The organism is Mycobacterium persicum (genome assembly GCF_002086675.1).
Classification (GTDB): Bacteria; Actinomycetota; Actinomycetes; order Mycobacteriales; family Mycobacteriaceae; genus Mycobacterium; species Mycobacterium persicum.
Genome location: NZ_MVIF01000002.1, coordinates 1 through 57,671, shown reverse-complemented (window position 1 = coordinate 57,671; position 57,671 = coordinate 1). Strand labels below are relative to the sequence as shown.

General features: G+C 65.7%; 43 protein-coding genes, 2 tRNA genes and 1 pseudogene (1 of these 46 running past the window's edge). 24 read left to right on the top strand and 22 right to left on the bottom strand.

Going from position 1 to position 57,671, the window contains the following annotated elements:
• From BST40_RS01440 to BST40_RS01430, 3 genes are all read right to left on the bottom strand, one after another.
• Positions 1–326: the 5' portion of a CoA transferase subunit B gene (locus tag BST40_RS01440; protein WP_075548400.1), read on the bottom strand. The gene continues 322 nt to the left of window position 1, outside the view; only the first 326 of its 648 coding nucleotides appear in the window; it begins with the start codon at positions 324–326; the stop codon falls past the left edge of the window.
• Positions 326–1,069: a CoA transferase subunit A gene (locus tag BST40_RS01435; RefSeq protein ID WP_075548401.1), complete on the bottom strand. Its 744-nt coding sequence runs from the start codon at positions 1,067–1,069 to the stop codon at positions 326–328. The genes BST40_RS01440 and BST40_RS01435 overlap by 1 nt, the downstream gene beginning before the upstream one ends.
• A gap of 122 nt (positions 1,070–1,191) precedes the next feature.
• On the bottom strand, positions 1,192–2,835 hold the full coding sequence (locus BST40_RS01430; RefSeq protein WP_075548402.1) for an AMP-binding protein: 1,644 nt from the start codon (positions 2,833–2,835) through the stop codon (positions 1,192–1,194).
• A 101-nt stretch (positions 2,836–2,936) separates the two neighbouring features.
• Between BST40_RS01430 and BST40_RS01425 the strand changes: the two genes are divergently transcribed.
• Positions 2,937–3,578 carry an SACE_7040 family transcriptional regulator gene (locus BST40_RS01425; protein WP_075548403.1) on the top strand — a complete coding sequence of 214 codons (642 nt, stop codon included), beginning with the start codon at positions 2,937–2,939 and terminating at the stop codon, positions 3,576–3,578.
• On the opposite strand, the gene BST40_RS01420 is transcribed toward BST40_RS01425, so the two are convergent.
• Positions 3,565–4,614 (bottom strand): LLM class flavin-dependent oxidoreductase, encoded by a 1,050-nt coding sequence (locus BST40_RS01420; protein ID WP_158083987.1) that lies wholly within the window; start codon positions 4,612–4,614, stop codon positions 3,565–3,567. The genes BST40_RS01425 and BST40_RS01420 overlap by 14 nt on opposite strands.
• A gap of 246 nt (positions 4,615–4,860) precedes the next feature.
• On the opposite strand from BST40_RS01420, the gene BST40_RS01415 reads away from it, so the two are divergent.
• On the top strand, positions 4,861–5,652 hold the full coding sequence (locus BST40_RS01415) for an MmpS family transport accessory protein (RefSeq protein ID WP_083153191.1): 792 nt from the start codon (positions 4,861–4,863) through the stop codon (positions 5,650–5,652).
• On the opposite strand, the gene BST40_RS01410 is transcribed toward BST40_RS01415, so the two are convergent.
• Complete coding sequence (locus tag BST40_RS01410; RefSeq protein ID WP_075548406.1) at positions 5,649–6,989, bottom strand: MFS transporter; 1,341 nt, start codon at positions 6,987–6,989, stop codon at positions 5,649–5,651. The genes BST40_RS01415 and BST40_RS01410 overlap by 4 nt on opposite strands.
• A 78-nt stretch (positions 6,990–7,067) precedes the next feature.
• Here BST40_RS01410 and cmrA point away from each other — a divergent pair, with 78 nt between their 5' ends.
• Complete coding sequence (gene cmrA / locus BST40_RS01405; protein ID WP_075548475.1) at positions 7,068–7,874, top strand: mycolate reductase; 807 nt, start codon at positions 7,068–7,070, stop codon at positions 7,872–7,874.
• A gap of 214 nt (positions 7,875–8,088) precedes the next feature.
• Here cmrA and BST40_RS01400 read toward each other — a convergent pair whose 3' ends face one another.
• Entirely contained in the window at positions 8,089–8,403 is a 315-nt protein-coding gene (locus BST40_RS01400; protein WP_075548407.1) for a PE domain-containing protein, read from the bottom strand.
• Positions 8,404–8,884: 481 nt separating this feature from the next.
• Between BST40_RS01400 and BST40_RS01395 the strand changes: the two genes are divergently transcribed.
• Positions 8,885–10,204: a radical SAM/SPASM domain-containing protein gene (locus tag BST40_RS01395; RefSeq protein ID WP_131808336.1), complete on the top strand. Its 1,320-nt coding sequence runs from the start codon at positions 8,885–8,887 to the stop codon at positions 10,202–10,204.
• A gap of 99 nt (positions 10,205–10,303) precedes the next feature.
• Here BST40_RS01395 and BST40_RS01390 read toward each other — a convergent pair whose 3' ends face one another.
• A complete protein-coding gene (locus BST40_RS01390) occupies positions 10,304–11,899 on the bottom strand; it encodes a helicase HerA-like domain-containing protein (RefSeq protein WP_075548409.1) in 1,596 nt (531 codons plus the stop codon).
• Positions 11,900–12,006: 107 nt separating this feature from the next.
• Between BST40_RS01390 and orn the strand changes: the two genes are divergently transcribed.
• Entirely contained in the window at positions 12,007–12,654 is a 648-nt protein-coding gene (gene orn / locus BST40_RS01385; RefSeq protein ID WP_083153189.1) for an oligoribonuclease, read from the top strand.
• A gap of 55 nt (positions 12,655–12,709) precedes the next feature.
• A tRNA-His gene (locus tag BST40_RS01380) sits at positions 12,710–12,785 on the top strand.
• 156 nt (positions 12,786–12,941) lie between these two features.
• Here the strand turns inward: BST40_RS01380 and BST40_RS01375 are convergent.
• Complete coding sequence (locus BST40_RS01375) at positions 12,942–14,138, bottom strand: L,D-transpeptidase (protein ID WP_075548411.1); 1,197 nt, start codon at positions 14,136–14,138, stop codon at positions 12,942–12,944.
• A 207-nt stretch (positions 14,139–14,345) separates the two neighbouring features.
• Between BST40_RS01375 and BST40_RS01370 the strand changes: the two genes are divergently transcribed.
• Positions 14,346–14,418, top strand: a tRNA-Lys gene (locus BST40_RS01370).
• Positions 14,419–14,661: 243 nt separating this feature from the next.
• Here BST40_RS01370 and BST40_RS01365 read toward each other — a convergent pair.
• Positions 14,662–14,889, bottom strand: a complete 228-nt coding sequence (locus BST40_RS01365) for a DUF3618 domain-containing protein (protein WP_023366000.1) — start codon at positions 14,887–14,889, stop codon at positions 14,662–14,664.
• A 91-nt stretch (positions 14,890–14,980) separates the two neighbouring features.
• Here BST40_RS01365 and bcp point away from each other — a divergent pair, with 91 nt between their 5' ends.
• Positions 14,981–15,454, top strand: coding sequence for a thioredoxin-dependent thiol peroxidase (bcp, locus tag BST40_RS01360; RefSeq protein ID WP_075548412.1), 474 nt, complete (start codon positions 14,981–14,983; stop codon positions 15,452–15,454).
• On the opposite strand, the pseudogene BST40_RS01355 reads toward bcp, so the two are convergent.
• Positions 15,405–16,789: pseudogene (locus tag BST40_RS01355) on the bottom strand (M20/M25/M40 family metallo-hydrolase). The gene bcp and the pseudogene BST40_RS01355 sit on opposite strands and share 50 nt — an antisense overlap.
• Before the next feature lie 30 nt (positions 16,790–16,819).
• Here BST40_RS01355 and macS point away from each other — a divergent pair.
• From macS to BST40_RS01340, 3 genes are read left to right on the top strand one after another with little or no spacing between them, the layout of a single operon-like run.
• The gene (gene macS, locus BST40_RS01350; protein WP_075548413.1) at positions 16,820–17,965 is read left to right on the top strand and encodes a MacS family sensor histidine kinase; all 1,146 of its coding nucleotides are present in this window, start codon (positions 16,820–16,822) and stop codon (positions 17,963–17,965) included.
• A complete protein-coding gene (locus tag BST40_RS01345; protein ID WP_083153188.1) occupies positions 17,958–18,614 on the top strand; it encodes a response regulator in 657 nt (218 codons plus the stop codon). The genes macS and BST40_RS01345 overlap by 8 nt, the downstream gene beginning before the upstream one ends.
• Before the next feature lie 58 nt (positions 18,615–18,672).
• Positions 18,673–20,466 carry a DUF2339 domain-containing protein gene (locus BST40_RS01340; protein WP_083153238.1) on the top strand — a complete coding sequence of 598 codons (1,794 nt, stop codon included), beginning with the start codon at positions 18,673–18,675 and terminating at the stop codon, positions 20,464–20,466.
• Between the two features lie 71 nt (positions 20,467–20,537).
• Here the strand turns inward: BST40_RS01340 and acpS are convergent, their stop codons facing one another.
• The 3 genes from acpS to BST40_RS01320 form a co-directional block, all read right to left on the bottom strand.
• Positions 20,538–20,930 carry a holo-ACP synthase AcpS gene (gene acpS / locus BST40_RS01335; protein ID WP_023366014.1) on the bottom strand — a complete coding sequence of 131 codons (393 nt, stop codon included), beginning with the start codon at positions 20,928–20,930 and terminating at the stop codon, positions 20,538–20,540.
• A 28-nt stretch (positions 20,931–20,958) separates the two neighbouring features.
• Positions 20,959–30,189 (bottom strand): type I polyketide synthase, encoded by a 9,231-nt coding sequence (locus tag BST40_RS01330; protein ID WP_083153186.1) that lies wholly within the window; start codon positions 30,187–30,189, stop codon positions 20,959–20,961.
• 533 nt (positions 30,190–30,722) lie between these two features.
• Positions 30,723–31,445: a DUF1906 domain-containing protein gene (locus BST40_RS01320; RefSeq protein ID WP_075548416.1), complete on the bottom strand. Its 723-nt coding sequence runs from the start codon at positions 31,443–31,445 to the stop codon at positions 30,723–30,725.
• 174 nt (positions 31,446–31,619) lie between these two features.
• Here BST40_RS01320 and BST40_RS01315 point away from each other — a divergent pair, with 174 nt between their 5' ends.
• Positions 31,620–32,768: an aromatic ring-hydroxylating oxygenase subunit alpha gene (locus BST40_RS01315; RefSeq protein ID WP_075548417.1), complete on the top strand. Its 1,149-nt coding sequence runs from the start codon at positions 31,620–31,622 to the stop codon at positions 32,766–32,768.
• A 37-nt stretch (positions 32,769–32,805) separates the two neighbouring features.
• On the opposite strand, the gene BST40_RS01310 is transcribed toward BST40_RS01315, so the two are convergent.
• Positions 32,806–34,170, bottom strand: a complete 1,365-nt coding sequence (locus BST40_RS01310; protein WP_075548418.1) for a secreted hydrolase — start codon at positions 34,168–34,170, stop codon at positions 32,806–32,808.
• 90 nt (positions 34,171–34,260) lie between these two features.
• On the opposite strand from BST40_RS01310, the gene BST40_RS01305 reads away from it, so the two are divergent.
• On the top strand, positions 34,261–35,760 hold the full coding sequence (locus BST40_RS01305) for an aldehyde dehydrogenase (RefSeq protein WP_075548419.1): 1,500 nt from the start codon (positions 34,261–34,263) through the stop codon (positions 35,758–35,760).
• On the opposite strand, the gene BST40_RS01300 is transcribed toward BST40_RS01305, so the two are convergent.
• From BST40_RS01300 to BST40_RS01270, 7 genes are all read right to left on the bottom strand, one after another.
• A complete protein-coding gene (locus BST40_RS01300; RefSeq protein WP_075512881.1) occupies positions 35,738–36,172 on the bottom strand; it encodes a MaoC family dehydratase in 435 nt (144 codons plus the stop codon). The two genes, BST40_RS01305 and BST40_RS01300, sit on opposite strands and share 23 nt — an antisense overlap.
• Positions 36,169–36,642 carry an FAS1-like dehydratase domain-containing protein gene (locus tag BST40_RS01295; RefSeq protein WP_075548478.1) on the bottom strand — a complete coding sequence of 158 codons (474 nt, stop codon included), beginning with the start codon at positions 36,640–36,642 and terminating at the stop codon, positions 36,169–36,171. Before BST40_RS01295 ends, BST40_RS01300 begins: the two co-directional genes overlap by 4 nt.
• 57 nt (positions 36,643–36,699) lie before the next feature.
• The gene (locus BST40_RS01290) at positions 36,700–37,125 is read right to left on the bottom strand and encodes a nuclear transport factor 2 family protein (RefSeq protein ID WP_075548420.1); all 426 of its coding nucleotides are present in this window, start codon (positions 37,123–37,125) and stop codon (positions 36,700–36,702) included.
• A 60-nt stretch (positions 37,126–37,185) separates the two neighbouring features.
• Complete coding sequence (locus BST40_RS01285; RefSeq protein ID WP_075548421.1) at positions 37,186–38,802, bottom strand: AMP-binding protein; 1,617 nt, start codon at positions 38,800–38,802, stop codon at positions 37,186–37,188.
• Entirely contained in the window at positions 38,768–39,895 is a 1,128-nt protein-coding gene (locus BST40_RS01280; protein WP_075512878.1) for an aromatic ring-hydroxylating oxygenase subunit alpha, read from the bottom strand. The genes BST40_RS01285 and BST40_RS01280 overlap by 35 nt, the downstream gene beginning before the upstream one ends.
• Positions 39,896–40,139: 244 nt before the next feature.
• The gene (locus BST40_RS01275) at positions 40,140–41,525 is read right to left on the bottom strand and encodes an HNH endonuclease signature motif containing protein (protein WP_075548422.1); all 1,386 of its coding nucleotides are present in this window, start codon (positions 41,523–41,525) and stop codon (positions 40,140–40,142) included.
• Positions 41,526–41,751: 226 nt separating this feature from the next.
• Positions 41,752–44,151, bottom strand: a complete 2,400-nt coding sequence (locus BST40_RS01270; RefSeq protein WP_083153185.1) for a CaiB/BaiF CoA-transferase family protein — start codon at positions 44,149–44,151, stop codon at positions 41,752–41,754.
• An 81-nt stretch (positions 44,152–44,232) separates the two neighbouring features.
• Between BST40_RS01270 and BST40_RS01265 the strand changes: the two genes are divergently transcribed.
• From BST40_RS01265 to BST40_RS01245, 5 genes are all read left to right on the top strand, one after another.
• The gene (locus BST40_RS01265; RefSeq protein WP_075548479.1) at positions 44,233–44,841 is read left to right on the top strand and encodes a TetR/AcrR family transcriptional regulator; all 609 of its coding nucleotides are present in this window, start codon (positions 44,233–44,235) and stop codon (positions 44,839–44,841) included.
• Between the two features lie 80 nt (positions 44,842–44,921).
• The gene (locus BST40_RS01260) at positions 44,922–45,398 is read left to right on the top strand and encodes an MmpS family transport accessory protein (RefSeq protein ID WP_183155035.1); all 477 of its coding nucleotides are present in this window, start codon (positions 44,922–44,924) and stop codon (positions 45,396–45,398) included.
• Positions 45,395–48,274, top strand: a complete 2,880-nt coding sequence (locus BST40_RS01255; protein ID WP_075548425.1) for an MMPL/RND family transporter — start codon at positions 45,395–45,397, stop codon at positions 48,272–48,274. Before BST40_RS01260 ends, BST40_RS01255 begins: the two co-directional genes overlap by 4 nt.
• A gap of 159 nt (positions 48,275–48,433) precedes the next feature.
• Positions 48,434–49,255, top strand: coding sequence for a FadR/GntR family transcriptional regulator (locus BST40_RS01250; RefSeq protein WP_075548426.1), 822 nt, complete (start codon positions 48,434–48,436; stop codon positions 49,253–49,255).
• Positions 49,256–49,260: 5 nt separating this feature from the next.
• The gene (locus BST40_RS01245) at positions 49,261–50,001 is read left to right on the top strand and encodes an SDR family oxidoreductase (protein ID WP_075548427.1); all 741 of its coding nucleotides are present in this window, start codon (positions 49,261–49,263) and stop codon (positions 49,999–50,001) included.
• Here the strand turns inward: BST40_RS01245 and BST40_RS01240 are convergent.
• Positions 49,943–50,824 carry an LLM class flavin-dependent oxidoreductase gene (locus tag BST40_RS01240; protein WP_075548428.1) on the bottom strand — a complete coding sequence of 294 codons (882 nt, stop codon included), beginning with the start codon at positions 50,822–50,824 and terminating at the stop codon, positions 49,943–49,945. The two genes, BST40_RS01245 and BST40_RS01240, sit on opposite strands and share 59 nt — an antisense overlap.
• Before the next feature lie 84 nt (positions 50,825–50,908).
• Between BST40_RS01240 and BST40_RS01235 the strand changes: the two genes are divergently transcribed.
• From BST40_RS01235 to BST40_RS01210, 6 genes are all read left to right on the top strand, one after another.
• On the top strand, positions 50,909–51,952 hold the full coding sequence (locus BST40_RS01235; RefSeq protein WP_083153183.1) for an acyl-CoA dehydrogenase family protein: 1,044 nt from the start codon (positions 50,909–50,911) through the stop codon (positions 51,950–51,952).
• Between the two features lie 8 nt (positions 51,953–51,960).
• The gene (locus BST40_RS01230) at positions 51,961–53,055 is read left to right on the top strand and encodes an acyl-CoA dehydrogenase family protein (protein ID WP_075548430.1); all 1,095 of its coding nucleotides are present in this window, start codon (positions 51,961–51,963) and stop codon (positions 53,053–53,055) included.
• Positions 53,052–54,218: an acyl-CoA dehydrogenase family protein gene (locus BST40_RS01225; RefSeq protein ID WP_183155036.1), complete on the top strand. Its 1,167-nt coding sequence runs from the start codon at positions 53,052–53,054 to the stop codon at positions 54,216–54,218. Before BST40_RS01230 ends, BST40_RS01225 begins: the two co-directional genes overlap by 4 nt.
• The gene (locus BST40_RS01220; protein WP_083153181.1) at positions 54,215–55,150 is read left to right on the top strand and encodes an acyl-CoA dehydrogenase family protein; all 936 of its coding nucleotides are present in this window, start codon (positions 54,215–54,217) and stop codon (positions 55,148–55,150) included. Before BST40_RS01225 ends, BST40_RS01220 begins: the two co-directional genes overlap by 4 nt.
• Positions 55,147–56,637, top strand: coding sequence for a class I adenylate-forming enzyme family protein (locus BST40_RS01215; RefSeq protein WP_083153180.1), 1,491 nt, complete (start codon positions 55,147–55,149; stop codon positions 56,635–56,637). Before BST40_RS01220 ends, BST40_RS01215 begins: the two co-directional genes overlap by 4 nt.
• Before the next feature lie 123 nt (positions 56,638–56,760).
• A partial coding sequence (locus tag BST40_RS01210) for a PE domain-containing protein (RefSeq protein WP_142276695.1) occupies positions 56,761–57,671 on the top strand: 911 nt, incomplete at its 3' end.

The following is a 57,671-nucleotide window of genomic DNA, read 5'->3' as shown; positions in this document are numbered from 1 at the left end:
ACCGAAACCTGCATGGCGCCAAGCACCGCGACGTCGAGATGGCCGCCGCGGATGATGCCGAAAGAGGTCGACGAGCCGAAGAACGCCGCGCCCGGCAGCGTGGTCACGGTCTCCTTGCCGGCGTTGATCAGGTCGGCATCGAGATCCTCGGGCTTGGGATATGGTCCGACGCCCAGGATCCCGTTTTCGGAGTGCAGGACAACGATCACGCCGTCGGGAATGTGGTTGGGAATCAAGGTGGGCATTCCGATGCCGAGGTTGACATACTGGCCGTCGCGGAATTCGGCGGCGACCCGTGCGGCCATCCCGTCTCTGCTCCAGGTCATCAGCGCACCGTCTCCTTCTCGATCCGCTTGGTGGGATTGGGCACGTGTACCACCCGCTGCACGAACACACCCGGGGTGTGCACCATCGCCGGGTCGATTTCACCCGGCTCGACGAGGTGTTCCACCTCGGCAATCGTGATCCTCCCCGCGGGCGCGCACTCGGGGTTGAAGTTGGCGGCAGCGTAGCGGTACACCAGGTTGCCGTGCCGGTCCCCTTTCCAGGCATGCACCAGCGCGAAGTCGGTGCGAATTCCCCGCTCCAAAACGTATGTGACACCGTCGAACTCGCGAGTCTCCTTCGGAGGCGACACCACCGCTACCGCACCCGACGCGTCGTAACGCCACGGCAGCCCGCCGTCGGCAATCTGGGTACCCACACCGGCCGGCGTATAGAAGGCCGGGATGCCCATGCCGCCGGCGCGCAGCCGCTCGGCCAGCGTGCCCTGCGGGGTGAGTTCCACCTCGAGCTCGCCGGCCAGGAATTGCCGAGCAAACTCCCTGTTCTCTCCCACATACGAGGAGATAGTCCTACGAATCCTCTTGTGCTCCAACAACACTCCCAGACCGATCCCGTCGATGCCGCAGTTGTTCGACACCGTCTCGAGGTCAGTGACACCGCTGTCCACCAGCGCCGAGATCAACGCCTCCGGAATGCCGCAAAGCCCGAACCCGCCAACCGCCAGGGAGGACCCGTCGGTTATGTCCGCTACCGCTTCGGCAGCGGTAGCCACCACCTTGTCCATTACCCGCAAAGTCTCCTCGCTGTCCGGCCGGCTGGGTTCTTCAGTTAATCATCATTAACCGGGGCATGACAATACCACCGCCCGCGCGGTGGGTAAAGGGACGGTAACCAGCATCCGGGTGCTCACCCTCGACCTTGCAGGTAGTCGATTGCCTGTTGACGCAATTCGACTTTGCGGATCTTGCCGGTGACAGTCATGGGGAACTCGTCGACGATCCGCAGATACCGCGGAATCTTGAACCTGGCGATGCGGCCCGCGCAGAATTCGTGTAGCCGCGCGATGGTCAACTGCGGTGCGCCGTCCCGCAGCTTGACCACCGCCATGAGCTCTTCGCCCACGCGTTCGTCGGGCACGCCGATGACGTGGGCATCGACGACGTCGGGGTGGGTGTGCAGGAACTCCTCGATCTCGCGGGGCGAAATATTCTCGCCACCGCGAATGACGATGTCCTTGATCCGGCCGGTGATCTGCACGTACCCGCATGCGTCCATGGCGGCCAGGTCTCCGGTATGCATCCAGCCGTCGGCGTCGATCACTTCTGCGGTCCGCTCCGGGTCATTCCAGTAACCGGCCATCACCGAATAACCCCGGGTGCAGAACTCACCGGGGACGCCGCGGGGCACGGTCTCGCCGGTGACCGGCTCCACCACCTTGATCTCTAGATGCGGCCCCACCCGGCCGACCGTGCTGACCCGACGCTCCAGGGGATCATCGGTATGGGTCTGGGTGGAGACCGGAGATGTTTCGGTCATGCCATAGCAAATCGAGATCGCCGGCATATTCATCTGTTCGATCACCCTGCGCATCACTTCGACCGGGCACGTCGAGCCGGCGATGATCCCGGTACGCAGGCTGGTGAGGTCATAGTCGGCGAAGTCCGGCAGTCCAAGTTCGGCGATGAACATGGTCGGCACGCCGTAGAGGCTGGTGCACCGTTCGATCTGGACGGCCCGCAGGGTGGCGGCAGGGTCGAACCCGGGTGCCGGAATCACCACGGCAGCGCCATGGCTGGTGGCGGCCAAGTTGCCCAGCACCATGCCGAAGCAGTGATAGAACGGCGCCGGAATGCAGATCCGATCGGCGGCGGTGTAGTCGAGCAACTCCCCCACGAAATATCCGTTGTTGAGGATGTTGAGGTGGCTGAGCGTGACGCCTTTCGGATGACCCGTTGTGCCAGAGGTGTATTGAATGTTGACCGGGTCACTGCCGGTCAGTGTCGCCGCGATCTGTTGCAGCGCAGCAGTGTCGGCCTGGGTACCGGCCAGCTCGTCCCACCGACTGCTGCCCATGAACACCGCTTCCCGCAGGTCCGGGCAATCGGGCGCCACCTCGGCCAATATCGCCCGGTAATCCGCATCCTTGAAGCCCGGCGCGGCGATGATCATGCAGACTCCGGATTGCCTTAGCGCATAACGCAACTCGCTGGACCGGTAGGCCGGGTTCACGGTCACCAGGATGGCGCCGATTTCTGCGGTCGCGTATTGAACCAACACCCACTCCCACCGGTTGGGCGCCCAAATCCCCACTCGGTCGCCTACGCCGATCCCTGCGCGCACTAGTCCGGTAGCCAATCTCCGGACGTCCGCCAGGAATTCGGCGTAACTCCAGCGTCGCCCGGCATGCACGTCGACCAGCGCGTCCCGGTGTCCGTGCCGGGAGGCGGTCTGGGCGAGATTGATGCCGATGGTGGTCTCCAGCAGGGCGGGCACGCTGGGACCGCGCTCATAAGAAAGTCCGCTGTAATCTGCAGCCCCGTTGGCTGCCACGGTTCCTCCGCCTGCCGCGTACGGGTTAACATCGACTAACCCGTGCTACGTTAGTGACGATTAACCGAAGTGTCCAGGACGAGTTTTCTACGGAGGCCGTCATGACAGCGTCCGCTCCGGACGGCCGGCCCGCTCAACCTGAAGCCCCAAGTCGCCGCAGTCAGTTGAAGTCGGACCGGCGTCTGCAGCTGTTGTCGGCCGCTGAACGGCTATTCGCCGAACGCGGTTTTCTCGCGGTACGGTTGGAGGACATTGGTGCCGCGGCGGGCATCAGCGGTCCGGCGATCTATCGGCACTTCCCCAACAAAGAGTCGCTGCTCGTTGAGTTGTTGGTCGGCATCAGCTCCCGGCTCCTCGCCGGCGCCCGCGATGTGACTGCCCGGGGTTCTGATCCGGCCGCAACGTTGGATGGGCTCATTGATTTTCACCTCGACTTTGCGCTGGGTGAACCGGATCTGATCCGAATCCAGGACCGTGACCTTGCGCACCTGCCGGCAGCAGCCGAACGTCAGGTGCGCAAAGCGCAGCGCCAGTACGTGGAGGTCTGGGTGGGGGTGTTGCGCGAGCGTGATCCCGACCTGGCCGAAGCGGATGCGCGGCTGATGGCGCACGCCGTGTTCGGGCTGCTGAACTCCACACCGCACAGCATGAAGTCGGCCGATGCCAGATCGGCGCGGGTACTGCGTTCCCGCACCATCATGCGTGCCATGACCGTGGCGGCGCTGCGAGTCACTGACCACTAGCGTTCAGAGTCGGCCGGGAGGCCGGGAAGTCCGGAAAGGCCGGGATCACATACTTGGCGAAAAGCCGCATCTGTTCCAGCATTTCGCTCACGGCATTGGCGACGAACAAGGTGGCGTAGAACCCGTCCAGCCCGGCGCGCTCGAACGCAGCTACCTTGGCGCACACCTGATCCGGCGTGCCGATGAGATTGTCGGCCACGTACTTATCCAGACTGACGCCCTTCATCATGGTGTCCCGCAGCGAGGTCCGGAACAGCTCGAATGTCGACCGCTCCAGGCGCTCACGTGCTTTCTCAGCGGTCGGAGCCAGGCACACGACCGTCTGCAATCCGATCGTCACCTCGGCGGGATCGCGGCCCGCAGCTCGAGCGAATTTCGCGACTTCGTCTCGGCCAGAGGCTATTTCGTCCGGCCCTAGCTTGGCCGGCAGCCAACCCTGACATTGTTCACCCGCCCGGCGAATGGCGCCCTTGGCATTGCCGCCGGAGAAGATCGGCAACGGCGACTGGACCGGCTTGGGATACGACTCGACATCGCAGAATCGGCGGTACCGGCCCTCATAGGTCGACCGACGCTGCCCGAACAGAATGCGCAACGCCTCGATGCCCTCGGCCGTCAGCCGGGTGCGCGACGCGTCGGCCAAATCCGGTGCTACCGCTTCGAATTCGTCTCGGTACCCGCCTGCTGCTACCGCCAAGGTGACGCGCCCGCCGCTGATCTGATCCAGTGTGGCGACCTGCTTGGCCAACAGCACCGGCTCACGCATCGGCAAGACGAGGATCCCGGTAGCCAGCCGCACCACCGATGTCTTGGCCGCGATCGTCGCCAGCATCATCAGCGGCTCGAAGTAGTCCGGTGGGACCGACCACGCCTCCCGCACGAACCGTTGGGTGCTCAGATGATCATTGCCGGCGACCTCGTGAAAGCCGAGTGCCTCGGCCTCGACGGCGATCCGAATCACCTCGTCGGCCGTGGCGAACGGGACCGGGTAGGCCATCCCGGACAGGCACGTCGGTACATCGATTCCGAATTTCACGCCGTTCACCCCCGGTTCCTGTTACCGCGCGAAGCTTGCCGCGCTTACTGTGGATACGTTCTTCAGCGGTAGTTGAAGAAAACAATACTTGGCTTGCACAAACACATCAACGGTTGTTGAAGAATGCGGCGGTAGTTGCCTTTCCCCGCGGTGAGTAAGGGCTCCGTCCGGCACGGCCTTGCCGCCGGAGCGGTGCGGCGGCACGGCCGCTCAACTCTTAGGTACCCTTCAAACCATGAGGTGGGCATGAACGATCCACGCCGACCCCAGCGGTATGGTCCCCCCCAACCGGGGCCCGCACCCACGTGGCCGCAGGGTCCGGTAAATCCGCCGCCCGTCGACCCGGCTTACGCCGGCCAGGCGCCCTATGCGCCCACCTATAGCGGCCACATTCCCCAGTGGGCGCCCGGCGCCTACGAACCGAACCCGACCCAGCAACTACCGCCCCAATATTGGCAGCACGACCACCCGGAGCCGGGCGAAGTGCTTCACGGGGCCGCGCCACCGCCGCACGGTCCGAGCACCCCGCGATGGTTGTGGGTCGCTGCCGGTGCGGCCGTCCTGCTTGTCGTCGGGTTGGTCATCGCGTTGGTGATCGCGAACATGTCGGTCAAGAACCAGACCGCCGTCGAGCCCCTGCCGCCGATGCCTACCCCGAGCTCAACACTCAAGCCGCCGACGACACGAACGCTGACACCGACACCCAGCATCGTGCCGGCGCCCACAACGACGGGAGGCTCCGGGACCCCCACCGAGACGCCCACCCCCGGCGCGATGCAGACCGTCGTCTACAACGTCACCGGCGAGGGCCGCGCGATCAGCGTGACCTATATCGATACCGGTGACGTCATACAGACCGAGTTCAACGTCGCGCTGCCGTGGAGCAAAGAGGTGAGCCTGCCGAAAGCTTCCCTGCACCCCGCCAGCGTCACCATTATCAACATCGGGCACAACGTGACCTGCTCGGTAACGGTGGCCGGAGTTCAGGTACGCCAGCGCACCGGGGTGGGCCTCACCATCTGCGACGCCTCCGGCTAACTCGACTCGGTTACCGCTTCGTCGGCTATGACGACGCTGCGGCGCGGAACGCGCACGGCCAGCATGGCCAGCAGGCCCACCAGCAACACCAGGCAAATACCGCCCAACCCGGCGCGGACCGCGCTGAACACATCAACGAAGACCGAAAACAACCACGGTCCCAGGAATGCCACCGCCCGGCCCGTCATCGTGTACAGCCCGAAGGCAACCCCCTCCTTGCCATGTTGAGCCATGCGCAACAACAATGCGCGCGCCGACGACTGCGACGGTCCGATGAAAAGACACAGCAGCAGTCCGCATACCCAGAACGCCACCGCACCCGAGAGCGCCATCAAGGTCAGTGCCGCCGCCAAGATCGCGGCCAGCGATGCGACAATGACCGGCTTGGAGCCGAGTCGGTGGTCAACCAATCCGCCCAGCACCGCGCCGACCGCGGCCACCACACTTCCGGCTACCCCGAACACCAGGACGTCGGCCTGGGTAAGCCCGTACACGTTGACACCCAGTACCGCACCGAAGGCAAACATGGCCGCCAGCCCATCCCGGAAGATCGCGCTGGCGACGAGGAAGTAGACCAGATTGCGGTCGCGGCGCCATTCAGCGGTGATGTCCGTCCACAGTTTTCGGTAGGCACCCGACATGCTCGTAGTCGTGCGAGGCACTCCAACGGTATCGGGCAGTCTATGCGCGACGAACAACAGCGGCAGAGCCAGCAAGGCCAGCCACGCCGCGGCCAACAGCATCGCCGCCCGGACGTTGAGTCCGTCATGGGCGGACAGATGCAGCACTCCACGAACGTCACCGGCGCCGGCCATGAAGCCGACATAGACCAACAACAGCAGCAGGACACTTCCGACGTAACCTGCTGCCCACCCGAAGCCGGAAATCCGGCCGGCCGTCTCCGGTGTCGAAAGCTGGCGCAGCATCGCGTTGTACGGGACGCTGGCCAGGTCACTGCACGACGCCGTCGCCGCCAACAACGCCAACCCGGGCCACAGGTACCCGGGGCTATCGCGAATCAGAAACATCGCAGCAGTTAGTCCCACGGCCAGGCCCGTCAATACGCCCAGCGTCACCCGCCGCCGATGCGGGGATTCGACCCACACACCCACCACCGGAGCCAGCAACGCGATAGTCAACCCGGCGGCCGCCCCGGCCCGACCCAACCAACTCGCCGGCGAGCTACCGCCGGGCATGCCCTCTCCCACGGTGCTGGTCAGATAGACGGAGAACACGAAGGTGGTCACGATCGCATTCAGGCCAGTAGAACCCGAGTCCCACAACGCCCAGGCCACTACCCGAGATCGCACATACGTGCCCAAACCCCGGTTGGTCATGTCCGGCACTCTATTTGATTGGTGTTGGCAGCGACCCGCTGCGCCCGACTGCGCATGCCGCTTGTCTACGATTGGCGCATGCCGATACCCGCTCCGAGTCCCGACGCCCGCGCCGTTGTCACCGGAGCTTCGCAGAATATCGGCGAGGCGCTGGCCACCGAATTGGCCGCACGCGGACACAGTCTGATCGTCACCGCGCGTCGCGAAGCCCTGCTGACCGAACTCGCAGCCCGCCTGACCGACAAGTATCGCGTCGCCGTCGAGGTGCGGCCAGCCGATCTCGCCGACCCGGAGGAGCGGACGAAGCTGTGCGACGAATTAGCGGAACGGCACATCTCGATGCTGTGCGCCAATGCAGGCACGGGGACGTTCGGCCCGCTCGCGTCGCTCGACCCGGCGGGGGAAAGAGCTCAAGTACAGCTGAATGCCGTTGCGGTGCACGACCTCACCTTGGCGGTGCTGCCCGGCATGGTCGCGCGCAAGGCCGGCGGTATTTTGATTTCCGGCTCGGCAGCAGGAAATTCGCCCATCCCGTACAACGCGACCTATGCCGCCACGAAAGCGTTCGCCAACACCTTCAGCGAATCGTTGCGCGGTGAACTACGCGGGTCCGGTGTGCACGTCACGCTGCTGGCACCGGGACCGGTGCGTACCGATTTGCCCGCTGAGGGCGAGGCGTCGCTCGTCGAGCGCCTGGTGCCGGAGTTTTTGTGGATCTCGACGGAGCACACCGCCCGGGTATCGCTGGATGCCTTGGAGCGCAACAAGATGCGCGTGGTTCCCGGCCTGACGTCGAAGGCCATGTCGGTGGCAAGTCAGTATGCGCCGCGTGCCATCGTCGCGCCGATCGTCGGCAGCTTCTATAAGAAGCTCGGGGGCGGCTAGTAACAGGATGCGGCAGAGCCGGTCTCGGCGGCCGCCGCTGCCGTGATCGACCACGGCTGAGTGAGCGAGCGAAAGAACCACGCGATTGCGGGTGTCGAGTCCGCGGCGGCACGCCACTACAGGTGCGGGCCTTGAATTTCGAGCTCGTTGCACCATCGACGGCAACGGAACGTCGACTGCACCTCCGGCGGCGCGGCCAGCCACACCGGTTCCGTCATGCCAAGCCGCCAGCACCCAGATAAGTCGCTGCCGCCGCGGCATCACCGGCCGCGTAGCTGATGCCGGATTCGCCCACACCGACTCCAGAACGGCCCAGCTCTTCGACCGCTTCAGCGGCCACCGCAACGTGCTCACTAGCCAGTGCGCTAAACGAGATCCCAGTCTGTAACGACACCGGATCAGCCGCCGGCGGTACCACCGCCGCAATCACCGGCGCCGCCGCAGCATGTGCAGCCGCCAACCGAGCGGTCAGCGCTTCCACCGCAGCACTGGCCGCCGCCAAACCCTCAGGAACTACCCGCAATGTCATCACTGCACCCCTTCCAACACGTGTGGCGAACCGATTCAGACTAGAATAATTTCAACAATTCAGTCGATCGATATTGTCGCTGAATACATAAATTTGAATTATCATGACTAATCGCTTGACCTAACGAAAAGTTCTCGATATGGTTTCGGACACGCAATGAAGCGCGGGTGCGAGAATCTATGGACACTCACACCGGACGCGAGTAAGCAACAAGCCGTGGCGACGGACAATACTGCTGCCTGAGTGCGGAAAATACGCCATGCGTCGTCGCGCCGATCGAACCCATATCGGCTCACCGACGCGACATCTTCGCCACGCCGGCCAGGGGCAGAGCCATGCACCAATTTAATCTCACCCTGGTGGTATCTCCGATGTTCGCACAAAGAATCCACACCGAAACCAGCTGTACACCGGAAGGACGGACTGAATATCCGAGCATTAATGACGCGACGAACAGTGCCTTAGCAATGGTGAGGTCGATGTGACGTCTGATGTATTACCACTCAATGGTGACTCCGGTACCGCATTCCCAATGGGGTCCCAACAAAGCGACAGCCTGTTGCGACCGGTCGACTGGATCAAACCGTCGGTTGACCGGCGCAGTTCTTTCGAGCGTCGGTTGTTGTTCGAGAATTTTACGATCGCTGGTTTCAAAGGGCTGGAAGCGGAGCTGGAGAGTCAGTTTCGGGTGGCGCCGACGGACATCGTTTGTTATCAGCTCGCAACTACTCTTGCTCAATGCATGCCCACTGCTCGCTCGCTGCGCCGGGCCGACCAGCTGTTGATGCGGGCTACGCGTCCTGGGTGCGATCTATCGGAAGCCCTGCGCCAGAACGCTCTCGATGTGCACCGCAGTGTTCGTGCGATGCTTGCGGAATCCGCACGCAGTACGAGCGGTCGACTCAAACAAGCGAACTGGGGCATCTACAACCGGTGTCCGCTGGTATGTGTGGGGTGTTACAACATATTCAATTCTGAAACACTGGATCTTCAAGACGCCAAGGCGGTAGTAGAAAAACTCGTGAATGCCGGCGTGGAGGAACTAATCGTATCCGGCGGCGATCCACTCGAATGGGAACATATTCTCGAATTTGTCGACCATGCTCACACGTGTGGGCTTTATGTTGGCATCGATACCGTGGGATACAGGCTCACGCCCGAGATGGCCAAAGCGCTGAGCGGAAGGGTTTCTTATGTGGGATTACCGCTCGATGGCGGTCGAGACGACGTAATCGCAGATTTCCGCAAAGGAAAGAGTGACCTGTTCGCGCGGATTCTACACGCAATTAGCCTTTGCGCCGCATATAGTATACCGATTAAGGTGAACACAACCGTTACCAGGAGCAATGTTGATGACCTGGAGAACATCGCACGAACGTTGTCCAGTTTTGACGCGGTGTTCGCCTGGCATCTGTTTCAGTGGTGGGACCTGCGATCGCCACGCGCCCTGCGAGAACGAATGCAGATCGATCGGTCGGGTTTCCAGGAACGGGTACTGCACTTGCAACAAGCCTACCCCCGGTTGAAAATCGCGTCCGGCACGATTGACAAGCGGGCGCGAACGCATTTCTTCATCTCGGCCAATGGCGAAGTCTACACATTCGACTCGGGCGCTCTTTCAACCATTATCATCGGCGACGTCCGCACACAGACGATAGCCGAATTGGTTGCCTCCCCAGCCCTTAACAAGGATTCGCCGAAGTTCCTGCGCACGTTTCCACGTAGCCACCCGAAGCAGCCATGCATTCCGCAACACACAACCTCCAGCGTCGGCGTGCCTCGCGCTTCGCGGACCAGATAGGTTCACGATCCGCAGCGACGCCGCGGGCGGCGTGCGACGGACCTGCCACCCGTCGGCTGGCCAGACCCGCCCCGCTTCGGCATCACACCGGGCTGCTCGTTACTTGCGGCGACGCCGCCCCGTACCGAAGATGCTGCGGGTGATTTCGCGCACCCCGGTATTGATAGCGCTCTTCACGGTCGGGTTCTTCAGAATCTCTTCCCACATGCCGGGACCCTTGGGTTCAACGGGCGCGGGCATAGGCGGCACCTGGATCTCGTCCGGCCACGGTAGCGGATCGTACTGCCCCCTCGGCGGCTGGACCGGTGGCGGCGCCTCTGCCGGCGCATATGTGGTGCTCAGCATTTCGTGGGCGGACACCCGGTCGACGGTCTGGCCGTACACGGCCTGCAGCGGGCTCGAGAGAGCCGCCGCGGCAACGGCGTCGGTGCCGATGGCGCCCATCAGCGACCGGGGAACCCGCATGCGGGTCCAGGCCACCGGGGTCGGCGCGCCCTTCTCGGAGAGCACGGTCACGACGGCCTCACCGATGCCCAGCGACGTCAGCGCCGATTGCAGGTCGTAGACATCGGTTTTCGGATACGTGCGAACGGTTTTGCTGAGCGCCTTTTGATCGTCGGGTGTGAACGCCCGTAGCGCATGCTGGATCCGCGCCCCCAGCTGAGACAGCACCGTGTTGGGCAGATCCGTCGGCAATTGGGTGCAGAAGAACACCCCGACTCCCTTGGAGCGAATGAGCTTGACCGTCTGCTCGACCTGCTCCAGGAAAGCCTTGGAGGCGTCGGTGAACAGCAAGTGCGCCTCGTCGAAAAAGAAGACCAGCTTGGGTTTGTCCAGATCCCCCACCTCGGGCAGATAGGTGAACAGGTCGGCCAGTACCCACATCAAGAAGGTCGAAAACAGCACGGGGCGCAGCGACTGACCGCTGAACTCCAGCAGCGAGATGATGCCGCGGCCCTGACTGTCTACGCGTATCAGGTCGTCAGGTCTCAGTTCCGGCTCGCCGAAGAAGGTGTCAGCACCTTCGGCTTCGAGGTTGACCAATGCTCGCAAGATGACACCGGCAGTCGTCGGTGAAACGGCGCCAAGCGCTTTCAGTTCCGCCTTACCCTGGTCGCTGGTCAGATGGCTGATCACGGTACGCAGATCTTTCAAGTCCAGCAACGGAAGTCCCCGCTGGTCGGCCCAGTGGAAGATCAGCCCCAGCGTCGACTCCTGGGTAGCGTTGAGCGCCAACACCTTTGACAACAGAATAGGTCCAAAGCTGGAGATGGTCGCGCGCACCGGGACACCGACTCCACTGGTGCCCAGCGACAGGAACTCCACCGGGAAGGCCGTGGGCGTCCAATTGTCACCGGTATCTTTCGCCCGTGCGGCCGCCTTGTCGTCGGCCTCACCCGCGCGGGATAGGCCGGACAGGTCGCCCTTTACGTCGGCCATGAGCACCGCCACGCCCGCGGCGCTGAGCTGCTCGGCGATGAGCTGCAGCGTTTTGGTTTTCCCGGTTCCCGTGGCCCCGGCTACCAAACCGTGCCGGTTGACGGTGGCCAGGGGAATGCGAATCTGCGCAGAGGGGTCGGCGTCGCCGTCGACGACGACGGTGCCCAATTCCAGCGCCTGGCCTGCCACGGAGTAACCGGCCGCGATCCGCTGCGCGGGCCCGCCAAGCCCGCCGGTCGCCGCTTCGGTGCTCATCGCGCCACCTCTTCCCCGTCGTTACCCGTACCGGTTGGCAAAGCAATCACACTACTTGCCCGGGTGTTGCGGTTACGACCGCGGCGAGAGGCCTACTCTTGAGCGCTGTGCGTGACGAACTGGTGTGGATCGACTGCGAGATGACCGGGCTGAATATTGCTTCGGACAAGTTGATCGAGATCGCCGTGCTGGTCACCGACGCCGACCTGAACATTCTCGGCGACGGAGTGGACGTGGTGATCCACGCCGACGACGACGCGCTGGCGTCGATGATCGACGTCGTTGCCGAGATGCACACCCGCTCGGGACTGATCGAGGAAGTCAAGGCTTCCACCGTCGACCTGCCCATGGCCGAAGCGATGGTGCTCGACTACATCAACGAACACGTCAAGCAGCCCAAGACGGCGCCGCTGGCGGGAAACTCCATCGCCACCGACCGGTCCTTCATTGCCCGCGACATGCCCGCGCTGGACGCGTTTCTGCACTACCGGATGATCGACGTCAGCTCGATCAAGGAGCTCTGCCGGCGCTGGTACCCGCGGATCTACTTCGGCCAGCCGCCCAAAGGCCTGGCGCACCGCGCGTTAGCCGATATTCACGAATCCATTCGCGAACTGCGCTACTACCGGCGCACCGCGTTCGTCCCTCCGCCGGGGCCATCTACCAGCGAAATCGCCACAGTGGTCGCCGACCTTCAAGGCGAATCCGACGCACCGGGGATAATCGATTCGGCCGAGGAGCCTCCGACCGGCTAATATCGACGTCGCCGCTCGTTAGCCCTCCCTCTGGGAGGACCGGCAGGCGGCCATGGTGAGTGTAGTTCAGTTGGTAGAGCACCAGGTTGTGATCCTGGGTGTCGCGGGTTCGAGTCCCGTCACTCACCCCACAGGATGAATCGGCATTTCATCGAGATTGCCGCCATGGTCGTGATCAGTGCCGAAGCACAGCCCTCACGGCAATCTCGACGTTTATCGGAATAACAGGAGACTGCGGCGCGCCCAATTGTCCCGACCCGAGAAGGTTATCCGCAATGCAAGCGCGCCTATGCCTTGGCGTTACCGGCCCGCCACTGATCCCAGGGAATGTTCCAGTCCCCAAGGCCGTCCGTGCCGGACAGCGTGCCTCCCACGGTGTTGACGACTTCGACGATGTCACCGCTCTTGATGTGGTCGTAGAACCACTGGGCGTTGCTCGGGCTCACGTTCAGGCACCCGTGGCTGGTGTTGGTGTGCCCTTGAGCGCCCACCGACCACGGAGCGGAATGCACGAAGACGCCGCTGTAGGAAATTTGGGTGGCCCAGTCGACGTCGGTGCGATACCCGTTGGGCGAGTTCACCGGAACCCCATAGGTCGAGGAGTCCATGATGATGTGTTTGAACCGCGCGCCCACGATGTAGACGCCGTTGGCGGTGGGCGTGCTGTCCTTACCCATCGACGTCGGCATGGTCTTCACGACCTCGCCGTTGACCCGGATCGTCAGTATCTTGGTGCTGTCGTCCGCGGTCGCGATGACCTCGTCGCCGATGGTGAAGTGCGTCTTGACGTTGTCCTCGCCGAACATTCCCTCGCCGAGATCGACGCCATAGGTGTTGACCGCCACGTCGACTGCGGTGCCGGGCTTCCAGAAATGCTCTGGGCGCCAACGCACCTCGCGGTTGTTCAGCCAGTAGAATGCGCCTTCGACCGGCGGGTTGGTGGTGATCTTGATGGCCTTCTCCGCAGCGACCCGGTCGGCGATGTTCTCGTCGAACCGGATCGCCACCGGCTCGCCGATCCCCACCACCTCGCCGTCGCCCGGATTCACATAGGGCATCGTCAGGTGTGCGGGCGAGCTCGTCTGAAATGTCATCTGGCGAGTCGCCGCGCCGCCCAGTCCGAGCGCCTTTGCGCTGAGGGTGTAGCGCCGGTTGTAGCCGAGTTGGTCGGTGGTCGACCAGTGCAGTCCGTCGGGGCTGAGCTGCCCGCTGATCGACTTGCCGTTTTCGTTCACCATGGTGACCGCCGCCAGCACACCGTCGGCAACGCTGACGGTGACGGGCGCATCCACGGTGACACCGACGGCTCCGTCGGTCACCGACGCGGTCAGCTTGGGCACCAGCAGGTCGGCGAAGGGTGTGCCTTTGTTGACGATGACCTTGACCGGCGCGGGCGCACTGCCGCTGCTGCACGCCACGGCGAGAACAGCGACCGGGATCATGATCGCAGCCAGCCACGATCGACTTCTGCGCAAAGGCGTCATCACGTGACCTTCCAGATACTCTTGCTTACTTCGGTCACCGCTGACCCTGGATTGTTCCCTGTATTGTAGTGTCTGACCGCGGCCGTGGCAGAATTGTCGGCTCGTCGCCGTCGTTCAGTGTCGCACCTCACCCCGTCGTGATCTGGAGATTTCCCACTGCGCCACGATGCCTGTTATTGTCGCGTACGCGGTCTCTGGCCGTCCACGGCGCCGTTAGCTCAGTTGGTAGAGCAGCTGACTCTTAATCAGCGGGTCCGGGGTTCGAAACCCTGACGGCGCACACCTCCCCGCGTCGGTCCGCCGGGTTGACCGGGCACCTCGGCGCCGCGCTGTGATCGATACCCGAGCACGACGCGGGAAGGCCACCTACACAAGGGAATTCGGTGGGGGTTCTACCGCCGAACTGCACTTGGTTCCGGCCGGCCGCCCAGTAACGCCGCGGGTCACGCTTTCGCCAGATGCCTTGCGAGCCTGAAGGTTACGTGTCACCCACGCGGCCCGGTGACGGTTGCCGCCGCAGCGCTCACCGATTCCTGATGTTGCGGATCACCACGATCACGACGACAGACCCGACGCCCACCAGGGTCACGGTCACCGCAGGTTTGGTGACGAATTCGATCACCTTGGCCTTCACGTCGTCGGCGAGGCGGCGGGGATTGGCACGCTCAACAAGCGAGTCGACCGTTGCCGCCAGCTGGTCGCGGGCGAGGTCGATCTCCTGCTTGATGGTCTCGGGATCACGGTCCGCCACGTGTCTGTCCTCCAAGTAGGTGCACCTGACGAACTACCCTAGATGAGCCGGTGCGAGTCCCAACGCTCCGGTGAACAGAAAGGGACCTACGTTGAGCGAGTCCACCCGCCTGGCGCCGGGCGACAAAGCGCCCGCGTTCCGCCTGCCCGACGCCGACGGCAATACCGTGTCGCTGGCCGACTACCGGGGACGCCGCGTCGTCGTGTACTTCTACCCAGCCGCCTCGACACCGGGATGCACCAAAGAGGCCTGCGATTTCCGCGACAACCTCCGCGACCTCAACGACGCCGGCCTGGACGTGGTGGGAATCTCCCCCGACCCGCCGGCCAAGCTGGCCAAGTTCCGCGATGCCGAGGGACTGACATTCCCGCTGCTGTCCGATCCCGATCGCACCGTGTTGACGGCCTGGGGCGCCTACGGCGAGAAGAAGATGTACGGCAAGACCGTCCAGGGTGTGATCCGGTCCACATTCGTCGTCGACGAGACGGGCGAGGTCGCCGTCGCCCAGTACAACGTCAAGGCCACCGGACACGTCGCCAAGCTTCGCCGCGACCTGTCGGTCTGATCAGGTCAGGTTGGCCAGCAACAGCGCTTCGGCGACCGCGGCCCGTTCCAACACCCCCAGGTGCAGGCTTTCGTTGATGCTGTGCGCCTGCGTCGCGGGATCCTCCACGCCGGTGACCAGAATTTTGGCCTCAGGGAACGCCCGGGCGAACTCGGCGATGAACGGAATCGACCCACCCATGCCCATGTCGATGGGATCGGTGCCCCACGCCCGCCGGAACGCCGCCCGGGCGGCGTCATAGACAGGGCCGCTGGCCTCGATGGCGTACGGCTGGCCGACCTCGCCGCGCCGGACACTGACCTGTGCGCCCCACGGCACGTGCCGCTGCAGATGGGCCTCCAGAGCGTCCAGGTGCGCCACGGCATCGCCGCCGGGCGCAACTCGCAGACTGATCTTGGCTTGAGCCCGCGGAATCAATGTATTCGATGCTGCCGCAACCGATGTGGTGTCGACACCGATCACGGTGATCGCGGGTTTGGCCCAAAGCCGCTGGGGCACCGAACCGGAACCGATTTCCGATACCCCGTCGAGCAGACCCGCGTCTGCGCGCACCCGCTCGGGCGGGTAGTCCGGGAAATTCAGGGCTGCAACGTCGGTTTCATGCAGCCCTGCGACCGCCACGTTGCCGTCGTCGTCGTGCAAGCTGGCCAGCAGCCGCACCAGCACGCTCAATGCGTCGGGAACCACACCGCCCCACAAACCGGAGTGCAGCCCGTGGTCGAGCGTGGCGACCTCTACCACGCAATCGGCCAATCCGCGTAGCGACACCGTCAGCGCGGGGATGTCGGTGCTCCAATTGTCCGAGTCGGCGATGACGATCACGTCGGCGGCCAGCAGGTCGCGGTGGGCGGCGAGCAATCGGCCCAGTGACGGAGATCCGGATTCTTCCTCGCCCTCGACGAAGACGGTCACGCCCACCGGCGGCCGGCCGCCGTGGGCCCGGAATGCGGCCAAATGCGTTGCGATCCCGGCCTTGTCGTCGGCGGTGCCACGCCCGTACAGTCGTCCGTCGCGTTCGGTGGGCTCGAAAGGCGGCGAAGCCCACTGGTCGCGGTCACCCTCGGGCTGCACGTCATGGTGGGCATACAGCAGCACCGTCGGCGCACCCGGTGGCGCCGGATACCGCGCGATGACCGCCGGCGCACCGCCTTCACTGACTTTCCGCACATCGTCAAAACCCGCATGCGATAACAAATCCGCCACCGCCTGTGCACTGCGATATACCTGACCGTGTCGCGTCGGGTCGGCCCAGACGGAGTCGATGCGTACCAGATCTTCGAGATCACGCCGCACCGACGGCAACACCGCACGAACCCGCTCAACCAGATCAGTCACGATCACGAGGCTAGCTATGCTGAGCCCGATATGGCGACGCGCGGCCCCGACCCGGCAGCGCCGCTCTGGCGGGCGGCGCAGCTGTTCCGCCTATTGAGCTGCGGTTACGCCCTGGGCTTTCAGATCGCGGTCAATTCCGACCTGCGCCTGCCGGCGTTGGGCTGGGCGCTCTTCGCGGTGCTGATCGGCTGGAGCGCGGTGTGCGCGCTCGCCTACCTCCGCGGCTTCGGTCGCCGGCCTGCCTGGGTGATCGCTGAGATTGCCATCGTGGTGCTGCTGATGCTGTCCACCAAGGTGGTAGCCACCGGGCAATGGGCACTGGATAACCAGACCTGGCCGACAACCCTGTGGGCCAGCAATGCCACCATTTCGGCGGCGCTGCAGTTGGGTCCGGCCGGCGGCATGTTGACCGGCGTGGCGGTGACGGCCGCCAACGAAACGGTCAAGGGTTACATCAGCGTCAACCTCGGTCGCAGTGCGACCATTGTCATCGAGCTGGCGGTCGGCCTGGCGGTGGGGATGGCCGCCCGGACCGCACGGCGTGCCCATGACGAATTGCAACGGGCCGCCGAACTGTCGGCAGCGCTGCACGAGCGGGAACGGCTGTCCCGGCAAGTTCACGACGGGGTCATCCAGGTATTGGCCCTGGTTGCCAAGCGAGGCCACGAAATAGGCGGCGACGCAGCCGAATTAGCCGAACTGGCCAGCGAACAAGAAGGCGCGCTGCGCCGTTGGGTGATCTCCACCGACACCGAGCACGGCGGCGACAACCAGTCGGTCGACCTCGGTGCTCTGTTGCGGCGGCGGGCGTCCGACCAGGTGTCCATGAGCTTGCCGGGTACGCCGGTGCCGCTGGCGCGTGGGGTGGCCACCGAGTTGGACGCGGCGGTAGGCAACGCCCTGGACAATGTTCGCTTGCACGCCGGGCCGAACGCGCGCGCCTATGTACTGCTGGAAGATATGGGCAATGTGGTGACGGTGAGCATTCGCGACGACGGTGTCGGCATTGCCGCGGGGCGGCTCGAGGAGGCCGCCGGCCAGGGCCGGCTTGGGGTCTCGAAGTCGATCGTGGGGCGGTTGGCGGCGCTGGGCGGCACCGCGCAGCTGAGCACGAACACGGGCGAGGGCACCGAGTGGGAACTGACGGTGCCGCGCCGGGAAGGACGTCATGGGTGACCAGCAATCCCCCACCGTGATGGTTGTCGATGACCATCCGATCTGGCGCGACGCGGTCGCGCGCGACCTCGCCGACGACGGGTTCAACGTGGTCGCCACCGCCGACGGCGTGGCAGCGGCGCGGCGACGGGCCGCGGTCGTCAAGCCGGACGTGGTGCTCATGGACATGCGGCTAGCCGACGGCGACGGTGTGCAGGCGACAACGCAGGTGCTCGAAGTCTCGCCCGCTACCCGGGTGCTGGTCCTGTCAGCCTCGGACGAACGCGAGGACGTCTTGGAGGCGGTCAAAGCCGGGGCGACGGGATACCTGGTCAAGAGCGCCTCCAAGGCGGAATTGAGTGACGCCGTGCGAGCCACCGCGGCCGGCCGTGCCGTGTTCACCCCGAGCCTGGCCGGACTGGTACTGGGTGAATACCGTCGCATCGCCACCAGCCCCGACTCGGGGCCGGCTCGTCCCAGCCTTACCGAGCGGGAGACCGAAGTACTGCGATATGTCGCAAAAGGATTGTCCGCTAAGCAGATTGGCGAAAAGCTCTCGCTGAGCCACCGCACCGTCGAAAACCACGTCCAGGCGACGTTCCGCAAGTTGCAGGTGGCCAACCGGGTGGAGTTGACCCGCTACGCCATCGAGCACGGGCTTGACGAGTAGCCGGATTCGGGTAGTCCTACTCATCCGTTTCGATGCGTCACCCGGCATGGTGGCCGCCATGACCGAATCGCATCATGCCGTGATCAGCCGGCTCGCCGCCGAGTTCGACGCTTTGGCCCGCCAAATGGCCCGCGTGTCCGGCGAACTCGGTCAACTCGACCGGCTGATTTCCGATTCAGCCGCCGCACCCCAGCCGGCCCCACTACCACCACAGCCCGCAGCACCGTACTGGCAGTCGTACTGGCAGCACCGGCAACCCGCGGCGCCGCCACCGCCACGCCAGTTCATTCCGCCACCACCTCGGCGCTCAGCCGCGACTGGTCCGCCTCCAACGCCGCCGCCTTCAGACCGCGAATCCGGTTGGATCGGCAAGCTATTGGCCGTCGCCGGGGTGGCGGTGACGCTGATCGGCGTGGTGCTGCTGCTCGTCCTAGCCGCGCAGGCCGGCCTGCTGCGGCCGGAGATCCGGGTTGCCGGCGGCACCCTGCTGGCGGCCGGTCTCGTTGGCGTGGCCACCCGGTTACGCAACCGCCCCGGCGGGCGGATCGGCGCGATCGCGTTGGCCGCCACTGGTATTGCCGCGGCCTACCTGGACGTCATAGCCCTCACCACCATCTACGAGTGGGTGCCGGCGCCGGTCGGCCTGGTGCTCGCCGCGGTGGTCGGCGGTGTGGGTCTGGCGCTGGCTCGGCGGTGGGACTCCGAACACCTGGGGCTGTTGGTGCTAGTGCCGCTGATCGGGCTGGCACCCGTCATCACCCGCGGTGTCGACCTGTTGTTGGTCAGCTTCATGTTGGCGCTCTCGGCCGCCGCGCTGCCGGTACAACTGGGCAAGGACTGGATCTGGATGCAGGCTGCCCGGATTGCGGCTACCGCGCTGCCCCTGCTGGTGGCGCTGGTGTCGGTCCGACACGACGACGCCTGGGTGATCGGCGCCGCCTGCGGAATCGCCGCAATCCTGGCGATCGCCAGCGGCCTCGTGATGCTTCCAGCTATCAGCAATACCGCCGCATTGGCGGTACTAACGGCGGCCGGGACCCTGCCCGCCCTGGCCGCGGGGATAGCAGTCGATCGCGTAGTGGCCGCGGTGCTGGCAGCCGCTCTGGCATCAGCCATGCTGGCGATTGTGCTGGTCGGCACGGAACTGCCCAAGATCGCCAGACAGGTCTGGTCGGCGTGGTCGGCGGTTTCGGCGCTGGTCGCCGTTACTGTCGCCTTCGACGGCTACGTCGAAGGCCCGGTGCTACTCTCGCTGGCCGTCGTAGTCGCTACTGCCGGTCGCAGCGATGCGGTAGCACGTTGGGCGGCAGCAGGTTTCGGTGTCATCGGGACGGGCCTGTGCTACAGCTATGCGCCACTTGGCGCCTTGCTGACCCCCACCGCGATGCCGACTTCAATTGCGGTGTCCACCCTGGCCGCCAGCTTGCTCGTCGTCGCTGCGGTGTTCGCGATAGCACGAGCGTGCGTGGGCGTGCGGGACTCCGATTTGAGGGTGGTCCTCAGCCTGGGTGCCGGGATGCTGGTCGTCTACGCCGTCACGGCGTTCACCGTGACCGCCGGGGTTCTTTTCGGCGGTACCGATGCCGGATTCCTGGCCGGGCACCTGATCGCCACTGTCTGCTGGATCGGCATGGCAGCGGGTTTGTTCGGCTACGCGCTGCATCAGGGCGGCCGGAATGGCCGGACGGCCCCGGTAACCGCCGGGCTCGCGCTTACGGCCGCCGCTACCGTCAAACTGTTCGTGTTCGACCTGGCGACTCTGGACGGCATCTTCCGGGTGGCGGCATTTATCGTCGTCGGTCTGGTGCTGCTGGGCATGGGCACCGGATATGCCCGCAGCCTCGCTCGCTAATTGAGGGCGAGCAGACGCGGAATCGCCCAAAATCTCCGATTTTGGTGCGATTCCGCGTCTGCTCGCGCAGTCTAGGGCGATTCGAGAATGGCCACCGCGGCGGCGGTATCCCCCTCGTGGGTCAGCGAGACATGAATGGTCACATCGGCCAGATGCTTGGCGATTTCGCCGGTTAGCCGCACCCGCGGCCGGCCCCACATGTCGGTGACCACCTCGATGTCGCGGTGAATGTCCTCGGGCAGCATGGGCCGCTGCGCGAACCGCGAGCCGGACCAAGCCTTGATCACCGCTTCCTTGGCGGCCCAGCGGGCCGCGAGGTGCCGGGCCGCCGACGAACTCTTGTCCGAAGCGTCCCGCCGCTCACCGGGGGTGAAGGTCGTCGCGAACACCGTTCCCGGTTGGTCGACCTGCTCGGCGAAATCAGGAATGGAGACCAGGTCGATCCCCACACCGACGATGCCCATGGGTCGCCACGTTAACGGATGATCGAAGTCATCCGATAAATGCCTCGCCGTCGCCCAGCCTGGCGGCCGGATTCAGCAACATCGCCGCCTCCTGCGGCTTCTCCGGCTGATGGTGGTCGAAACGACGATCCGCGGGCCGCTCGTACATCGGCGTGCCGCCGGCGATGGCCGTGGCCAGACGCCGCCGACCGGCCAGCAACCGCGCGTCGGCCCGGCGCTGGTAGTCCGCCCGCTGCTCGGGGTCCAGCGCGGCGATGAAGGCCTGCGGGTGCACGAGCGCGATCAGACCCGACACGTGGCCGAACCCGAGACTGGTCACTAGCCCGGCCTTGAGCGGGAACTTACCGCCCAGCCGCAAGGTGTCGCGGACCCAGACGAAGTGCGCCGAACCAGCCAGCTCGTCGTCGACGCAATCCAGACTGCGGTTGGGCGGGATGACACCATCACGCAGGATCTGGCACAGCCCCATCATCTGGAACACCGCGGCGCCCCCCTTGGCGTGACCGGTGAGGCTCTTTTGCGACACCACGAACAGCGGGGCGCCTTCGGAGCGGCCCAGCGCGTCGGCGAGCCGCTCGTGCAATTCGGTCTCGTTCGGGTCGTTGGCCAGCGTCGAGGTGTCGTGCTTGGAGATCACCGCGATGTCGTCAGCACCCACGCCCAGTTTGGCCAGCGAACGCGCCAGCACCGAATCCCGGCCGCCGCGGCCCGCACCCAATGCCCCGATGCCCGGAGCCGGGATCGACGTGTGCACACCGTCTCCGAAAGACTGAGCGAAGCCCACCACGGCCAACACCGGCAAGCCCATCTTCAGGGCCAGGTCGCCGCGGGCCAGCAGGATGGTGCCGCCACCTTGAGCTTCCACGAACCCGAGCCGCCGCCGGTCGTTGGGCCGGGAGAACTTCGAGTCGTCGATGCCCCGGCCCCGCATCATCGCCGTGTCGGCGGTGGCTGCCATGTCACCGAAGCCGATGATGGCCTCCAGGGTCAGGTCGTCGAACCCGCCGGCCACCACCAGCTCGGCCTTGCCCAGCCGGATCTTGTCGACGCCCTCCTCGACCGACACCGCCGCGGTCGCGCAGGCGCCGACCGGATGGATCATCGCGCCGTAACTGCCCACATACGACTGAACCACGTGCGCGGCAACGACATTGGGCAGCACTTCCTGCAGGATGTCGTTCGGTTTGTTCCGGCCGAGCAGATTGCCGTGGTACATGGTCTGCATGGAGGTCATCCCGCCCATACCGGTGCCCTGGGTGTTGGCCACCATGCTCGGGTGCACCCAGCGCATCAGGTCGGCCGGAGTGAAGCCGGCGGACAGGAACGCGTCGACGGTCGCGATGATGTTCCATAGCGCCACCCGGTCGATCGAGGCGGCCATGTCCTGGCTGATGCCCCATACGGTCGGGTCGAACCCGGTCGGGATCTGCGCGCCGACGGTCCGCGACAGCTTGGTCTTGCGCGGCACCCGAATCTCGGTGCCGGCCTTGCGGATTACTTGCCAGTCGGTGGCGTTGGGCACCGGCCGGACGACGGTGTGCTCGGGGTCGAACTGGACGAACGCCCGGGCCTCGGCCTCGGTGGACACCACGAAGCTGAAGTCCTTGTCCAGGAACACCGATACCAGCAGCGGAGACGCGTGGTCGGGATCGATCGCGCCGTCGTCAACGAACTCGCGAATTCCCACCTTTTCCACCACGGCGTCGTGGTAGCGCTCGACAAGCTCGGCCTCGTCGACCAGCTCACCCGATTCGGTGTCGTACCAACCGGGTTGCGGGTCGTCTTCCCAGCGGATCAATCCGGTGGTCCAGGCGAGCTCGAGGACTCCGGCCGCCGACAGTTCGTCGTCGACCTCCATCTCGAAGCGGGTGCGCGACGAGCCATACGGGCCCAGTTCGGCGCCACCGACGATCACCACCAGATCGGCGGGGTCGACGTCGAGGTCATCCCAATCCGGCGGCGGCGCCGGGATGTGCGCGCGCGGCGGCGATGGCAGCGCGGCGATGATCCCCGGCGCCGTCTCCTCTTCGACGGCCGCCGCGTCGGCGGACATCTGCTCACGCGCCTTGGCGGCCAGTTCAGCCATGTCGAGATCGGCGTCGGCCAGGCCACCGGTCAGGTCCGCCTTGATCGGCGAACTGGCTGCGGCGACTTTGGATTCCACGTCGCATAGGCCGAGCAGCATCGCCGCCATCTCGTCGGTCGAATACGTAGTCACACCGGCCTCTTCGACCGCGGTGACGATGGCGTCGTTGTGGCCCATCAGCCCGGTGCCGCGGGTCCAGCCGATCAGGGCGTGCACCAGGCTGACCCGGGCCGCCCACGAGGATTCGGCGTGCCAGCGGCTCACCACGGCATCCAGCGCCGATTTTGCCTCGCCGTAGGCACCGTCGCCGCCGAACATCCCGCGGTTGGGCGAGCCGGGCAGCACCACGTGCAACCGCGACGCGATGTCACGCTCGGCGCCGATGGTCGACAGGCCGCCGATCAGCCGCTGCACGGCCCACAGCAGCACCTTCATCTCCATCTCGGCACGCGAGCCGGCCTCCGACAGATCGCCGACTACGCGGGGTGCCGCGAACGGGAACAACAATGTTGGTGTCTGCGCGTCCTTGATGTGAATCGACTGTGGCCCAAGGCTTTCCGTCTGCTCGGTGCCAACCCATTCGACCAGCGCGTCGATGTCCGCGTAGGACGCCATGTTGGCCGCGACCACCCACAACACCGCGCCGTAGCGGGCGTGGTCGCGATACAGCGTGCGGTAGAACGCCAGTCGCTGCTGGTCGAGCTTGGAGGTGGTCGCGATCACGGTGGCGCCGCCGTCGAGCAACCGCGCCACCACTGACGCCGCGATCGAGCCCTTCGACGCGCCGGTCACCACGGCCACTTCGCCGCTGTAGGGGCCGGGGTCCGGGTTCTCGGCGCCGGCTGCGATCCGGCCGTACAGCGACGCGTGAATCTGCCGGCCCGCGGCCAGCGACTTGCCCTGCCACCAGGTGGCCTGGGTTGCCACGACATGGCCGGCGCCCTCGAAGCGCTCGGACAGCCGCGCCCAGTCGGCGTCGATGTCCCCTTCGTCGGTCAGCCACAGCTTGACCAGGTCTTCGCGGGCGCTGGCCCAGCGGTCGTCGAAGACGACGGCTTTCTTGCCGTCGAATACCGGGGCCACCAACCGCGGCCAGTCCGCGCCCAGTTCGCCGGTGACCAAGTCGATCAGCTCGGCGTCGGTGGCCGCAGGCGACGCGGTGACCGGGTTGTCGAGCCCCAGCTGGCCCAGCACCAGGCGAGCCGCCGAGGCGAGCACCCCATCGGGACCGGTGATCTGGTCGGTGAATTCGCTCAGCGCGGCCGCGTCAACGGTGGCGCCGCCGCCACCGCCCGCAGACGGCAGCGCCACGGCCACGCCCCGGCGCGCGGCAACCGACGCGACCGCGGCGTCGATCACCTTGTCGACGGACGCCGCGTCCGCCAACGCGCCCTCGTGCAGATTGCCCAGCGCGCCGCCGCGGACGCTGGTGCCCTCCCGGGTTCCCAGCGCGACCTCGACGGTGACGTGCTTAGCCCAGCCGTCGCCGAGTTCCCAGGTCTTCTTCACCCGCTCGGCGATCGCACCCGGCCGCTTGCCCGACGGCCCGAGAACCGTGCGCAGCTGGTCGTTGATCGCGTCGGAAAGCACCGGCCCATAGGGCTTGTAGGTGCGCGCCAGCTTGGTGACCTGCGCCCGCAGCCCCGCCAAGTCGGCCTCGGCGGCGCCGTCGATGGCGCCCAAGTTCAGCTCGGAACCCAGGTCCACCAGCAGCTGGTTGCGCCGAGACGACGCGCCGTCGGTGATGGATTCGATGGAGTCGAGCTCCTCGATCTGGTCGATGCGCATCTTGGCCGACAGCGCGATCAGCGCCAGCGTGGCATCCGCCGCATCGAAGGCGATGTCGTCCGGCCGAACGGCACCCGAAGGTGCCGCAGGCGCGGGCGCCGGTGCGGCAGCAGCAGTTTCGGCCGGCTCAGCAGACTCCCCGACGGGCTCGTCGGCCTCGGGCTCCGGCTCGGGGTCGGTGTCGGTGGCGAACAGCACCGCGGCGTCGCGCTCGGCGTTGAGCACTTCCACTGTGCTGTGGGCGTATTCGGGTAACTTGAGGGTGTTGGTGGCCAGGCCCGCCACCGTCGGCGAGGTCTTCACGCCGATCTCGACGAACCGCTCCACTCCCAGGCCACCGGCGGCCTCCTCGATGAACAACAGATCCTGCGTTTCGATCCAGCGCACCGGGCTGGCGAATTGCCAGGCCAACAGCTCGATCAGGACGATGCGGGCCAGCTCGCGGGGCCGTTCCCGGCGCCAGGTGTCGTAGTCGGCGAGGATCTCGTCGAGCGGCTCGGCCGGCACCAGATCCCGAATCTCCTGGATGAAGTCACGATCCAGGGTGAACAGCCGAGGCACCAGGTTGGGGATGTAGCGCCCGATGATCACATCCGGGTCTTTGTCGCGCGGCATCACGCGGTCCAGCGAACGCCGGAAGTCCGCCACCCCGACCCGCAATACCCGGGAGTGGAACGGAACGTCGATCCCGGGAACCAGGATGAACGAACGGCGCCCACCGGTGAGCTCACGGCGGCGCTCCACCTCAGCCTCGAGCGCCTCCAGACCACGCACGGTGCCGGCAATCGCATACTGCGAGCCACGCAGGTTGAAGTTCACGATCTCGAGAAACTCACCGGTATTCGCCGCAATGTCGGCGACGAAGGCCGGAACATCGGCATCGTCGAGATCGATCTGCGACGGCCGGATCGCCGCCAGCCGGTAGTTGGAGCGTCCCAGTTCATCGCGCGGAACGATATCGTGCATCTTCGATCCGCGGTGAAACACCATCTCCAGCAAGGCTTCCAACTCGTAGACGCCGGTCACGCAGGCCAGCGCGGTGTACTCGCCGACCGAGTGGCCACAGGCGATCGCGCCCTCGACAAAGGCGCCCTGCTCACGCATCTCGGCCACCTGGGCGGCCGCCACGGTGGCCATCGCGACCTGGGTGAACTGCGTCAGGTACAACACGCCGTCGGGATGGTGGTAGTGCACACCGCTGGCGATGATGCTGGTCGGGTTGTCCCGGACCACGTGCAGCACCGAGAAGCCCAAGGTGTCGCGGGTGAACCTGTCCGCGGTGTCCCACACCTTGCGGGCCGCCTTGGAGCGCGCCCGCACTTCCATGCCCATGCCCTTGTGCTGAATGCCTTGGCCGGGAAACGCGTAGACCGTCTTGGGCGCGGCCAGTCGCGCGGTCGCCGACATCACCAGATCCGAACCGATGCGCGCGGCCACTTCCAAAATCTCTGCACCCCGGTCGATTCCGACGCGCTCGACGCGGAAGTCCACCTCGTCACCGGGACGCACCATGCCCAGGAACCGCGCGGTCCAGCCGATGAGCCGGGCCGGCGGACGGGCCTGCCCGTCGGTGGCGGTCACCACGTGCTGGGCGGCGGCCGACAGCCACATGCCGTGCACGATGGGCGATTTCAACCCCGCGAGCAGCGCGGCCGCCCGATCGGTGTGGATGGGGTTGTGGTCGCCGGACACCACGGCGAACGGGCGCATGTCGACCGGCGCGGTCAGGATGACGTCGCGGCGGCGACGGCGCGGGGTGTCGGTGGCGTTCTCCGATACCGCGCCACCGGCCCGCACCGGGTCGGCGAGTTCGGCCGCCCCGGTTCGGCCGAGGATGGCGAACCGCTCGTCGAGGACGGCGATCGCTTCGCCGTCGGGCCCGGCAACCGTCACCGAGACCGCGACCACCCGGCCCACCTCGGTGTCGTGGGCATCGGAAGTCGTTGCGGTAACTGTCAATTGGTCGGATGTTTCGGGCAGGGTGCCGACCATGCGGACGGCATGATCAAGATGCACCAGATTGAGCAGGCCCTCCACCACGGGCACACCGGTGTCGGTGACCGCCGATCCGATCGCCGCGAAAACAGCCGGCCAGCACCGGCCTACCAGTGCATCCGGAACGGTGCTGAGGCTGGGCGCCAGCGGTTCTCCGAAGGTGGCGGTGACCCCGGTGTGGTCAGCAACCTTTTCCGGGTCCCAGTCGACGGTCAGCCGGGCTACCCCGTCGGTGACCGGCGGCAGCAGCTCCGGCCCGTCGGCACCGGCCGCGATTGCCAGCACCGAGCGCATCGCGGTAGCGGCGTCCTCGGTCGAGACCACCGGGATCCCGCCGTCCACGGTGTTGGGCGGCAGGGTGAACCGGATGTCGATCCAGGTGCCCGATACCGGCACGCTCAACACCACATCCGCCCCGTCCTTGCCGTCGATCTGCAGCCTGGCTCCGGTGGAAGAGTGTGTGGCACGGGAGTTTTCGGGTCCGTCGTGCACCTGCCAATCGCTTGGATCGGCGATCCGGTGCACCGGATTGATGGCGGTGCGGCCGGCCCACAACACGTCGGGTGCGTCGAGCACGACGGCCAGGGGTCCGTGGGCGTCGGGGCGGCCCAACCGCCGCGATCTGACGTCCCTGACTTGCCCGTCGGCAGCGAGCACTTCGTCGATTGCGGCCTGCTCGAAGCGGTCCAGCAGCTCACCCACCGGCTCGTCCAGGCGGGTGATACCGGCGACCGCAGCCGGGCCGGGGATGATGCACACCTGGTCGGCGTCGTAGCGGGCATCGTGGGCCTGCCACAACGAGTCACTGCGCCACCAGCGCCGGACGTCCTTGTCGATCACCGGCACGAAGTTCACCGGCTTGCCCGGGGTTTTGCACAGCGTGACGAAGAAGGGAACGTCGGCCGGGTGCAGTTGGACGGTATCGGCGTCCGGGTAGCGGGCAAGCAGCGCGGCGATAGCCTCGGTGGGCTTCTCCAGCAGCGCCGGGTCGGTGAAGACCGTCTCGATCGGGCCGAAATCCTTTGGATGCAGCCGAGCTTCGGCGCGCTGCAGCATCTGCTCGAAGCGATCGCGCCAGGTGTCAGCCAGCCAGGGGCTTTCCGGCCCCATGACCCCAGCGGTGTCGGCAGTCGAATTGCCTTCGCCGATGGTCAGTTCCACGTAACGCTGCAGCCACTGCAGGTAGGTCATCTCCGCGACGTCGCCGAAGTAGGGCTTGGCGGTCTTGGCCATGGCGGCGATGATCTCGTCGCGACGCTCCGCCACGGCGTCGGCGTCGCCGGCGACCTCGTCGAGCAGCCGGCCGCACCGCGAGGCGGCGTTGTCGATCTCGTGGATGTCGGCGCCGAGTTGGCTGCGGCTGGAAGCCATGCCGCCCTGGGCCTTTCCGGCGCTGATCCACTCGCCGGTGCCCTGGGTTTCCACCAGCATGCGCTTGACCGAGGGCGAGGTGGTGGACTCGCACGTCGCCATCGCCGCGGTGCCCACCAGGATCCCGTCGATCGGCATCAACGGGAAGCCGTAGGACTTCGCCCAACGTCCGGACAGGTATTCGGCCGCGCGCTCGGGTGTGCCGATGCCGCCGCCGACGCAGACGGTGATGTTGGCCCGCGAGCGCAGCTCGGAGTAGGTCGCCAGCAGTAGGTCGTCGAGGTCCTCCCAGGAATGGTGGCCACCGGCGCGGCCGCCCTCGACGTGCATGATCACCGGCTTGGTCGGCACCTCGGTGGCGATGCGGATCACCGAGCGGATCTGCTCGATGGTTCCGGGTTTGAACACGACGTGGCTGATCCCGATGTCGTTGAGCTCGTGGATCAGCTCGACGGCCTCCTCGAGATCCGGGATGCCGGCGCTGATCACCACACCGTCGATCGCCGCACCGGACTGGCGTGCCTTCTGCACCAGGCGCTTGCCGCCGACCTGAAGCTTCCACAGATACGGGTCGAGGAAGAGTGCGTTGAACTGGTAGGTCCGGCCCGGCTCCAGCAGCCGGGACATCTCCTGGATGCGGTTGTGAAAGACGTCTTCGGTGACCTGCCCGCCGCCGGCCAGCTCGGCCCAATGCCCGGCGTTGGCCGCGGCGGCGACGATCTTGGCGTCGACGGTGGTCGGCGTCATGCCCGCCAGCAGGATCGGCGACCGTCCGGTAAGGCGGGTGAACTTCGTCGAGAGCTTGACCCGGCCGTCGGGTAGGCGTACCACGGTCGGGGCGTAACTCGACCAGGCCCGGGCCACCTCGGGCGTGGCCCCGACGGTGAAGAGGTTGCGCTGACCGCCGCGGGTGGCAGCGGGCACGATGCCGATACCCAGGCCGCGGATCACCGGCGCGGTCAGCCGGGTCAGGATGTCCCCTGGACCGAGATCAAGGATCCACCGAGCACCGGCCTCGTGGACGTGGGTGATCTCGTTGACCCAGTCGACCTTGCGGACCAGGATGGATTCGGCCAGCGCCCGCGCCAACGCGGTATCGAGGCCGACCTTCTCGGCCCAGCTGCCGACGATGTCGATGCCGTCGCCCAGCCGCGGTGTGTGGAAGCCCACCTCGACCCGTACCGGCTCGAAGACCGGCGCGAAGACGTCGCCGCCACGAAGCTTGTTCTTACGGTCGGCCTCCTCCTTCTCCGAGATCTGACGGCAATACAGTTCGAAGCGCGAGAGCTGCTCAGGGGTACCGGTGATGACGACCGAGCGCCGGCCGTTGCGGATGGACAGCACCGGTGGCAGCACCGTGCGCACGTCCTGGGCGAAGTCCTCGAGCAATCGCTGGATGCGCTCGGGGTCGGCATTGGTGACCGCGACCATCGGTGGGCGATCGCCGAGCACCGAGATCCCCCGCCGGCGCGCCACAAGTGTTCCGGCCGCGCCGATCAGCTGCGCCAATGCCAGCAGCTCCACGTCGCGAGCACCACCGGCCTTGAGCGCTTCCACCGCCAGCACCCCCTGGGAGTGCCCGGCCAGGGCAACCGGCGGGGTGGCAAAGAGGTCCATACCCTGGCGGGCCAGAGCACGAATGGCGGCTATCTGGGTGAGCAACACGCCCGGCACCGACACCGCCGACGACGTCAGGTGCTTGTCCAGCGGGACCGCGTCTTCGGCGGCCAGTGCACGCACCCACTGCAGCGGCTCGAAGCCGATCGGGCGGACCACGACCAGTTCTTTGGCAACCGGCTCGAGCAGCAGCTCCACCTCACCCGCCAGCGCGGCCAGCTCCGATTCGATCCCGGCCGCCGAAACCAGTTCCTCGAGCGTCTCCAGCCAGGCGCTGCCCTGGCCGCCGAACGCGACCGCGAACGGCTCACCGGCGGTCAGGCGATCGACCAGAGCGTGGGCGCGATGCGGGCCAGTCCCGTCGTGGTCAGCTGACACCCGGTCGTGCTCGTGGATCGTCACCGTCTTTATCTCCCTGTATGCGTCTGTATCGGTTGGTTCGGCCGGACCGGACCGGCCCCTGCAAGGGCCTGGTGAACTCCGGCCGATTCCGCATCGAATCTCCGCCGGAAAACGTCTGACCGGTGCGTTGTCGGCGGGCCGGCCCATGGACCGGGCGGCGCGACGGACTGCATCGGCTCTATAAGAGTGTCATAAGGATCAGTCCACTTTTTTGACGCCGATCGGTTACTGGCGAGTTCTACGCGCGGGTAACCAGCTCATCGGTAACACCAGGTTTCGTCGTCGGCGCAGACGCGCGTAACAAACGTCCTGCGTGCAGGTGGTTACGGTCGAGTAGCTATAACTGCGCTGATCAAGGCAGTATTGTTACCAAATCGTTATGGTGAAATCCTGCGCTGCGGCCGGCCCGTGACGTCGCATCGGCCGTAGCGGCGGGCAATCGCCGCTTTTTGCGCCGCTTCGATCTAAGCGAACGAGTGTTTGCTGGAGCTCGCCGCACACGGGGCTTGACGGCACCTTGACGGGGCGGAAAATTAGGCCCACTGCCCGAATTGGGGCTGGAGGATCTCGTTGATATCCACGCCGACTCCGCCTACTTTGCGTTTGTCGATCTCGACCTGGTGCAAATTGGCGGCCGGATGCGTGAACCCCTTCGGCGAACCCCAGTTGTGCTGCCAGAAATACGAGCCCAACCCGTCCTGCACCGCCCAGCCGATCGTCTTGGAGTTGGCATATACCCCGGTGCGCTGATGCCCGATCACCGACTCCCAGGACCGCAGATACGGTGCGACCTGGTCCTTGTACTGCTCGTATGACGGATCGTCGTCGATCGAGGCATAGATGGGAGCGCCCGCCGGACCGCCCGCCGCGGCGTGCAACTCCATGCCGCGCTTGGCATGCTGAACACCGGCTGCGGCACCGCCCAGCCAGTCGGAGGTGCTGCCCTTGCCGAATTGGTAGCACGAAACGATCTTGAGCCCGTTGCTGCTCAGATCGCGGGCCTCGCCGAGTTGGATCGGCTTGCCCAGCATCCAGGCACCCCCAGGTCGCCGATCCGATACGTACCTGATCGCACCCACCGCCCCGGCAGCCCTGATCTGGCTGGCGGGGATGACCCCGGCCGAATAGTCCAACAAGATGCCAAGCGAACCCGCTGATGCCGGCGCGGCACGCAACGACGCGGCCGCGACACCTAGGCCCAGCAGGCCGGGCGTCGCCGCCGCGTACTTGAGCGCATCCCGCCGCGAGACCTCCACAAGCCACAGAGTACGACACCTATATCAATTGACTCATTGAGCTCGCCAGTCACATCTACATCACAATGTCACAACGCACGTTTGGGCGGCGGTCGGGGCCGATTCTTGCTGTCAATGCAAAGTTAGTAAAGTTAGAGGCGAGCAGTCCGCACTCGATCGCAACCGGGGGTCGCGATGGATCACCACCAGCTCATCGACCTCACCCGCCGTGCACTAAAGCTCGCACGCGACCAGACGACCGACCTGGCGCCTTCGCAGCACACGGTCCGCGCGCGGGAGTACACCTCGCCCGAGCGACACGACCGGGAGCGGGCCGTGGTGATGTCCTGCCCGCAACTGGTCGGCTACGTCTCCGAGCTTCCGCGGCCCGGCTCGTATTGCACCAAGACGGTGATGGGGCGATCCGTGCTGCTGACCAGGACGTCGGACGGCTCGGTGCGCGCCTTTGACAATGTCTGCCTGCATCGACAAGCGCAGGTGGCGACCGGGTGTGGCACCGCGAAGCGGTTCAGCTGCCCCTACCACGCCTGGACGTATGACAACGGCGGGCGATTGGTCGGACTCCCGGGCCGGGAAGGGTTTCCCGAGATGACGTTGAAGGACGACGGGTTGACCAGGCTTCCGGCCACTGAGTTCGCTGGTTTTCTGTGGGTTGCCCTGGACCCCGGCGCCACCCTAGACATCGCAAAACACCTGGGACCGCTGGCCGACGAACTCGACTCATGGGGAATCGGGCACTGGTCTCCGCTGGGCGAGAAGGTGCTCGACTCGCGGATCAACTGGAAGCTGGCGATTGACACATTTTCGGAGAACTACCACTTCGCCACGGTGCACAGGCAAACCTTCGCCACCATCGCCCGCAGCAATTGCACGGTCTTCGACTCCTATGGACCACACCATCGATTGATCTTTCCGCTCAACACCATCATGGAGCTGGACACTGCGCCCGAGGACCAGTGGAATCCGTTCCACCACATGGTCGTGATCTACGCGCTGTTTCCCAACATCGTGCTATCGGTGACCATCGCCAACGGCGAGCTGTTCCGCGTTTACCCCGGTGAGCAACCGGGCCGATCCGTCACCGTCCACCAGAACTCCACAGCGCTGGACGTCTCCGATGAATCCGTGGCCGCGGGCGCCCAGGCCGTATTCGAGTACGCACACGCAACGGTCCGCGACGAGGACTATCGACTGGCCGAGTCGTTGCAAGCCAACCTCGAATCGGGCGCACGGGAGCGACTGGTGTTCGGGCGCAACGAGCCGGGGCTACAACACCGTCACCTCGCATGGGAGCGCGCGCTCGACGCGTTGCACCGAGGCTGAAGATTCGCAGCAAAAGGCCGAGAAGACTGCTGCCACATTACAGCTTCACCGAGGGAGTCTGCTGCGTCAGCGAGCCGATCAGCGCCTCGAGAACGTCACGAGAATCCTGATCACAATCGTCGGGAAGCGCTGCTGATTCCGTCCGCAACATCTCCAGGGCCTCCGTGCGGCGGCCCGAAAGCACCAATGGCGTCACGCGTTCCACCAGGGCAGCCAACTCCGGGGCCGGTGGCCGAGCATTGGCGACGGTAGCGGCCAGCACGTCGATCAGCTCCCAATCGCGATACAACGCCAGTGACCGCTCGTAGAACGCGAAGGCGGTCACCGGCTCACCCTGCAGGGTGCCGCGGTAGCGGTAGGGGCCCTCCATGTATTCGATCGGCAGGCCATGGGCCGGAGCGGCCACCAGCGGCTCTCCGATCAGTTCCAATTGCATTGTGGCGCAGGTGATCCGGTGGCGGTCCGGCAGGTAGCGGACCGGGGTGATCGGCGGCAGCAGCGGCCGCACGGCCTCCGGCCAGCGGACATAGCCGAGGATGGTGACGTCGACGTCCTCGGCGTACTGCGGCGCCCGGTCCGGATCGGGGTAACTTGCCGTCACGCCGGTAAACGGTTGCACCGCATTGCCGTTCGTACGGTCGAACTGTCGCCAGATGCTCATGTCGACACCATTGTCGAAATGGATGGTGCGCCATTCGTGCGACCGTCCCCGCGGGTCTCCCCCGCCGCCGGCGTACCTCGGAAACCACTGCCGGTCGATATGCCCGGCCGCACCTGTGACCAGTTCCTTCGCCTCGCCCCAGCGCAGTGTTCCGGTCATCGCCATGCCGGTCTGAAAATAGGAGTGGGTATCGGGCTGGCCGAAGCAGACGATCTTTCCGTTGTAGGCCGACGCCCCCACCGGGGTGGGCGCGCGCGTGGGCGTCACGACCAGATCCAGCCGCATCAACCGACCGGCCTGATCGGTTCCCACCAGACTGACCCGGTAGGTGTAGGGCAACAGGTCCCCGTCGGCGTCACGGCAGGTGATCCATGACGCGATGCCGGCGCCGCTGCGGTATTCGAGGTCCAGATGCCCCGTTGCGGCCGACAGCTTGGGGTGGGCGCCGGGCGCCATGCTGGCCGGCGGCATGTCGTAATCGGTATAGGTGCCGTACTCGCCGGTGTCGAGGTCGAACAATGCCAGCGTGTAGAAGTCGGCGACCACCGAGCCGCCGGGCCGGTTCTTGTTGAGGATGGCCAGAAACGCAAACGAGCGGCCGGAGCCGGTTGCGTCCAGTTGGCCGGCGAGAAACCAGGTATCGGACTCCTGGTCGGCGTGGGCGCCTTCGGCGGCGGGAAAATCCAGCGCACTGTCGCGCGCCACCAGCTGGAACGGGTAACTGCGCCAGTCGCTGCTCATGTCAGGCCTTCCCGGGCGCCGGACCACGCTTTTTTGCTATGTTAGCATCAATAGCGAAGTTACCGTCGCCTGCCCCGAGGTGGTGCCCCGATGACGGCAGAATCCCCGCGTCACAGGTATGACGAACTGTTCATCGGCGGGCGCTGGCGCAAACCCACTACGCCGGAACGGCTCTGCGTCATTTCCCCGCACTCGGAGCAGCCGCTGGGCGAAGCACCGGCGGCGGGCCCCGGCGACGTCGAGGCGGCGGTGGCCGCCGCCCGGCAGGCGTTCGACCACGGTCCGTGGCCGCTGTGGAATCCGCACCAGCGAATGAGCAAAATCGAGCAACTGGCCGCGATTTACGCACACCATCTCGACGACATGGCCGACCTGATCACCGCGGAGATGGGTTCGCCGCGCAGTTTCAGCAGGCTGGGCCAGGCGGCTGGTGCGGCGTCGATGATCCATCTGGCGCTGGCGACCGCCCGGGACTTCCCGTGGACGGAACGGCGGCAGGGTGTGCTCGGCGAGGCGCACCTGCGTCGTGCGCCCGTCGGCGTGGTCGGCGCCATTGTGCCGTGGAACGTGCCGCAATGCCTGATCATGCCGAAGCTGATCCCGGCGTTGATCGCCGGCTGCACCGTCATCGTCAAACCCGCTCCCGAAACTCCTTTGGACGCTTTGTGGTTGGCCGAGATGATCGAGCAGATCGAGCTGCCCGAGGGAGTCGTCTCGGTGCTCACCGGCGGACCGTCTGTCGGCCAGGCGCTGGTGAGCCATCCCGGGGTGGACAAGATCGCGTTCACCGGCTCCAGCGCCACCGGACGCCGCATCGCCGCGGAGTGCGGAGCGCAACTGAAACGGGTCAGCCTGGAACTGGGCGGCAAATCGGCGGCGATCATCCTCGACGACGCCGACCTCGATAAGACCGTCGCCGGGTTGAAGACGGCCGGGTTGATGAATAACGGCCAGGCCTGTGTTGCCCAGACCCGCATCCTGGTCAGCGAACGCCGTCACGACGAAGTCGTCGATGCCCTGGCCGACATGATGGCGGCGCTGCGGGTCGGCGACCCCGGTGACGACACGACCGATATCGGACCACTTGTCGCCCGGCGCCAACAGCTTCGGGTTCAGGACTACATCAGATCCGGGCGGCAGCAGGGCGCGCGCGTTGTGGTCGGCGGCGAGGACAGCCCGGCCGATCGTGGTTGGTACGTGCGGCCGACGCTGTTCACCGGCGCGACCAATGACATGCGCATCGCACGGGAGGAGATATTCGGACCGGTGTTGACCGTTCTCACCTACCGTGACGAGCAGGACGCGATCCGGATCGCCAATGACAGCGATTACGGCTTGGCCGGTTCGGTGTGGACCGCCGACACCGCCCACGGCCTCGAAATCACCGCCCGGATCCGGACCGGCACCTACGGCATCAACATGTACATGCTCGACATCAGCACACCGTTCGGCGGCTTCAAGAAGTCGGGTATCGGCCGCGAATTCGGGCCCGAGGGCCTGGCCGAATATGTCGAGCTGCAATCGGTGCTGTGCAACGGGAAAATGCCGCCGCCCAATGTCCTCAATGTCATTGCGGCAACTGCAGGGTGATCTCGACCGGACAGCACACCGCGCCGTGCTGATTGGTCACCTCGATCCGCAGATCGACGAGATAACGTGGCGGCTGGACGCTCTCGTCACACCGTTTGGCCACCACCCGGCCCCGGCCCACCATGGTGTCGCCGGCATAGATCGAGCCGGTCAGCCGCATGGAACGGCGTACCACCCGGCTGCCCGGACCGGCCCAGTCGGTCGCGATCCGGTCGGCGAATCCCGCCAGATGCATGGTGTTGACGAAAATGGTTGGGTTTCCCTGGCTTTGGGCATATGTCGGATCGAAATGCCCCGGAAAGTAGTCCCACGTCGCCCCGGCGTTCTCCACCACCCGCTGATAGCTGATCTGGTCGACGACCTCGGGCAGCTCGAGCGCAACGGTGATGTCGTTCCACGTCCGATCGGTCACGGTCGTGGCCCAGGCGTGAAGCGGAACAACGTATTTCGCGATGTGGCCACCACCGCGCCATCCTGGCGGCGGTAGGTCTCCAGCGTTTCGACGAAATGCCCGACCCCGAGCCGGGTTTGCTTTTCCGGGGACACCGACACCAGTTCCTCGACGACGGTGAGCCGATCGCCCTCGACGATGGGCCGCACAAACTCGGCGTCGTTGGCCGCGTTGATGAACGTGGTGCCCGGCAACGGCACCCGCAGCGCCAACGACGCGGCGGGCACCCGGCCTCCCGGCTGCCACGGCGGCGGAATCAGCCAGCCCATCAAAAGGGCCGGCGGCGCCAGTAAGCCGCCCCAACGCCTCTGGGCGTATTCGGCGTCCCAATATGAGGGGTTTCCGTCGCGAACCATGGCAGCGAACAGCTGAATGCGCGCGCCGCTCACCACAGTCGCGGCGGTTCTCGGTTCCGTTGTCGCACCGACCATCCGCAGCGCATCCTGGTAGCTGCCGAAGGCCAGTTGGTAGTTCACGTGGGCAACCGGCTACATGACGAGCGGATGCCGGCTCGGTACCGAATCCCATTGCAGCGCGCGGGAAGCGAAATACCAACCGCCCCGCTCGTAGATCAGCTGATCGCGGAATGTCCCGGTGGCCCGCAGCGTGGTGTCGCCGTGCACGCGGGCAAAGAGCAGCGCGACACAACGCTGCGTGGCGTTGACCCCGTCGATGCGGACCTCGTGGTCGACGGTGACCAGGCGTTGCCCGTCGCCGCCGTCGAAGGCCGCCCGCGGATCACCGAATGATTCGCCGTCACGGCTATAACTTGCGCCGGAGTGACGGAAGGTGGCGATCCATGCGTCGCGGTCACCCTCGGAATACGCGCGATTGTGTCGCGCGGTCAAATCCAGAATGGCGGCGCGGCCCGTCGCAGCGTGCAGCATCTGCTGTTCTTGATAGGACAACGTCATTGTGCTCTCCAGCCACACTCGCGGGGATAACCGAACCGACGGACGTGACACTACGCTAGCTCATCGGCTGACCCGGTAGCCATGTCTTTCGCGATCCCAGGCAGCCGGCGTTAAACCCCTGGTACGCAACAGATCTTTACGTATTCGCCCGATTCCGTTCTTCGGAAGTTCATCGACCGACTCCACATATCGGGGAACGCAGAAGTAGGGCATGCGGGCAGCGCAGAAGTCGAGCAACTCGGTGTAGTCGACGGCAGCGCCGGGGCGCGTGGTCACGATCATCAGGATGTCGTCCTCGCCTACCCCGCTGGGGACGCCGATTGCCGCCGCCTCCAGCACCGCCGGATGGCTTGCCACGACGGTTTCCACTTCCACCGAAGAGATGTTCTCGCCGCGTCTGCGTAACGAATCCTTGCTGCGATCCAGGTAGGTCAGGTTCTGGGCGCTGTCGAATCTCCCGAGGTCGCCGGTGTGGAACCAGTCGGGATGGCGATCGACGTGCAGTCCCGATCCGGCGTAATCACTGACGTACCCTTCGCTCATCACGTGTGGGAATCTGGGCCGGCAGGCGATCTCTCCGGCCAGTCCGGTCGGTAGCGGGTTGCCGGCGTCGTCGACAACGCGCACATCGAAATTAGGATTCGGCTTCCCCGATGTTCCCGGAACCCCGTCGTCGGCAACGCCCTTGACGGTAAGGGGAAATGCCTCGGTGAGCCCGTACATCGTGACGATACGGCAGCCGTAGCGCTTTTCGATCGCATGGTAGGAGTCCGCGGCAATGGGCGCCGCGGAGATGAACCGCAACGGCAGCGCCGCATCACGGGAATCCGGGGGAAGGTTCTGCAGCATCGACACCATCGCGCCGGCGCCGACGAAGCCGACGGCACCATGCGCGCGCACCTCGTCCCAGACTTCGCCGGGATGAAACTCGCGGGCGAGCACGGTTGTTCCGCCGACCAGCATCGGTGCCAGTACGGTGGGCGCCGCACTCAGGTGAAACAGCGGCATCGCCGTCCACAGCACCTCTCCGGGGGCGAATCGCCAGGCCGATGCCACGGTGGCGGCCACCGTGAACAGGTAATGCCAGCTCGTGGCAACGGCTTTCGACGGCCCGGTGGTGCCGGAGGTGAAGAACAGCGATCCAATCTCCGTCTCGCCGAGCCCATCCGGCAATGGGCCGGCATCGCGGCTCAGCTCCGTGCTCAGCGAATCACCTAACACCACAGTCTCATTCAGTGTGTCCACGCGGTCGGCGATATCCTCGAGGCGGTTTTGCCGCTCCGGGTCGGTGAGTATCACCTTGGCCTGCGACAGCCGCAAGGTATGCAGCAAGAAGTCGCCCTTATTGGCGGCGTTCACCGCCGCGCTGACGGCGCCGATTCGTGCTGCGCCCAGCCAGAAGTAGATCCATTCCGGGCACGTTGGGGTGAAGAGCGCCACGGTGTCGCCGCGGTCGACGCCGAGGTCGCTCAGCATGCTCGCCGCAGCGCACGACCGCCGTCGCAGGTCCTCAAAGGTGGTGTCGACGCCGGCTACCCTCAGCATCACCCGGTCCGGATGCTGTGCTGCGCGCCGGTCGAGCACATCGGCAACGGTGAAGCGATCGACTCCGAAATCGGAGGGCCCCGGAGGGCTGCTCACATCACGCCTTCGCAGCCGCGGGGTCGGGCTCACCATCTGCGGTGTATCCGAAGTCGTCGGCGCAGGGCTGCGCGCCGGGGTAGAACCGGTGCGCCCAGCGACGAAGGGCGGCGTAGTCGTGCGCTTCTTCGGGCGCCAGGTTCGGCTTCTCCAGGTACTTCATGTTCTCCCAGGTGAAGAAGTCCTGTTTGATCACTTCCTGTTGCAAAGCCAGGAATTTGGCGGCGCGCCCGGTCGGCACGTCGCCGGTGTCGCCTGGCTCCCGGAGGGACGCCTGGGTGTAGAAGTAGTCGGTGTAATCCTCGTCGACGGGCGTCTGCCCGGTGACCTGAACGGTGCCCACCAACTCGCTGGGGAAGCGCACGAAGCCCAACCCCAGCGAGTAGTTGTCGTAGACAATCTTGGCGTCGACCGGGCCGTTCGGGGTCAGCCAGGTCGCGGGTCTGCCGCCACCGAAGTGGGCATTGACGGTGGCGTGTAGGTGGTACCCGGAGACCTCAAACGACGCGGTGGTGGCCGGGTTAGCGGCCTTGTGCACGTATTGAACGTGATAGGGGTCGGCGGCGTTCTCGATGATCATCTGCGGGTGCACCTTGACCCGGTTGAGCATCCGGCTATGTGGGTGCAGCGGGTAGTACTCGTTGGTCTCCAGCTCCGGCAGCACTGGCGGCTGCCAGTACGGCGCCCGCCCGTGGCGCTCATGCCAGACCAGGATGAAGCCGTACCACTCCGTACTGGGGTAGCTGCGAATTCGGACGTTGTTCTTGCAGCCGATCTTGCTGTAGGGAATCAGCGCGTTGGTGCCGTCCCCGCGCCATTGCCAGCCATGCCAGGGGCACACGATGTGTTCGCCCTCAACCGTGCCCCCGACAGCCAGGTTGGCGCCGAGGTGCTGACAGTAGGCGTCCAGCACGTGCACCTGCCCCGAAGCGGTGCGGAACAGCACCAGCTCCTCGCCGAAATAATGCGCACGCTTGACATCGCCGGGAGCCAGGTCAGAGGCGAACGCGACGATGAACCATCCCGTCGGGAACCGGTACGACGACAGCGCAATCCCGCTCGCACCGAACTCTCGTTCCGACGGATCCTGGGCCGATTCGGAAGCCGAGCCTGAAATGGTCTGCGTCACGAGATCTCCGTTTCCCACGCGGCCGAGCGGCAACCAGGCCGCGTTTGACTCACCGTGGTTCGACGACTAGATCTATTTTTACTATCTTAGGGATTGAACGTCAACGTGGACATAGCGGGTAGCCGGTGGTGCCCGGGATCGCTGCGACGGCCGGCTTCCGTCGAGGCTCCGGCGGGACCCCTGTCGCACAACGGTTTAGCCGTAAGTTGCACTTCCCGATGGCAGAGCTTCGCCAGTTGCACGATTACGGGGATTCCGCAGCATCCTCGACGTCTTCGTCTGCGCGGAGGAGTTTTCTGGGGTGATGCATGGTGTTGGTGCGGGGCTGGCCGCGATCGAGGTGGGGTGGGGGTGTCCATTCGGTGTCGCCGTGGGTGTTTTTGCGGGTCGTCCAGCCTTTGTCGGCTAGTGGGTGGTGGCCGCCGCAGGCGAAGGTGAGTTGGTTGACGTCGGTGGTGGGTGATTGGGCGTAGGGAATGACGTGGTGGACCTCGCAGAAATAGCCCGTGACATCACAACCCGGCGCACTGCAGCCACGATCTCTGGCGTACAAGACGATTCGCTGCCCCGGTGCGGCCAGCCTTTTGCTGTGATACAGCGCCAACGCCTTACCCTTGTCGAACACCGCCAGATAATGGCGGGCGTGGCGGGCCAGCCGGATCACATCGCTCATCGGCAAGATCGTGCCGGCGCCGGTCAGTCCTTGTCCGGCAGCGGCTTCCAGCTCGGCCAGCGTGGTGGTCACGATGATCGAGGCGGGTAAGCCGTTGTGCCGACCCAACTCTCCCGACGCCAGCAGGGCGCGCAGCCCGGCGGTAAGGGCGTCGTGGTTGCGTTGGGGGGCTGAGCGGATGTCGGTGTCGATGGCCTCTTGACTGGGAGTGCCGTCCACACAGGGGGTTTGGGATTCGGGGTTGCCCATGCCCGGGGCGGCCAGCTTGGCCAACACGGCCTCTAACGTGGCGCGCAGTTCGGGGGTGATCAGCCCGCGCAGCTCCGACATGCCATCGCTTTGCTGATTGCCTAACGTCAGGCCGCGTCGGCGGGCGCGGTCCTCATCGCGGTAGGTGCCATCGGGGTTGAGACAATCGGCGATCGTGGCCGCCAACCCGGCTAACTGTTCGGGGCGAAACTGACTACCCTGGCGGGCCAACTGGGCTTCGGCGCGCTCCCGGGTGGCCTGGTCAATCCAGGCGGGCAGCTGATGGTAGAAGCGTCGGATCACCTGGATGCTTTCGCCGCCCAGTTTTCCGTCGCGTTGGGCCGCGGCGGCCCCGGCCAACACCGGGGCGATCGGCTGCCCGGTCAGCCCGCGCCGCGGCCCCAGATCGGCGGCGGCCTTGATGCGCCGGGCAGCCTCGGTGCGGCTGATCAACGCCCAGTCGGCGATCGCATGCGACAGCTTGCCGCCCAGCTCCTCGGCGCTGGCTTGGCGAGCTAGGTTGTTGATCAGCTGATGCTCAGCCACCGGCAGCCGTCGGCGCACCTTTTCACATCGCTTCACCAACGCCAACCACTCCGGAGTGGTCAACGCATCAAAGTTCAACTCCACCAACCTGTCGACCGCGGCGTCGAGTGCATCAAAGGCCGCCGTGACCGTCTCCCGATCCACGACACCGCCCGAGCTCATACCCGCAATCTATCGACTGCCACCGACAAGAACCGGGCAGAAAGTACCTGCCGAGCAACCGATTTCACGTGTTCACCCAGAGTGAACATCAGACTGCTTTCCGTCCCACTAGCACGAGGATCTGGCTAGGCACCCCCGGCGGCGGTCTGGCAGCGCGCCACATGGAGCCGAACACAATCTTCTTCGCGATGCACGAGACAACCGATCGCGGGCGATCAGCAGTGCCCTATACCCCCTTGGGCCGGGTCCCGATGACGCCACTTGCCGCTAGCCGCGCGAGTTCCTCGTCGGTCAGCCCGCACCGCTCACGCAGTATTTCTTCATTGTGCGCGCCAAGGGTTGGCGGCGGGCGGCGCAACCACTCCCGCTGGCCGGCCAACCGCGCGAAAGGTGGTGTGGGATATAGGGCTTGCCCGATACGGCAGTGGATCAGCGACTCGAAGTACCCGCGGTCACACAGTTGCGGGTTTTCGGTGACCAGTGACGGCGAGACAACCGGCGCCGCCGGAATGCCAGCAGCGGCAAGCGATTCCACCGTCGGCATCAGGGATTGCGCGGCAAACCAGTCCCGTAGCCGGCCATCGATCTCGTCGGCCCGCTCGCGGCGCCCGCCCGCAGTCGACAGCGACCCGTCGCACCAAGGCGGTCGGTCCATCACCTCGACCAGCGCATTCCAGTCTTGGTCGTCACGAATGCTGACCGCGATCCAGTCGTCGTCACCGGCGCACCGGTAGATGTTCTGTAACGCCCCGCCGAAACCACGATTACCGCACCGGTTGAGGGTGACTCCGTGGACCTCGTGCTCGATCGGCTGAATTGCGGTGGTATTCAACACCGACTCGACCATCGGCAGCTCGACCTGCTGGCCGACCCCGCTACGTTCGGCAAAGTTCAGTGCGGCCAGCACCGCGAACGCCGCATGCACGCCGGCCAGCGGATCACACGCGCCGCGCGGGGTCACCGGCGGCGTCTCCGGCAATCCGGTCACCCAAGTCAGGCCGCCGATCTGCTCCATGGTGGGGGCAAACCCGACCCGGTCACGCCACGGGCCCGCCAACCCGAAGGCCGGCATCCGGGCGACCACGAGTTTGGGGTTCACCGTCAGCAGTACTTCGGCGGTGAGCCCGAAGTGCTCCATCACCCGCGGCGAGAAATTCTCGATCACCACGTCGGCATCCGCGGCCAGCTCGAGGAACAATCGCCGCCCGTCGTCAGAGCCTAAATCCAATGTGACCGAACGCTTATTGGTGTTCATCGCATGGAACACCCAGCCGTACTCCCACCAGTCGTCCACATCGGTGCGCATGCCCCCCGAGTACCGAATGCCGTCGGGACGCTGGATCGACTCGATCTTCACGACATCGGCACCGAAGGCCGCCAGCAGGTGGGTCGCGGCGGGGCCGGCCCAGAAGGCGGTCAGGTCGATGACCCGAACGCCGTCCAACGGCAGCCCGGTCGGCGCCGGCCCAGATTCGGGTTCGCTTTTGCGCCAGGGTGTTTCGTCGTTGTCCGCACCTAGCCAAGCAGTCGGGCGCACCGGCGCGGGCGTACATCGCGACATCAACCACGGTGGGCGCGGCTGGTGAAAGCCGGCGGGGTTGTCGACGAACACTTCCCGCTCGACCATGTACTCCATGTCGCGGATGGTGGCGCCGTTGCCCAACGCCGCGATCGGCAGCCGGAACAGCTGACCCAGTGCGACGATCTCCTCGACGGTCCGCTCGGCCATCCACGGACGGATCGATTCGCGGATCAGGTCCCGGTATTCCCACCGGCCAATCTGGAATCGCAACTGCGGAATGTCTTCGAGCTGAGGACATTCGACCATCGCGGTGAAGTCGAGCCACTGCTGGCCGGTGACCATGGTGATTCCGACGTAGCCGTCCTTGGCGGGTTCGATCGAGGGCACTTCGAGGGTACGGCGGACCGGCGGTACCCGCAGCAGTTGCGAATGCAGCCATTCGCTGCTTTGCATCAGGGTCATCGCCTCGAGCATGGACAGATCCAGATGCTCACCCGGGCCGCCATGGTCGACGCGGCGGCGCACGGCCAGCGCGCCGAACGCGGCGAACACCCCACCCATGTACTCGCCCACGCCACCGCCGACCGAGATGGGTGGTCCGGCCGGATCGCCCCGGAAGCCGGGCGAGCCCGCCCATGCCTGCAGGGTGAACTCGGTGGCCGCCCGATCGGCGAAGGGACCGGTCCAGCCGAAATCGGAAATCGTGACCACGACCGCCCGCGGGGACTCGGCCAGCAACCGTCGGGGGTCGATGCCCAGGGCGGCCGCCTGGGACCGGCCGCAGGTGACGATCACGACGTCGGCAGCAGCGAGTTCGGCACGGTATCGCTCGGAATCCGGGGCCAGGGTCAGGCTCTGCTTGCCGGCATTGAGGTAGCAGTACAACGGCGAGGCCGGCAACCCGTCAGGCACCGGCGAACAGCTGGGCGAGTACCCGCGCAGCAGATCCCCTTGCGGCGGTTCAATTTTGCGTACCCGCGCACCGGCGTCGACCAGCAATTTGCCACAGTAGCTGCCGGCTATGCGGTCACTGATTTCGACGACGCGCAATTCGTCAAGCGGTGTCGGCCGCCTGCCTAACCCCTGACTCACGCTGCCGAGCATAATTCGGTCCGCCGATGCCTCAGCATGGGCAGGCGGAACCCCCGACGGTACGGTACTGGTCTGTACTACAGTAATGGCTCTATCGTTGGCGCTGTGACCCAGATTGTCGATCACTCTTCGCAGCCTTCATCGTGGTCGCCGCGGGAGGCGGAGTTGCTGGCCGTGACGCTGCAGCTGCTGCAAGAACATGGGTATGACCGGTTGACCGTCGATGCGGTCGCTGCCACCGCCCGCGCCAGCAAAGCCACGGTGTACCGGCGCTGGCCATCGAAAGCCGAATTGGTACTGGCCGCATTCATCGAGGGCATCCGCCAAGTCGCGGTCCCACCGGATACCGGTACGCTGCGCGGCGATTTGCTGCAACTGGGCGAGGTTATCTGCGAGCAGGCCCGTCAGCACACCAGCACCATCCGTGCGGTGCTGGTCGAGGTGGCGCGCAATCCCGCGCTCAGCGATGCCATGCAACACGGGTTCTTCGAACATCGAAAGGCCCTGATGCACCACATCCTGCAGCAGGCCGTCGACCGCGGCGAGATCGACGGCGCCGCCATCGACGAGGAACTCTGGGATTTACTGCCCGGCTACCTCGTCTTCCGGCACATCATCCCGAGCCGGCCGCCCACCGCGGACACCGTGCAAGCACTCGTCGACAACGTCGTCATTCCCAGCCTCACCCGGCCCACGCGGTAAGGCTCCTCGGCCAACCCCTCAGCCACAAACGCACCGATTCGGCTCTTGAAGTGTCCGGTCCGGTACCGTACCGTCAAGGCATGTCGATCCGCGCCCGCAGCGCCGGAAAGATAACCGCGGTTTCACCTGGCCACCTGGTAAGGCGGGGGTGGATGCTGCTTGTCGCCGTGGTGATCATCGCGGTCGCGGGATTCAGCATCCATCGGCTGCACGGCATCTTCGGTTCCCACAGCACCGCTCCGGCCGGCGGTGGCATCTCGAACGAGATCGTCCCGTTCAACCCCAAACAGGTGGTTCTCGAAGTTTTCGGCGCGCCCGGGACCGTGGCGACGATCAACTATCTGGACGTCAATGCTCAACCGCAGCGAGTCGACGACGCGACCCTGCCGTGGTCCTTCACGATCACCACCACGCAGCCCGCCGTGTTCGCCAACGTGGTGGCACAAGGCGACAGTTCCTCGATCGGCTGCCGGATCACCGTCAACGGTGTCGTCAAAGACGAAAGGATCGTCCACGAAGTGAACGCCTACACCTACTGCCTGGACAAGTCGTCATGAGCAACCACCAGAATCCGAGGCCATCCGTGGCGCACACCATTCGCCGGCTCGCGGTTCCGATCCTGCTGTTCTGGGTCGGCCTTGCCGTCCTCACCAACGTGGCCGTACCGAAATTGGAAGACGTCGGCAAGGCCCACAACGTGGCGTTGATCGCCCCCGATGCGCCGTCGATGCAGGCGATGAAGCGGATCGGAAAAGTGTTCCGGGAGTTCGATTCCGACAGCGCAGCCATGATTGTGTTGGAAGGCGACAAACCCCTTGACGCCGCGGCCCACAGCTATTACGACACCCTGATCCAGCGGCTCTCCCAGGACACCAAGCATGTGCAGCACGTTCAGAATTTCTGGGGAGATCCGCTGACGGCGGCGGGTTCGCAGAGTACCGACGGCAGGGCGGCATATGTCCAGGTGTATCTCGCCGGCAATCAAGGCGAGGCGTTGTCAATCGCGTCGGTGGACGCGGTCCGCGACATTGTGGCGCACACACCACCGCCGCCCGGTATCAAGGCCTATGTCACCGGCGCGGCGCCGCTCATCGCGGATCAGTTCCAGGTGGGCAGCAAGGGCACGATGAAAGTCACCGCGATCACGTTCCTGGTGATCGCGGTGATGTTGTTCATCGTCTACCGCTCCGTTGTCACCACGATCCTGGTGTTGCTCACCGTCCTCATCCAGTTGGCCGCGGCCCGCGGCGTCGTCGCCTTTCTGGGAAACAGCGGGATCATCGGACTTTCGACGTATTCGACCAATCTGCTCACACTATTGGCCATCGCCGCCGGCACCGATTACGCAATCTTCGTTCTCGGCCGTTATCACGAAGCACGGCACGGCGGGCAGGACCGAGAAGCGGCTTTCTACACCATGTTTCGCGGGACCGCTCATGTTGTGTTGGGCTCGGGCCTGACCATTGTCGGCGCGGTTTATTGCCTGACCTTTACCCGGCTGCCGTATTTCCAGACCTTGGGTGTTCCGGCCGCAATCGGCATCCTGGTCGCGCTGGCGGCCTCACTGACTCTGGCCCCGGCCGTGCTGACCTTGGGCAGTCATTTCGGTCTCTTCGAACCCAAACGCGCGATGCGGACCCGAGGTTGGCGGCGCATCGGCACGGCCATCGTTCGCTGGCCCGGGCCGATTCTTGCGGTGACGTGTGCGGTGGCCCTGGTCGGCCTGCTCGCCCTGCCGGGATATCAGACGAGCTACGACATCCGTCCCTACATGCCCGCCACCGCTCCGGCCAATGTCGGCTACGCCGCTGCCGAGCGGCATTTTTCGCCCGCCCGGCTGAATCCCGAACTGCTGATGATCGAAACCGATCATGATATGCGCAATCCGGCCGACATGATCGTCTTAGATCGGGTGGCCAGAAGTGTCTTCCATATCCCCGGTATTGCCCAGGTGCAATCCATCACCAGGCCGTTGGGAACTCCCATCGACCACAGCTCGGTACCGTTTCAGGTCAGCATGCAAAGCGTCGGCCAGGTGATGAACCTGTCCTACCAGCAAGACCGCGCGGCCGACCTGCTCAGACAGGCCGACGAGTTGGGGAAGACAATCGCCATTTTGCAGCGCCAGTATGCCCTGCAGCAGGAACTCGCCGCCGCTACCCACGCCGAGACCGAGAGCTTTCACGATACGATCGCCACAATCAATGATCTGCGTGACAAGATCGCGAATTTCGACGATTTCTGGCGGCCATTGCGCAGTTACTTCTATTGGGAGAAGCACTGTTTCGACATTCCGATATGTTGGGCGTTGAGATCGGTGTTCGACGCACTCGACGGGATCGACCAGCTCAGCGCGAGGTTCGAAGACCTCACGGCAACGCTGGACAAACTCGATGCGATCCAGCCGCAGCTCGTCGCGCTCATCCCCGAACAGATCGCCAGCCAGCAGACCAATCGTGAACTGGCACTGTCCAACTACGCGACCATGTCCGGGATTTACAGCCAGACGGCGGCCCTGGTGGAGAACGCGACGGCCATGGGACGAGCGTTCGACGCGGCCAAGAACGACGACTCCTTCTACTTGCCGCCGGAGGCGTTCAACAACCCCGATTTCAAGCGCGGCCTGAAATTGTTCCTCTCGCCCGACGGCAAGGCGGCTCGCATGATCATCTCCCATGAAGGTGATCCCGCGACTCCGGAAGGCATCTCGCATATCGACCCCATCCGGAAGGCAGCCCACGAGGCCGTGAAGGGAACTCCCTTGGCGGACGCCAAGATCTATCTCGCCGGCACCGCGGCCACCTATAAGGACATCCAGGACGGCGCCAAGTACGACCTGATGATCGTCGCAATCGCCGCACTGAGCCTGATCCTGCTCATCATGATGACGCTCACCCGCAGCCTGGTCGCCGCGATCGTCATCGTGGGCACCGTGGCGTTGTCGTTGGGTGCGTCGTTCGGACTGTCGGTGCTTGTTTGGCAGGACATCCTGGGTATCCGACTGTACTGGATCGTGCTCGCGCTGGCCGTCATCCTGCTGCTGGCAGTTGGATCCGACTACAACCTGCTGCTGATCTCCCGCTTCAAGGAGGAGATCGGCGCCGGATTGAAGACCGGCATCATCCGCGCCATGGCCAGCACCGGCGGGGTGGTGACCGCTGCCGGTCTGGTGTTTGCGGCCACCATGTCGTCGTTCGTGTTCGGCGACTTGCGGGTGCTCGGCCAGATAGGGACCACCATCGGCCTGGGCCTGCTGTTCGACACGCTGATCGTGCGGGCATTCATGACGCCGTCGGTCGCGGCGCTCCTGGGACGTTGGTTCTGGTGGCCGCAACACGTGCGCCCCCGCCCCGCCAGCAGGCGGCTCCGGCCGTACGGACCACGTCCACTGGTTCGTCAGCTGCTGCTGCGGCAACCGGAGAAAAGCGACTGAGCGGGGAATTTCGTTGGCGCTGTTGGCAATTCGGCATACGACAGAGCAGCACCAGCGGCTCGCCGCCGATGAGATGCTATTTATGCCATTACTGCTAAGATAGACAACGCAAGTCGAGTTGGCGGGGTCAGCTCCCCTGCTTGTTCTATCGAGGATCGGATGACCACCCTGGGAACTGGCCCTGATGCCCGGCGCAGGCTGTCTGCGCCGAGGATCGCCGAAATAGTAGCCGATGAGTTGCGCCGCCAGATCATCGACGGCGAGCTCGCCGACGGTGATCTGCTACCCCGCCAGGAAGTGCTGGTCGAACAGTTCAACGTCAGCCTGGTGTCGCTGCGGGAGGCGTTGCGAATCTTGGAGACCGAGGGGCTGGTGTCCGTCCGCCGCGGTAACCGAGGCGGAGCCGTCGTGCACGCGCCGGCCAAGACCAGCGCCGCCTACATGCTCGGCCTGCTGTTGCAAAGCGAGTCCGTCGCCGTCAGCGACCTGGGCGCCGCGTTGCAGGAACTCGAGCCTGCCTGCGCCGCGCTGGCGGCCCAACGACCCGACCGCGCAGATACTTTGGTACCCGAGCTCAAGCAGGTCAACGACGCCATGGCAGCGCATCTCGACGACGGGCGGCAGTTCACCGAAATCGGCCGCCGCTTCCACGATCTCATCGTCCGCGGCTGTGGGAACCACACCATCATCGCGGTCGTGGGCAGCCTGGAGACCCTGTGGACCAGCCATGAACAACAATGGGCCGACGAGAGCGCGGCGCGGGGCACCTACCCGTCGTTGGCCAAACGACGCGCGGTCCTCAACACCCACATCAAGCTGGCCGAGACGATTGCCGAGGGAGACGTCGACCGGGCCCGGCGCATCGCGGGCCGACACCTCGCCGATACCCAGACTTACGTCTTGTCCGGTGGTGGTGAACAACGGATCTATGCGCTGTCACCGCAGGCGCTGACACGCCCGCGGGACATCCGTCGCCCCTGATTCCAGTGCGAACCGCGTTGGTCACCGGCGGCAGCGGTGGGATCGGCAAGGGGTGCGCCGGCAAGCTTTGCGAGCTCGACTACGACGTGGTACTGGTGGCGCGACGGGAGGGCCCACTGCGGGCCGCAGCCGAGGATATCGGTGCCCGCTACATTGTCGCCGACGCAACTGACCCAGCCGGATTCGCCACCGCCATAACCGAACTCGACACCATCGACCTGGTCGTGCACGCTGCCGGCGCGCTGGGCGGAACCTACGCGCGCAAGCAGACCTTCGACCAGTGGCGCACGATCATCTCGGCCAACCTGGACTCCTGTTTTGTGGTGACCTCCGCGGTGCTGCCCCGCATGGGGCCAGGTTCACGGCTGGTCTTCATCTCCTCGTCGGCCGCGCACGAGCCGATGCCGGCCCGAACCGCGTACTCGGCATCGAAGGCCGGCATGAACGCGTTTGCCCGCGCGCTGGCGCTCGAGGTCGACCGCGACGGCATCAGCGTCCACCTGGTGACCCCGGGACCCGTGGAAACCGAGATGCTGCAGGATGTTCCGTTCGAGATGTATGCGATCCAGGTGTCCGACATCGCCGAAACGGTGGCCTGGCTCGATACCGTCGACTCGTCTGTCGACCTACCGGAGATCCGACTCAGCGCGGTGCAGCGCGGTCCGTTCGCCCGGCCACCGGTGGTGCCTACCGAGGCCCGTCGGCGCGCGTCGCTGAAGTCTCCCGGATCTCCGGGAAGCCCTTGATCACCGATTCGCCAAACTCGGCCAGCGAATCCGGCGCGGCGAAGTCGGCGAACCACACGTAGAAGCGCTCGACCCGGTGCGCGGCCAGTCCCACGAAGTGCTCGATCAATTCGTCGGCGTTACCGCACACCAGCCCAGGCCCCAGATAACCGAATCGCCGGACGCTCACCTGGCGTACCGCATCCGGATCGGCTCCCGCCCGGGCAAAACCCACCATCTGCTGCACGGAGATACGGGCCGATCCCGCGGCCGGGGCCAGGCGAGGCAACCGGTCGAGGTGGTTGGCCTGCAGATTCCACCAATCCGCGTATTTGCGAACCAGTTCCATCATCCGGCGCCCGCTGCCGCCCAAGATCAGCGGTATCGGACCCACCGGTCTGGGCGATTGAGCTTTGTCCTCGTCCGCCCAGTACTGCGTGATCAGCGCTAGGTGGTGCTGCAGTTGTTCGACCCGGGCAACCGGATCCTGCTGACCGACATCGAATCTGGCGAACTCCGCGGGCCAGGATCCCGAGCCGATCCCGAGCTCGAACCTGCCATCCGACGCCGCTGACAGCGTTACGGCCTGTTTGGCCAGAACGGCTGGATGCCGGAACGCGTCGCAGAGCACCAGGTGGCCGATGCGCAGCCGCTGCGTCTTGGCCGCCACCCAGGTAGCGACGGTCATTGCCTCCCAGATGTTTTCAGCGGGCTGCCCAGGAGCCTCGAGATGATCGATGAACGCCACACCGTCAAACCCACTGCCCTCGGCGACCCGCGCCCGCTCCACAAAATCTGCTACCGGCAACCGCACCTGGGGCAGGAACAGATACCACTCGACCATACGTCCACCCATGCCTGTCCCACAGCGTCCTGCGCGATTGCGCCGGGTCGCCTAGTTTACTATTTTTATTATGTTAGGGGTGTTATGGATGTCGGTCTGACTTCAGAGCAGTTGGCGCTGCGCGACACCGTGCGCGACATCCTGCGCGCCGAGTGCCCACCCGAGGCCGCCCGGCAGGCAATCACCGATCCCGAGCGTTGGCGCACGCTGTGGAAGACCGTCGTCGATCTCGGCTGGACCGAACTCGCCATAGCCGATCCGTCCGGCGATTTCGGCCCCCTCGAGCTGGTACTGGTTCTGCAGGAATGCGGTGCGGCCATCGCCCCGATCCCGCTGCTGAGCAGCGTCGGCCTGGCCGCGGGCGTGTTGCGGGCCTGCCGTCTCGACGATGTGCTGGCCGAGATCGCCGGCGGCGCGGCGGCAACCCTGGCCGTCCACTCCCCCGGACACCGGCTGCCGCGGCCACCCATGACGCTGCAGCACGGACGCCTGCGCGGACATGCCGTCGCGGTGCCCAATCTGGTCCGGGCCGAGTTGATCGTCACGCTGGCGACATCGGACCAGGGCTTGGTGGCCGCGGTCGCGCGCGCCGGCGACGGCGTGGTCATCCGGGCCGGCGAGTCGACCGACCCGGCACAACCCGTCGCCGATGTCGAAATCGACACCGCCGCGATGGCCACCGCGCCGGTCGCCAGCGCCAAATCGGCATTGACCGCACCGCTGATCGCCGCTGCCGCCGACCTGGTCGGAGTGGCGAGCGCGGTCCTGCATCGCGCCGTCGAACACGCCAAGGCCCGCCGTCAGTTCGGCAAGCCGATCGGCGCATTCCAGGCGATCAAGCACGCGCTGGCCGACAACTACGTCAGCGTCGAGCGTGCCCGCAGCCTCACCTACGCGGCGGCGGCCGACCCCGACTGGACCACAGCGGCGCTGGCCAAGGCAGCCGCCGGCGAGGCCGCGACCCGCTGCGCGCGCACCGCCGTCCAGGTGCACGGCGCGCTGGCCCAGACCTGGGAACACGACATCCACCTCTATGTCCGGCACGCCTGGCAGGGCGCGGCGATGCTGGGCGACAGCCGCGCGCTGTACCACGAGGTGGGCCGACGCTTCGCCGGCGGCGCGTCATGACGGCCCCCATGACGGCACACGTCGAAGAGTTCGCCGAGTGGCTGACCGACTTCCTGCCCGGCGACTACTACCAGCGATATCGCCAGTACCGCTGGGACATTGGGTTGCGACGCGAGTATCAGCGGGCCGCCTTCGAGGCGGGGTGGATCCAACCCACCTGGCCCCGCCAGCACGGTGGGCGTTCGCTGAGCCTGCGCGACGCCATGGAAATCCGGATCGAGGCCGCGCTGCGCTCTGCCCCCAAACTGCCCAACATCGCCGGACCCAACGTCGCCGCACCCGGGATCCGCCAATTCGGCACACCCGAGCAGATCGACCGGCTGCTGGTTCCGCTGCTGCGCGGTGACGAGTGGTGGGCGCTGGGCATGTCCGAACCGGAAGCCGGATCCGATTTCGCCGGCCTGCGCACTCGCGCCGAGCGCGACGGAGACCTGTTCCGGGTCAACGGCCACAAGATCTGGACCACGCAGGCCCACGAGTCGCGGTGGTGCACCCTGTATGCCCGCACCGACCCGGATGCGCCGAAACACCGCGGCATCTCCTGCCTCATTCTCGACCTGCACTCCCCCGGCGTGCGGATCGAACCCATCCGGATGGCGTCGGCGTCCGACGAGACGTTCTGTGAGGTCTTCCTCGACGAGGTCGGAGTGCCCGTCGACAACCTGCTGGGTCCGTGCAACGGCGGCTGGAACGTGGCGTTGGCGTCGTTGCATCATGAGCGCCAGATGATCTGGATCATGAACTGGGTCGAGGTCAAGCGCGGCCTCGACTCGGTACGGGGCACCCGCGACCCCGACGTCTACGCCGAGCTGGGCTCGCTACTGGCCGACGCCGCGGCGCTGCGGGCCACCGGCTACCGTGCCCTGAGCAACGAACTCGCCGGCCGGCCCAGCCCGGAGGCCGATATCCTCAAGTTGCTTGGATCGGTTACCTTACAACGGGTTTGGGAACTGAGCGCGGTGGCCGCCGGTCCGGCTTCGACCGGTGACGCCGGCCTGCTCTTCGAACGCCAGGACGCCCTTGCCGCGACCATCTACGGCGGAACATCCGAGGTCCAGCGCAACATCATCGCCGAGCGGCTGCTCGGGCTGCCGAAAGGATGACGACGATGGATTACGACCTCGGCGATGACGGCGCTGAACTGCGAACCCGGCTGCGGCAGTTGATCGCCAACCACGTGCCGGCCGGCTTCCTCGGCGCCTGCACCGACGACCCCCAGGACCTGGCCACCACCGAGTCATTCTGCAAACTCCTTGCCGCCGAAGGGCTGCTGGCGCTGGCCTGGCCGAAAGAACATGGTGGCGGCGGAGGTTCGATCTGGCAACAGACCGTGCTACGCGAAGAGATGTGGGCCCACCACGAGCCGCGCGGCCCGCAGTACATGGGTATCAATTGGGTCGGCCCGGCCATCATGCGATACGGAACGGCGGAACAGAAGGCCAAGCACCTGTCGGCGATCGCCGCCGGCGAAGTGGTGTGGTGCCAAGGGTTTTCCGAGCCGGAGGCGGGCACCGACCTCGCGTCGCTGCGCACCCGCGCCGTGCCGGACGGCCCGGACGGCCGGACCTGGCGCATCACCGGCCAGAAGGTGTGGACGTCGTATGCCCAGATGGCCTCCTGGTGTGTGCTGGCGGCCTGTACCCACCCGGATGCTGCTAAATCCAAGCGGCTCACCCTGTTTCTGGTCCCGATGGACCGGCCCGGCATCACGGTCCGGCCGATTCCGTCGATGCTGGGCCCGCATCACCTCAACGAGATGTTCCTCGACGGGGTGCCGGCCTTCCAAGGCGATGTGCTGGGCGAGCCCGGCGACGGTTGGCGGGTGATGCGGGAAGCCCTGGCCTTTGAACGCGTCGGCATCGCCCGGTACGCGCGCTGCGAATCGTTGCTGCACCGGCTGCGCACCGAACTCGGCGACGACTGGGACCGGCTTCCGGAATCGATTCGGGTGCGCTGGGTTCGGGCGCTCGTCGACCTGCGGGTGGCCAGATTACTGGCCTATCGGGCGGTGTCGCTGCAGGACGACCCGCAGGCGGGTGCGGCGGCCAGTGCCGCCCGTATCGCGACCACCACCTGCGATCAGCAGGTCGCCGAGCTGCTTTTCGACGTGCTCGGCCCGGCAGCGCTGGACAGCGGCGTCACGGCCCCGCTGCACGGCGCGATCGAAGATCATTGGCGTTACGCGCAGGCGGCCACCGTGGCGTCGGGCACCATCGAAGTACAGCGAATGCTGGTAGCACGTGACGTGTTGGGGGAACACCGGTGAATACCGAACTGCCGCAAGATATTACCGACTTCGCCGTGGTCGCGGTCAAGCGCCTAGCGCGGCTGGGCGGGCCGGCGGCGGCGCTGCGGGCCGAAACCGACGACAGCGTTCGGCACGCGGCACGCGAGGCGCTGGTGCAGCTGGGCGCATTCGAGCTGGATGTGCGATCCGCATCCGATGATCTGCTGGCCGCCGCGGTGCTGTGCCGGGCCGCCGGCGCCGCCGCGCTGCCCTACCCACTCGTCGAAGAATTGCTGGCAATCGACGGCGCTCGCCTGGCTCTGGTGAATCCGCAAGCACCCCGCGTCGATCACGGCGACTTACCCGGCGACTGGATCGCCACCGACCTCGACGGCACTCGTTATCCCGTGCAACCCGCGGTGCGCACCGCGGCCAAACTGGGGCCGTTTCTGGTGCCGGCGGCCTTGGGAGCGCCCGATGGCACCGTTTCGGCCGCCGACATTAACCTTCATCTTGTGCTGGGATCATGGCGGCTGCTGGGAGCGGCGCAGCAGTCGTTGGACATCGCCACCGGCCACGTGCGGAGCCGGGTTCAGTTCGGCAGGCCGCTGGCCGATTTCCAGGCCGTCAGGTTTGCCGTCGCCGACGCGTCCGTCGCGGTCCGCGGGCTTTTCGAACTCGCCAAGTACACCCTGAGCCGATCGCAATCGGCTGCGGTGCAAGTGGGTTCGGCTGACGCATTGGCGCTGCGGCTGAAGGCCGCCGACACCGCGCGGCAGGTGCTGCGCACGTCGCACCAACTGCTCGGCGCGCTGGGCTTCTGCGACGAGTCCGACGTCAGCGTGCTGGACCGGCACACCCAACCGCTGATCCGGCTGCCGTTGGGAACCGAAGCACTGAGCCGCCGCCTGATCTCCGATGTCCGTGATGGCTATCTGGAGACACTCTTCGTCGGGCCGGTACCCGCATGAGCCGTCCCATCGAATCCTCGGTCACCCCCAATCCGCTGGCCGACGGCATCCCGTTCGGGACCAGGTTGCAGGAGCTGGCCGAGCAAAAAAGCGACGAAGCGGCCCTGACCACCGTGGCGCCCGACGGCAGCACCCGCACGCTGACCTTCGCCGAACTCGACGCCCGTGCCAATCAATGGGCGCGGGCGCTGGACGCCAGTGGCGCCCAGATAGGTTCTCTGGTCGCCATCGCGATCCCCAACTCCGTGCACCTCATACTGACCATCTTGGGCTGCTGGAAGATCGGCGCGGTGCCGGTTCCCATGCACTGGGACCTACCCGAGTGGGAGCGGAACCGGGTGCTGGACGTGATCGACGCCGCCGTCGTGGTCGACGAGAAAAGCCGGTGGGAGCTGGACGTGCGCGCCACCGTCGAACCGGAAAGCCCACTGCCCGAAGCTGTTTCACCCACCGCCCACGGGATTTGCAGCAGCGGGTCAACCGGCGTTCCCAAGGTGATCCTCAACCTGGCGCCGTCGCTGTGGACGCCTCAGCACAGCGAGCCGTTCTTGGCAGCCTGGACGCCGGTGGCCCAGCCGCAGACCATCCTGGTGCCCGCGCCGATGTACCACACCAACGGCTTTGCCACCCTGCATTTCCTGTTGGGCGGCGACCAATTGGTGGTATTGGAAAAGTTCGATGCCGCAACGGTTGTCGACACCGTCGAGCAGTACCGGGTCACCAACTTCACCGCCACCCCGACCATGCTCAAGCGCATCGCCGCAGTGCCCGACATCGGTCGGCGCGACTTGTCCAGCATCTCCTTCATCTTGCAGGGCGCCGCCGTGATGCCGCCGACGCTGCTGCACACCTGGTTCGAGCTACTGAGCCCGGAACGGATTGTGATGGCCTACGGCATGACCGAAAATCTCGGGCTCACCGCGTTGCGCGGCGACGAATGGCTGACGCATCCGGGCAGCGTCGGCCGCGGCTTCCGCGACACCGAGATCCGGATCCTGGACGCCGAACAGCAGCCGCTGCCCCCCGGCGAACAAGGCGAGGTCTACCTGCGCGCGCCGATGAGTGCGGGATACCGCTATCTCGGTGGCGCGCCGCCACTTCCGTCGACCGAAGACGGGTTTCGGTCGGCCGGCGACATCGGTCACTTAGACACCGACGGCTACCTCTACATCACCGACCGTCGCGCCGACATGATCATCACCGGCGGCGCCAACGTCTTTCCGGCAGAGGTCGAGTCCGCACTTGCCGGCCACCCCGATGTCGCCGACGTCGTGGTCATCGGCATCTCGGACCCGCACTGGGGACGCCGGGTCCATGCCGTGGTGCAAGCGGCGGCGCCGCTGACCGAACAACAGGTGATCGAGTACGCCAAGAACCGGCTTGCGCCGTACAAAGTGCCCAAGACAGTGGAATTCGTCGATCGGATTCCCCGCACGGCGGCAACCAAGGTCAATCGCTCGGCCATGATCGCCGCGCGGGGCGGCTGAGCTTCGCAAACGGGGACGTGCGGTGCGGAAATGCGGAAGCGTAAACGCCGGACACGCCGGTGAGACCGCTCTACGCTCACTGGTAGCTCCCTCCCGGCCCTCACCGTAGAGGAGGACGGTCCGATGACCTCCATGCTCACGCAGCCCGACATCGTGGCGACTGCTGCGGCCGAAGTGGCGCAGATCCGCTCGGCGATCGGCGCGGCCAACGCCGCCACGGCGGCCTCGACGACCGGGGTGATAGCCGCGGCGCGCGACGAGGTATCGGAGCTGATCGCAAGCCTGTTCCGCGCATATGGCCAGGAATGCCAAGCCGTCATGACGCAAGCTGGCGCGTTTCACGATGCGTTCGCCCAGGCGTTGGCCACCGCGGCGAGCTCCTACGCACAGGCCGAGGCCGCCAACGCCGCCGCGGTGTCGGAGGCGCTGGCCACCATCAGCGCACCCGTGCGCGTGCTGCTGGGCGGCATCGCGCCCGGCGCTCCTGGCGCCCTGACGTCCGCGGTTCCAGCGGCGGCAGCGGTGAACACCCTGGTCATGGGTGGCAGCGGGAACCCGATTCCTTCGATTGACTATGTCAACAACATTGTCTCGAAATACATCGCGCCCATTTTCCCGGTCGATCCGGCCCTCGTGCAGAGCCTTTTCACACCGGAGGGATTCTATATCGACACCGGTGTCAAGACCTTGCCCCTCAACGTGTCGGTGGCCCAGGGCGTCACCATCCTGACCAATACCCTCGTCGGCACTAATCCTCCCTATGCAGGGCTGCTGACGAGCGGAAACACTGTCAACGTGTCGGGCGAATCGCAGAGCGCCATGATCTCTTCACTGGTAATGCGGGCGCTCAATCCCACCAACTCGGGGGCCGCCGGGAGCCCGTACTTCAACAATTTGACCTTCACGTTGGTCGGTAATCCGATGAACCCCAACGGAGGACTGTTCGAGCGTTTCGTCGGGCTCAGCCTCCCAAGTCTGGGGATAGAGATGTACGGCGCAACCCCAGACAATTCCTTCCCGACCACGATCTACAC

Coding starts and splice junctions, on each gene's coding strand:
- BST40_RS01435 (WP_075548401.1), bottom strand. CDS start 1,069: ATGGACAAGGTGGTGGCTACCGCTGCCGAAGCGGTAGCGGACATAACC.
- BST40_RS01425 (WP_075548403.1), top strand. CDS start 2,937: ATGACAGCGTCCGCTCCGGACGGCCGGCCCGCTCAACCTGAAGCCCCA.
- BST40_RS01415 (WP_083153191.1), top strand. CDS start 4,861: ATGAACGATCCACGCCGACCCCAGCGGTATGGTCCCCCCCAACCGGGG.
- BST40_RS01410 (WP_075548406.1), bottom strand. CDS start 6,989: ATGACCAACCGGGGTTTGGGCACGTATGTGCGATCTCGGGTAGTGGCC.
- cmrA (WP_075548475.1), top strand. CDS start 7,068: ATGCCGATACCCGCTCCGAGTCCCGACGCCCGCGCCGTTGTCACCGGA.
- BST40_RS01400 (WP_075548407.1), bottom strand. CDS start 8,403: ATGACATTGCGGGTAGTTCCTGAGGGTTTGGCGGCGGCCAGTGCTGCG.
- BST40_RS01390 (WP_075548409.1), bottom strand. CDS start 11,899: ATGAGCACCGAAGCGGCGACCGGCGGGCTTGGCGGGCCCGCGCAGCGG.
- BST40_RS01375 (WP_075548411.1), bottom strand. CDS start 14,138: ATGACGCCTTTGCGCAGAAGTCGATCGTGGCTGGCTGCGATCATGATC.
- macS (WP_075548413.1), top strand. CDS start 16,820: ATGGCGACGCGCGGCCCCGACCCGGCAGCGCCGCTCTGGCGGGCGGCG.
- BST40_RS01345 (WP_083153188.1), top strand. CDS start 17,958: ATGGGTGACCAGCAATCCCCCACCGTGATGGTTGTCGATGACCATCCG.
- BST40_RS01340 (WP_083153238.1), top strand. CDS start 18,673: ATGACCGAATCGCATCATGCCGTGATCAGCCGGCTCGCCGCCGAGTTC.
- acpS (WP_023366014.1), bottom strand. CDS start 20,930: ATGGGCATCGTCGGTGTGGGGATCGACCTGGTCTCCATTCCTGATTTC.
- BST40_RS01315 (WP_075548417.1), top strand. CDS start 31,620: ATGGATCACCACCAGCTCATCGACCTCACCCGCCGTGCACTAAAGCTC.
- BST40_RS01310 (WP_075548418.1), bottom strand. CDS start 34,170: ATGAGCAGCGACTGGCGCAGTTACCCGTTCCAGCTGGTGGCGCGCGAC.
- BST40_RS01305 (WP_075548419.1), top strand. CDS start 34,261: ATGACGGCAGAATCCCCGCGTCACAGGTATGACGAACTGTTCATCGGC.
- BST40_RS01295 (WP_075548478.1), bottom strand. CDS start 36,642: ATGGTCGGTGCGACAACGGAACCGAGAACCGCCGCGACTGTGGTGAGC.
- BST40_RS01290 (WP_075548420.1), bottom strand. CDS start 37,125: ATGACGTTGTCCTATCAAGAACAGCAGATGCTGCACGCTGCGACGGGC.
- BST40_RS01285 (WP_075548421.1), bottom strand. CDS start 38,802: ATGGTGAGCCCGACCCCGCGGCTGCGAAGGCGTGATGTGAGCAGCCCT.
- BST40_RS01275 (WP_075548422.1), bottom strand. CDS start 41,525: ATGAGCTCGGGCGGTGTCGTGGATCGGGAGACGGTCACGGCGGCCTTT.
- BST40_RS01270 (WP_083153185.1), bottom strand. CDS start 44,151: ATGCTCGGCAGCGTGAGTCAGGGGTTAGGCAGGCGGCCGACACCGCTT.
- BST40_RS01260 (WP_183155035.1), top strand. CDS start 44,922: ATGTCGATCCGCGCCCGCAGCGCCGGAAAGATAACCGCGGTTTCACCT.
- BST40_RS01255 (WP_075548425.1), top strand. CDS start 45,395: ATGAGCAACCACCAGAATCCGAGGCCATCCGTGGCGCACACCATTCGC.
- BST40_RS01250 (WP_075548426.1), top strand. CDS start 48,434: ATGACCACCCTGGGAACTGGCCCTGATGCCCGGCGCAGGCTGTCTGCG.
- BST40_RS01240 (WP_075548428.1), bottom strand. CDS start 50,824: ATGGTCGAGTGGTATCTGTTCCTGCCCCAGGTGCGGTTGCCGGTAGCA.
- BST40_RS01235 (WP_083153183.1), top strand. CDS start 50,909: ATGGATGTCGGTCTGACTTCAGAGCAGTTGGCGCTGCGCGACACCGTG.
- BST40_RS01230 (WP_075548430.1), top strand. CDS start 51,961: ATGACGGCACACGTCGAAGAGTTCGCCGAGTGGCTGACCGACTTCCTG.
- BST40_RS01225 (WP_183155036.1), top strand. CDS start 53,052: ATGACGACGATGGATTACGACCTCGGCGATGACGGCGCTGAACTGCGA.
- BST40_RS01215 (WP_083153180.1), top strand. CDS start 55,147: ATGAGCCGTCCCATCGAATCCTCGGTCACCCCCAATCCGCTGGCCGAC.